Here is a 57671-nt window from a genome sequence, read left to right as displayed (position 1 = left end):
GATCCTCGTGGCGCTCACCCGTGATCGAGAAGACGCCCCAGGTGCGGGCATCGCGGCACGCCTGCGCGAAGATGTCGGTCTCGTCGCCCGGTATCGTCGCTGCCGTCGCATACATCTCGTCGTTGTCGTACATGATGCCCATCGTCGAGTACTCGGGGAACACAACCAGATCCATCCCCGGCAGACCGGTTTTCATACCCACCACCATGTCGGCGATCTTGCGCGCATTCTCGAGCACGTCGGCTCTGGTGTGCAGGCGGGGCATCTTGTAGTTCACCACCGCAACGCCGACGGTATCCGGGCTCGACGAGATGTCTCCGTGCCGCATAGTGCCTCCTCTGACCGCGCGGGTCTCGATTTTCTCTTCCAATTGGAAGTACTATCATCTCGAGCGTAGAACGGGGCCCGTTACCGAACAATTACGTCGACGTTCGTAGGTGGTTACCCACCAAGGATTATCGGACCGATACTGTCGGGCAACAGCGTGCAGGACATCCGAGCGTCTGGTTTCATTCGAAACAAATAGTCGGCACCATCGGCCGATGGAAGGGTGAGAACAGTGTCGGGATACCTCTCGCAGAAAGTCGACGATCTCAACTCCGGCCATCTCACCGGGGGACGCGCTCGGTCATTTCGCATGGGCCGCGCGACGTCTCCGGACCAGCTGTCGACGTCACTGCGTGCGGCCATCATCGGCCAGGACCACGCCATCGATGCCGTCGTACGCGGATTGACCATTGCCGCGGCAGGGATACGGGATCCGCACCGCCCGATCGCATCACTGCTCTTCGTCGGTCCGACAGGTGTCGGCAAGACCGAACTCGCGCGCAGACTGGCAGCCGAGATAGCGGGCGATCCCGACAGATTGTGCCGCATCGACATGAATTCCCTTGCCGCCGAACACTATGCCGCATCACTGTCCGGAGCACCGCCAGGGTACGCGGGCTCCAAGGAGCAGTTCACCCTCTTCGATCGAGAACTGGTGGAGGGCAATATCTCCCGCCCCGGAATCGTGCTGTTCGACGAGGTCGAAAAGGCCCACACCACCGTGCTTCGCTCCCTCCTGCAGATCCTCGACACCGGCACATTACGACTCGCCGCGGGTACGTCGAGTATCAGCTTCCGCAACTGCGTGGTGCTGCTGACCTCCAATCTCGGATCTGCAGAACTGGCAGCGAGCACACGTGCACCGTCACGCTCACCACTTCAGCGATTTCTGACCTGCAGCCGCCGAACTGCCGACCGCACAACGCGCTCCGACGGCGAGATCGTCGATCGGGCGGTCGAGGAGTTCTTCGACCCGGAGCTCTACAACCGTTTCGACGAGATCGTCCGATTCGCGCCACTCGACGAGGACAATGCGGGCCTCATCGTCGACCTCGAGCTCCGTCGGCTGACCGAAACCCTCACCAAACGCGGAATCTCTTGGCACTCAGATGATTCCGTTCGACACCACCTGCTCATGCACGGATTCGACAAGGCCTACGGCGCGCGCAATCTCAAGCGCGTGATCAGACGCGACCTGCACACGTCGGTGGCGAATGTGATCGTCGCACACGACGCAGAGGATGGGCCGCTGGAGATGACCAGCGTCGCCCGCCGCGGATCGATCATCACCACGCGGACATGACGACGAGCTCACGCCACGTGAATACGCTCGAGGACATCGAGATCGAGATGACGCGCAGCAGCCACGTAGACGTCCTGATCGGCCTGTCCCGCACCGAGCCGCAACGCACCTCGCGAACCGTCGATGGTGACTCCGACCGCAGCGGCCTCGAGCGCGGGGACCGTGAGCGAGCCGGCGCGCGTGGCGAGGTCACCGAGCACATTGATCGCTTCGTAGCACGACTGTCCGATGCTGTTGAGCGTAGGCGCCTCGACACCATGAAATCGGTGATACCGCGCAGCGAAGTCAAGGCTCGCGGCGGTGGCGAGCGAATCGAAATAGCCTGCCGCGGAGTACATGTTGGCGGTCGCCGTGGCGCCCATGGCAAGCACCTGGTTCTCTTCGAGAATCGGACTGAAGCGCAGCATGATCTCGTCGAGGCCACGCCGTGCGAATGCCCTTCCGAACCGGACGGCGTCGTCGCCGATCAGAAGTACGAGCGCCGCGTCGGGAGCATGCACCTCCAACCAGTCGAGCGTTTCGCTGAAATCCGACGTTCCGAGCGGTGTGAACGTGGAGCCGAGGTGCGACATCCCCGCACCGGTGAGGTGCGACTCGGCGCGCGCAGCGATCTGCCTCGGCCACACGTAGTCGTTGCCGACAACGCACCAGCTGTGCGCATCGACGTGGCGTCGCAGCCAATTGAGCGCCGGCAGTACCTGCGCTCCCGGCGACTCCCCGGTCATGAACAGGCCCGGTGTGCGAAACTCGCCTTCATGCAGTGCCGCATACACGTACGGCAGCTCTCCGCCGACACATCTGAGGATCTCTTTGCGCACCGCGGAGATGTGCCAACCGACAACAGCGTCGATCGCGCCGGCCCGCCACAACGCGACCACCTCGCGCGCGACGGCATCGGGACGTCGCCCGCCATCGACGACGACCAGCTCCACCTCGCGACCCAGAAGTCCGCCGGCACCACACAGTTCGGCCACTGCGAGGTCACCGCAGGCCTCGCACGACGGCCCGAAGATACCCGCCGACCCCTGCAGCGGCACCACGTAGGCGATGCGTATCGGCAACTCGCGCTGGGTCATGTGACTCCCCTGACATCCGCGATCGCGGACTGCATATGAGCCGTCAGACTACACGCGCACCGGCACACCAGCGCGCGAACGACGCTGAACTTCCGCTGCTCCTGCGGCTGCTCAGCGCGGCACGCACCGTCGAATCCGGAGTCGCGGAGGCGTTGTCGTCTGCCGGTATCACCACCGAACAGTGGCGTGTACTCAGTGTTCTGGAATCGAGCGGCGGACGTACGATGAGCGATCTCGCGCGCACAGCGGTGTTGCCGCCGGCCACCGCGACACGGATCGTCGACCAGCTCGTCTCGAACAGCCAGGTCTACCGTCGCGCGGACCCAGCGGATCGACGCCGGGTGGTCGTGCACCTGAGTGCCCGGGGTCGCCGCACGATCGCACCGGTACTCGACGCCGAGGCCGAACTCGAGCGTTCGGTGGCACAGGCACTGGGACCGCGCGGATACCTCAGCCTCGCAGCCGCACTCGACGTGATCGCACGCACGCGACCCGGCGACCACACCACACCTCAGGAAGCGGTCCCGGGACCCACGTCGCCTGCGTGATGGCACACCCGGTTTCCGCCGGCCCGTTTTGCGTCGTACATGGCGTGGTCAGCCAGCCTGATCACGTCGTCGAATCCGGTCGCCGTCATCAGGTGGCCCGCCGCGATGGTGACCGTGACGAGTCCGACACTCGCGGTGACACCGTGCGTGTTGGCGGTGATCGCGCGACCGACCGCACGTCCTCGTCGGAGTACGTCGTCATGCACGCCGACGGTCTCTGCGACAACGAACTCCTCGCCACCGAGTCGTGCGACCAACGTGCTCGCTCCCGCGCAGTCGGTGAGAGCTCGTGCCACCTCGGCGAGCGCAGCATCGCCTTCCTCGTGCCCGAAGGTGTCGTTGATGCGTTTGAAGTCGTCGAGGTCGATGAGTGCGACGAGCAGAATGTCTTGTGACCCCGCCCGATTCGCGATGAGGTCACCCGCTCGTGCGTAGAAGCCCCGACGATTGAGCAGGCCGGTGAGGGCGTCCGTATCGGAGTTGAGCGCATCCGGGCCTAGCCTCTCGAGCAGGAGTTGGCAGAGCACCGGAATCGCGGTGAAACTGCCGAGCAGCGCAAGTGATTTCGCGATCGCGAGCACCGCACCGTCGGCGACTCCGATTCGCACCGCCAGTACCGCCACGACCAGTACAGCGATGGTGAAGTTCACCACGAGAAGGCGTACCGAGTGGAAGATCCCGACGTAACCGCCGAGCACCCCGAACAGACCGCAGGCGGCGATCGCGGACATGTCGTCGCGCTCGATCAGGGCGCCGACCCCGATGCACACCGCAGCAGTGATCACGAACACCGTCGACCACCGTCGCGACGGCCAACTCCTGCGCAACCAGACAACCGACATCGCGACACACGCCACCACGACTCCTGCAGCGGCCCCACGGCGCCAGACGTCGTGGGAGGGGCCCGCAGGGCTGAACATCATGAGTAGTTCGACCATTCCGAACAAGAGCACGGCACCCGCGACGAGAAGTGCGGTTGGTCGCTGCCGCCCCCGAGTCGCCAGGTATGTGGAAAGCCATTCGTAATGGTCGGGTCCCGACCACCAGTTCGACACGAGCTCACGCGTCGTTCGTGAACCGTGGTCGGGCGCATCACCCGCATTCTCGCGCATTGCGGCAGTTCCTCCCCAGACACCGCTCTGTCAGTTCTCGCGAACCGCGACCCGCCCCCGCGTGTGGTCAACCGTCCGTGAGCAGGATGTCACGAATCACGCCGTCGGCGAGGAGCCTCCCCCGATCGGTCAAGACGTGTCGTTCCTCGTCGTCGCGCAGCAGGCCCGAGGCGCGTGCGCGGGCGGCAGCCTCGCTCTCGCCGTCGTTGAGCGCCTCCGACGGCAGCCCCTCGCGGCATCGGAGTGCGAGCATCACCTGTTCCTCGTGGCGGTCGGTCGCCGTCAGCGTCTCGGAGCCGTCCACAGGGAGGGCACCGGCTTGCAGACGCTGCGCGTAGCGCGAGGGGTGCTTGACGTTCCACCAGCGCACACCATTGACATGCGAATGTGCCCCAGGACCGATTCCCCACCAGTCGTCGCTGCGCCAGTAGCCCAGGTTGTGTCTGCACTCACCCGCGCCGGTCCGTGACCAGTTCGACACCTCGTACCAGTCGAACCCCGCCTCGTGCAGTCGCCGGTCGAGCAATACGTAACGGTCGGCGAGCACGTCGTCATCGGGCGCTGGGAGTTCGCCGCGTCGGATGCGTCGCGCCAGCGCGGTACCCTCCTCGACGATCAGCGCGTAGGCCGACACGTGGTCGACCGGCGTGTCGAGTACCGCGTCGATGCTCCTGTGCAGGTCGGTATCGGTCTCGCCGGGCGTGCCGTAGATGAGGTCGAGGTTGACGTGTTCGAAGCCCGCAGCCGAGGCCTCTCGCGCGGCTGCGATCGCTCGGCCGGGTGTGTGGGTCCGGTCGAGCGTCGCGAGCACGTGGGGCGCCGCCGACTGCATGCCGAGGGAGAGCCGGGTGAAGCCGGCCTCGAGAAGACCGTCGAAGAAGGCTGGCGACGTCGATTCCGGGTTGGATTCCGTTGTGATCTCGGCGTCGTCGGCGAGTTCGAAACGTGCGCGTACCGCGTCGAGCAGTCGACGCAGACCGTCCGCACCCAGTAGCGAAGGCGTCCCCCCTCCGACGAAGATCGTGGAGACGGGCCGTCGCGGATTCAGCAGCGCTGCAGCAGTGTCGAGTTCGCGATCCACCGCCGACTGCCATGATTCCGGCGACGACGACGAACCCAGCTCACCCGCGGTGTACGTGTTGAAATCGCAGTACCCGCAGCGAGTGGCACAGAAGGGTACGTGCAGATAGAGGCCGAACGCGGTGTCGGGATTCACTCGAGCACACGCATCGACGATCGCCTCGGTCACGGCCTCGGGCGCACCACCCACCTGGTCACTGCTCGTCTCGCCACGCACCCGTCCATGATGCGCGTCCCGGTCGCGGCGACCCCGCCTGGGGCGAGCCTGCCAGGCACTGACAACCGACGACGGCGCGGTGACCAACCGCAGCGATGCGTCGGACGACTTTGCCTCATCATGACGCAAAATATGTGCAAGTAGACGATGGGTGCCGTCGCGTGGCACTATGGATGGCGTGAATTTCCCCGGGGTGTGGCTCGCAGCACGACGCCACGTCGATTTCAAGCGCGTCTGCAGCGCTAGCTGTCGTCCCTAGACGACGACCGGCCCCGAGAGTTACCCGCGATCTGCGGGAATGCCGCGACGTCCCCGCGGAGCACCGCGAGTGTCGCCGGGCGAGGTTATCGCCCGCACGCCCACCGCATCCGCCCAGTCACAGCCCAGACCGCGCGACAGTCGGCGCCAGTGCGCCCGGCATCAGGAGACTTCATGACGTCCACGACAGACATCACGCCGAACAGCGGTGCCGGCTCGCCTGACGAGCGCCCCGCCCGCACGCCGCGCGCGCCGGGTGCCGATCGGCCCGCGCGCAAGCAGCGGCCCGCCAAGCGTCGCGCCGAGGGCCAGTGGAAGCTGGGCTACCGCGAGCCACTCAACTCCAACGAGCAGGTCAAGAAGGACGACAACCCGCTCAACGTGCGCGCGCGCATCGAGAACATCTACTCCAAGCAGGGCTTCGACTCCATCGACAAGCAAGATCTGCGCGGCCGTATGCGCTGGTGGGGTCTCTACACGCAGCGCGCGCAGGGTTACGACGGCACGTGGACCGGCGACGAGAACATCGACATCCTCGAAGACAGCCACTTCATGATGCGTATCCGCTGCGACGCGGGTGCACTCAACGTCGAGCAACTGCGCACGCTCGGGCAGATCTCCACCGAGTTCGCTCGCGACACCGCCGACCTGTCCGATCGCGAGAATGTCCAGTACCACTGGATTCGCATCGAGGACGTCCCGACGATCTGGGAGCGCATCGAAGGCGTAGGACTCAAGACCACCGAGGCATGCGGTGACTGCCCGCGCATCATCCTCGGGTCGCCCCTCGCGGGCGAGGCCGTCGATGAGGTCCTCGACCCGACCCCCGCTATCGACGAGATCGTGCGCCGTTACATCGGCGATCCGCAGTATTCCAACCTGCCCCGCAAGTTCAAGACGGCCATCTCGGGTCTGCAGGACGTCTCCCACGAGACCAACGACGTCGCCTTCATCGGTGTCGAGCATCCCGAACACGGTCCGGGTCTCGACCTCTGGGTCGGCGGCGGGCTGTCGACGAACCCGATGCTGGCGCAGCGTGTCGGCGCGTGGATTCCGCTCGACGAGGTCCCCGACGTGTGGGAGGCCGTGGTGTCGATCTTCCGCGACTACGGTTACCGCAGGCTCCGCGCCAAGGCACGCCTGAAGTTCCTGATCAAGGACTGGGGTATCGAGAAGTTCCGCCAGGTGCTCGAGGACGAGTACCTCGGCCGCAAACTCGTCGACGGCCCCGCGCCCGAGCCGCTGACGCAGCCGCGCGACCACGTCGGTGTGCAGAAGCTGAAGAACGGCCTGAACTCCGTGGGCTTCGCCGCGATCGCCGGCCGCGTCACCGGCACCAAGCTCACCGCCGTCGCCGACGCCGCCGAGCGCGTCGGCTCCGACCGCATCCGGTTCACGCCGTACCAGAAGCTGATCGTCCTCGACGTCCCCGACGACAAGGTCGAGGAGTTGATCGCCGATCTCGCGAAGCTCGGACTCGTCGCCCGCGCATCGAATTGGCGTCGAAACCTGATGGCCTGCAGCGGAATCGAGTTCTGCAAGCTCTCGTTCACCGAGACCCGCAAGCGGTCGCAGGTGCTTGTCCCGGAACTCGAGGAGCGTCTGGCCGACATCAACTCCACACTCGACGTCCCGATCACCGTGAACATCAACGGTTGCCCCAACTCCTGCGCGCGCTCGCAGATCGCCGACATCGGATTCAAGGGACAGCTCGTCGAGGACGGCGAGGGTGGGCAAACCGAGGGATTCCAGGTCCACCTGGGCGGCAGCCTGGGCCAGGACGCCGGGTTCGGCCGAAAACTACGCCAGCACAAGGTGACCTCACCCGAGCTCGGCGACTACATCGAGCGCGTGGTCCGCAACTTCGTCGACCAACGCGAAGAAGGTGAACGGTTCGCACAGTGGGCAGTGCGCGCCGACGAGGAGGCATTGCGATGACAACTACGACGCAGAACCGGACCGGGCGACGTTTCGGCGAGGAGGAGTTGCGCGCGATCGCCGAACGCGGCGCGGCGGAGTTCGGGCAGGACGCCGCCCCTGAAGATCTGTTGCGCTGGACGGCGGAGACATTCGGCGACAACTTCGTCGTTGCGTCGAACATGCAGGACGCCGCTCTGGTCGATCTGGCAGTCAAAAACGTCGACCGTGAACTCCTCGGCGGCGACCCGGTGAAGGTGTTGTTCCTCGACACCGGCTACCACTTCGCGGAGACCATCGGCACCCGCGACGCCGTCGAGCAGGTGTATGGGGTCGACCTGATCAATCTCACTCCCGAGCACACCGTCGCCGAGCAAGATGAACTGTTGGGCCGCAACCTGTTCGCCAGCAACCCCGGCGAGTGCTGCCGACTGCGCAAGGTCGTCCCGCTGAAGGCCGGTCTGCGTAACTACGACGCGTGGGTGACCGGTATCCGACGCGTCGAGGCCCCCACACGCGCCAACGCACCGCTCATCTCCTTCGACGAGGGTTTCGGCCTGGTCAAGATCAACCCGATCGCTGCCTGGTCCGACGAGCAGATGCAGGACTACATCGATGCCAACGGTGTGTTGGTCAATCCGCTTGTCGACGAGGGCTATCCGTCGATCGGCTGCGCACCGTGCACCGCGAAACCCGAACCCGGATCCGATCCGCGCAGTGGCCGGTGGGCCGGTCGCGCCAAGACAGAATGTGGGCTCCACGCATGACCATCATCGACACCTCAGCCAGCACAGGACGTGACGTGACCGAACCCGATGACTTCACCACCCTCGACGCGCTCGAGTCCGAAGCCATCCACATCTTCCGTGAGGTGGCGGGCGAGTTCGAACGGCCGGTGATCCTCTTCTCCGGCGGCAAGGATTCGACGGTGCTGCTGCACGTCGCGCTGAAGGCGTTCTGGCCTGCGCCCCTCCCCTTCTCGCTGCTGCATGTCGACACCGGGCACAACCTGCCAGAGGTGCTCGACTTCCGCGACCAGGTGGTCGAGCGACACAACCTCCGCCTGCACGTGGCGAAGGTCGAGGATTACCTTGCCGACGGTCGGCTGACCGAGCGGCCCGACGGTGTGCGCAACCCGCTGCAGACCATCCCGCTTCTCGATGCGATCACCGAGAACCGCTTCGACGCGGTCTTCGGCGGTGGCCGCCGCGACGAGGAGCGTTCGCGCGCGAAGGAGCGGATCTTCTCGCTGCGCAACGCGTTCGGACAGTGGGATCCGAAGCGCCAGCGTCCTGAGCTGTGGAACCTCTACAACGGTCGGCACGCCCCAGGCGAGCACGTCCGCGTGTTCCCGCTGTCGAACTGGACCGAACTCGACGTCTGGCGTTACATCACACGCGAACAGGTACTCCTCCCCCCGATCTACTACGCCCACGAGCGCGAGGTCTTCCAGCGCGATGGGATGTGGATGACGTCGGGCTCGTGGGGTGGCCCCCGCGAGGGCGAAGAGGTACAGCGCCTCTCGGTGCGCTACCGCACCGTGGGTGACGGTTCGACGACCGGCGCGGTGCTCTCCGACGCCGCCACCAATGAGGCGGTCCTCGCAGAGGTCGCCGCATCACGACTCACCGAACGCGGCGCGACCCGAGGCGACGACCGCGTCTCCGAAGCAGCCATGGAAGACCGCAAGCGCGAAGGATATTTCTGATGGCATCGACCACCCAGCACGTGCCCGACCTGCTTCGCATCGCCACGGCGGGCAGCGTCGACGACGGCAAGTCCACCCTCGTGGGACGTCTGCTCTACGACACGAAGTCCGTACTCGCCGACCAGATCGACGCCGTCACGAAGGCATCGGTCGATCGCGGCCTCGAAGGCCCCGACCTCTCGCTGCTCGTCGACGGTCTGCGCGCCGAACGCGAGCAGGGCATCACCATCGACGTCGCTTACCGCTACTTCGCCACTCCCGCACGGTCTTTCGTGCTCGCCGACACTCCCGGCCACGTCCAGTACACGCGAAACACCGTGTCCGGCGCCTCGACCGCCCAACTGGTGATGCTGCTCGTCGACGCCCGCAACGGCGTCGTCGCCCAGACGCGACGTCACGCAGCGGTCATGGCCCTGCTCGGTGTGCCGCAACTCGTGCTGGCAGTCAACAAGATCGACCTCGTCGACGACGCCGCGTCGGTCTTCGCGGAGATCTCGGCCGAGTTCGGCGAGCTGACCCGCACCCTCGGTTGGTCGCCCGAGCAGGTCACCGCGATCCCGGTGTCTGCTCTGCACGGCGACAACGTCGCCATTCGCTCCGAGAACACCCCGTTCTACGACGGTCCGACGCTCATCGAGCACCTCGAGACGGTCCCCAATGCAGTCGAGCGCCACGACGAGGTCGGGTTGCGCTTCCCGGTGCAGTACGTCATCCGTCCCCGCACGCCGGAGTACCCCGACTACCGCGGCTACGCCGGGCAGATCGCCGCGGGCCGCGTGTCGGTCGGCGACGAGGTCACGGTGCTGCCGTCGGGCGTGCGCACAACAGTGACGCAGATCGACACGGCCGACGGACAATTGGCGACTGCCCACACGGGCCGTAGCGTGACTCTTCTCCTCGCTGACGACGTCGACATCTCGCGCGGCGATCTGATCGCCGCGGTCGTCGACGCACCCGAACCGATCCAACAGTTCACCGCGACGGTGTGCTGGCTCGCCGAGAAGCCTCTGCGCCCCGGTGCTCGACTTCTCCTCAAGCACGGCACGAAGACCACCCAGGCGATCGTCGGCGGACTCGACGCGCTCTTCGATGAGCAGAACCTCTCACTCGTTGATGCCCCCGACACCGTCGAGCTCAACCAGATCGGCCGCATCACGGTGCAGACCGCAGAACCCATCCCAGCCGACGACTATCAGGTGAGCCGCGAGTCGGGCAGCTTCCTGCTGATCGACCCGCAGGGCGGTAACACCCTGGCAGCAGGCCTGGTCGGCGACGCGCTGTCGACGCTGCACCTCAAAGAGTTGGTGTGACCCCGACGCTGCTGCTCGTCGCGCACGGTAGCCGCGATCCCCGCTTCGGCGACACGGCGCGCCGCGTGCGTTCGGCGGTGGCACGGCGGCTTCCGGGGGTGTCGGTCCGTCTGGGTTTCCTGGATCTCGACACCCCGTCGGTCGCAGACGAGCTCGCGTCCGTTGCCGGCCACTGCGTGGTGGTCCCGCTGCTGTTGGCACCGGGTTACCACAGCAACGTCGACCTGCCTGCACTCGTCGACGAGCATCGTCGCGGAAGCGTGGTGACCACCGACGTCGTCGGTGCGTATCGACTGACCGATGCCCTCGCCGATCGTCTCGACGAGGCAGGCACACAACCTGGCGACGGCATCGTCGTGACAGCGGTCGGGTCGACCAATCCTGCTGCAGCTCAGGTGGTTCGACGCCGTGCCATCGAACTCTCGACCCGCCTGCACCGGCCGGTCGAGGTGGTGTTCGCCACCAGACTCGGTCCAGACGACATCATGCTGCGCAACGCGATTCGACGACTCCGTACCGCTGGTGCACACCGGATCGCGTTGAGTCCGTACTTCCTGTCCGCAGGCTTGCTGACGGAGCGAGTCGAAATCGCTCTCGATCGCGTGGTGTCCGACGCGGTGGTTGCCGGTCCGATCGGCACCCATCCCGCACTCGTCGATGCGGTGGCCGACTCCTATCGCAGCGCTGTCACCCGCCCGCCGCTCGCGCCGGTCATCTCGCAGTTCTGAAGGCTCTGTGCGGGCAGCTGCCCAGTCCAGCACTCACATCCCCGAGCGCGCCTCAGGCCTCCGACAGCGCGGGTACTTTCGTCGCTCGAGCGTAGATCGCCTCCCCGGGCTGCAGGTGCAGCGCGTTGGCATCGCCGCGAGTGATCTGTGCCTGGAACTCGTCACCGCTGGCTACCGCGATCAGCTCAACCCTCGTCTCGAATCCGAGGTTCACCACGCGCTGCACGGTCGCTTTGATGACGCCCGTGTCGAGCGACGCATCGGCGGCGGGAAGTGCGAGCTCAGGGTTGCGTCCGATACGAATGTCGTGCGGGCGAACGAGTTCTCCGTTGAGCCGTACCGTCGAACCGAGGAACGATGCCACGAAGGGATTGACCGGACGATCGTAGAGGTCGTCGGGTGCGCCGATCTGCTCGATCCTGCCCTTGTTCAGGACGGCGATCCGGTCGCTCACGTCGAGAGCCTCCTGCTGGTCATGTGTCACCAGAACCGTGGTCACCTGCATGTCCTCATGTAAGCGGCGCAGCCACTTTCGGAGATCCTCACGCACCTTGGCGTCGAGAGCGCCGAAGGGCTCGTCGAGCAGCAGCACCTTGGGGTCGACGGCCAGGGCGCGGGCAAGTGCCATGCGCTGGCGCTGGCCACCGGAAAGCTGTGCGGGAAAACGCTTCTGGAAGACGGTCAGTCCGACGATGTCGAGCAACTCGTCGACCTTGGCGTCGATGTCCTTCTTCGAGCGCTTACGGATCTTCAGACCGAACGCGATGTTGTCCCGGACGGTGAGGTGCTTGAATGCCGCGTAGTGCTGGAACACGAAGCCGATGTCACGCTTCTGGGGTGAAGCACCCGACACGTCGTCGCCGTTGATGACGATCGTTCCCGAGTCGAGGTCGTCGAGTCCCGCGATCGCCCGCAGCAACGTCGACTTCCCGCTGCCCGACGGGCCGAGCAGCGATGTCAACGATCCGGCCGGGATCTCGATCGACACGTCGTCGAGCGCTGCGAAGTCGCCGTATCGTTTGTTGGCACCTACCACCGAGATGGACATGTCAGACTCTTTCTTTCTGGTGAAGCACCTGCTGTGAATCGATGTTCTCGGGCGCATACGGCGGGGTCAGATGGATGTCGTCCGGCTCCGTGTCGTCACTGGTGGTGGCGCTCGCCTCGGCATACCGGTTCCGGGCACGACGATCGACGAACGACATCGCCACCAGAACGAGGACGGCCACGAGCATCAGCAGTGTCGCGGCGGCGTAGGCGCCGTACTCGTTGTAGTCGTCGGTGTAGCGCGAATGCACCAGAAGCGTCAGCGTCTGAGAGATACCCGGATAGTTCGACGACACCATCGTCACCGCGCCGTACTCACCGAGGGCACGGGCGACGGTCAGCACGATGCCGTAGGTGAGCCCCCAGCGGATCGCCGGAAGGGTGATGCGCCAGAACGTCTGCCACCCGCTCGCGCCGAGGGTCGCCGCTGCCTGTTCCTGCTCGGTGCCGATCTCGCGGAGCACCGGCTCCACTTCTCGTGCGACGAACGGAAGTGTCACGAACAGCGTTGCCAACACGAGGCCGGGGAATCCGAAGATCACCCGGAAGCCGAGACTCTCCACGCCTCCGAACCAGCCGCCGTAGCCCCACAGCAGGATCAGGGCGACACCCGCGACGACCGGCGACACCGCGAACGGGAGATCGACGACGGCCTGCAGAAACCCCTTGCCGGGAAAGCGTCCACGGGCAAGCGCGAGCGCGATGATGATGCCGAAGATGACATTCAGCGGCACGACGATGACGACGATCAGCACGCTCAGCTGCAGCGCCGAGATGGCCGCTGGGGTGGTGATCCAGTCCCAGAACTGTCCGAGGCCGTGCTCGAACGAACGCCAGAAGATGAGGGCGACCGGAACGATCAACAGGACGAAGAGGTAGATGAGTGCGATGGCGCGCAGCCCGTAGCGGGTTTTCGCCGACAGTTTCATCGGTCCAGTTCCTCACGCTTGGTCTGGCGCCGACCGACGATCCGCAGCACGAGGAGTGCAACGAAGGCGATCAGCAGGAGAACGACCGAGATGGCGGCGGCGTTGACCGGTTCATCGATCTCGATCTGCTGCTGGATGTATTGGGAGGCCACCTGTGTCTTCCCGGGGATGTTTCCGCCGATGAGAACGACCGAACCGAACTCGCCGATCGCCCTCGTGAAGGCAAGCCCCGCTCCGGTGAGGATGGCGGGCAGTAGAGCCGGGAGCACGATCTTGCGGAAGATGATCCCGTTGTTCGCTCCGAGCACCGCGGCAGCTTCTTCGACGTCGGTGTCGAGTTCGATGAGCACCGGCTGGACCTGACGAACCACGAACGGCAGGGTGACGAAGGTCAGCGCGACAATCAACGCAGGCTTGGTCGCGGAGAGATGAATGGCGACCGGGCTGTTGGGGCCGTACAGCGAGAGCAGCACCAGACTGGCCACGATGGTCGGCAGCGCGAACGGAAGGTCGATGATCGCGTTGACGAAGCCCTTGCCGCGGAAGTCATCTCGCACCAGCACCCAGGCGATGATCGTTCCGAAGACCACGTTGATCGCGGCTGCAACAACCGAAACGAGCACCGTGATCCCGATCGCGTCGAGCGCGTTCTTGGTGGTCACCGCGTCCCAGAAGCCGCTCCACCCATTGTCGAACGACTGCACGGTGATGGCGGCCAACGGCAGCAGCACGATGATGCTCAGCCACAGCCACGCCGTACCGATCGCCGCCGGGCTGACTCCCGCGAATGTTCGCGACCGTCCGAGAAAGCCCTTCGGCGGCTGCGAACTCGACGACGGCGAGGCCTGAGCGGACGCGCTCTCGTTGGCCACCTCTCCCGCGGCGGTCACTGCTTACTGCCTTCGTTGTAGATCTTGGTGATCGCACCCTTGGTGCCGAACAGAGCGTTGTCCACGGCTTTCCACCCCTTCAAGTCCTTGCCCTTGTTCTCGGCGGCGGTGCCTTTACCCAGGGTCTTCCCGAGCTCGTCGATTGTCCAGAGTTTCGTGATGTCGCCGGGGAAGAGATTCTTCGTCGTGGCGATCACCGACGGTGCGACCGGGCGGAACCCCTGCTCGGCCCAGATCCGCTGGGCTTCATCGGTGAACAGGTAGTCGACGAATGCTTTCGCCGCGGGCAGATCTTTCGAGGTGTTGACGATTGCCACGGGGTTCTCGATCTTGAACGTCTGCGGCGGAATCAAGTACTCGACCTGCGATCCCTGCGCGGCACCGGCGTTCTTGCGTTGCAGCATGATCGCCTCGTTCTCGTAGCTGATCAGCACGTCGCCCTGGCCCTGTTGGAAAGTCGTCGTCGCCTCACGTCCCGATTTGGGGCGCACTGTCACGTGGTTGTGCACCAGGTCGCTGACGTAGTCGAGGCCCGCCTGGGGGTTGGTTCCGCCCTCACTCTTCGCCGCGTACGGAGCGAGAAGGTTCCATTTCGCCGACCCAGAACTCCCGGGGTCCGGGGTGATCACCTGAACTCCGGGCTTGAGGAGGTCGTTCCAGTCGTGGATGTTCTTGGGGTTTCCCTTGCGCACCACGAGCGCGACGACCGAGCCGAACGGGGTGCTGTTGTGCGGTTCGGCCTTCTTCCAGTCCTCGTCGACGAGCCCCGCCTTCACCAGACGCGTGATGTCGGGTTCCACCGAGAAGTTGACGACATCAGCGGGTACGTGACGGGCAACCTTGCGCGACTGGTCACCCGAGGCCCCGTACGACGCCGAGAAACCGATGTCGGCGCCCCCGGTGGTCGCGCGGAATGCGGGAATGATCTTGTCGAACCCCGGTTTCGGGGTCGCGTACGCCACAAGGTCGAGGTGACGGCTGCCGCTCGAGATGTCGTCACCACCCGGTGTGTCGGTCGAGCCGCCACCACAACCGGCGACCAGTGCAACGGTCAACGCCAGCAGGCACGCCACAACCGGGACACGCCTTCTGCGGGCCAGACTTGGACTCACGGATCCTCCACCACGATTCCCGGCATCGCGGGACTTCGCGGCCGGAGCAGAATCACGCTAGCAACGCCGAGCACATGCCCCAAAGACGACAGCGATGGCTCTGCAGTGGTGGTTGACGACTCAGCGTGTCAGTAGCCAGGCCAGAACAACGAGAACGACGAGCGCGATCAGCGCCCAGGTCACCCGTGACTTGATCACCGCGGTCACAGCCCCTTTCCGTCGTCGTCGGCGAACCGTCGACGATCAAACACGGTCATCACGGCTTCCACCAGCACATTCAGGATCAATGCGATCCCTATTGCGACCGGGATCACGACCACGAGGGTGACCAGAAGCTGCGGAACGAACGACAGTCCTGTCAGCCACTCCTCGACGGAATCCCACCACGCGAGGAAGCTGTCCATACCTGTCACCTCGTTCCGGCCCGGACTCTGCCGAGTTTTGTTCAGTGTGATTCGAATTCCGGGTCGAACTGGCGATCGTCGTCAGTTCGGACCCCCGGGATGAGCTCGAGCGCCGCACACGAGCGGCCCTGCCATGGTATCGAAAACGTTTACTCGGCTACCGGCCGCTCCCCGCCCCGACCAGCGAACCCTCGGCGCCGACCGATCAGTCCAACCGCCACGACTCGTACGCGCGCGGATCGCCGATCGGCTCCATGTGAATGCTGACACGCAAGTGATCCAGTGCGGCGTGTAACTCGTCCTCGACGCGCTCGGCCAGGTCGTGGCCGCGCTCCACCGACCACCCACCCGGAACCAGCATGTGCATCTGCACGAACCGCTCGTGGCCTGCTTCCCGCGTGCGCAGATCGTGGAACTGCACCTCCTCGGAGCGGAATCGATCGAGCACGTGGTTGATCGTGGCGAGGTCGTCGGCGGGCAGGGCGGCGTCGAGTAGCCCGTCACCGGAACGCCAGATGAGGCGACCGCCGACGACGAGAATGTTGACGGCGACGAGAATCGCCACGATCGAGTCCAGCGGCAGCCAGCCCGTGACTGCGACCAGGAACACGCCCACGATCACTCCGACCGTCGTCCAGACGTCGGTGAGTAGGTGCTTACCGTCGGCCTCCAGGGTCATCGAGCGGTGGCGTCTGCCTGCGCGCAGCAAGATCATCGCCACGCCGCCGTTGAGGACGGTTGCGGCGACCGAGATCGCGAGACCGATCCCGACCGACTCCAGTTCGGCCGGGTGCATCAGACGATCGACGGCAGCGGCGATGATCGCGACCGCCGCGGCCACGATCAGAACGCCCTCGAACACCGCCGAGAAGTACTCGGCCTTCGCGTGTCCGAAATTGTGTTCGGCGTCCGCGGGTTTGGCGACGACACGCAGCGCAAAGAAGGCCGCGACGGCCGCCACGAGATTGACCAGCGACTCCAGCGCGTCCGACAGCAAGCCAACCGAGCCGCTGACGCGCCAGGCGATCAACTTCATCACGATCACCACGATCGCCGTGGCGATACTCAGCAATGCGTAGCGAGTGAGGTCGGGCCGACTGCCCGATTCGGTTGCCATTACCTCATCTCACCACGACGTCACGGTTCACTGCGCTTGCCGCGCTGTCCTGTTGGGTTCAGCTCGCAGCCATCAGCCCGCGCCGACGCATCAGCGGCTCGACCTCCGGCTTGCGTCCGATCAGCTTCTCGTGCGCCACGAGCGGATCGACGCTGTCGCCCCGCGACAACGTCATCGTTGCGAACCTCGCCCCGTTCTCTCGGCGTAGCCCGCCCTCGGCGAGGAACCACTGCTCGGTCTCGGCATCGAGCACCTCCGACCAGATGTAGGAGTAGTAGCCGGCCGAGTAGCCGCCGCCGAAGATGTGGTTGAAGTACGCGGTCCGATACCGCGGAGGAATCAGCTCCGAACCGATACCCGCTTCGCGCAATGCGTTGGCCTCGAAGGCCTCGACGTCGTCGACCTCGTCAGCCTGTGCGGTGGACAGCCGATGCCAGGCGAGGTCGAGCACCGAGGCAGCCAGATACTCGATGGTCCCGTGCGCCGTGTCGGCACCGGCATTGGCGCGTGCCGCCTCGGCGAGTTCCGACGGGATCGGTGCACCGGTCTCGTGATGCCGCGCGTAATGGGCCAGGACGTCGGGATGCAACGCCCACATCTCGTTGACCTGCGACGGGAATTCGACGAAGTCGCGCGGCACCGAGGTCCCCGACTGCGACGGATAGTCGACCGCGGAGAGCAAGCCGTGCAGCGCGTGACCGAACTCGTGAAACAGGGTCGTGAGTTGATCGATGCTGAGCAGCGCAGGCGATCCCTCGTCGGGCTTGGGCACATTGAGTACGTTCACGATGATCGGTTGCGATGAGAGCACTGTGGATTGATCGACGATGTTGTTCATCCACGCCCCACCGCGCTTGGAGGGCCGTGCGAAGTAGTCGCCGAGGAACAAGCCGATGCTGGTTCCCTGCTCGTCGAACACCTCCCAGATCCGAACGTCGGGATGGTAGGCGTGGAGGTCAGGCCGCTCGCGAAAGGTCAAGCCGTACAACTGCTCCGCTGCGTAGAACACGCCATCGGAGATCACGGTGTCGAGTTCGCAGTAGTCGGCGAAACCGTCGAGATCGATCTCCGACGACGATTTGCGTTGCCGGGCAAGCCAATAGGTGTAATCAGAAGCGGTGATCTCGGCGTCGGGATCGTCCGCGTGCGCGAATTCGGTCAGGGAGGCCAGTTCGGCGCTGCCTGCTCGCGTGGCGGCTGTGATCAACTCGCCGAGCAAGTCGTCGACAGCCGCCGGATCGGGGGCTGTCTGCTCGGCGATGACGTACTCGGCGTGATCGCGGTACCCCAGCAGCTCGGCTCGCCGCGCGCGCAGCCTGACGATCTCGAGGACGGTATCGCGCGTGTCGAACTCGTTGCCGCGCGAGCACCGATCGACCGAGGCGTCGAACACGCGTCGTCTCGTCGCGGCGTCGTGTATCTCGCTGACCACCGACTGGCTGGTCGGCAACTCGAGGCTCAGCAGGTATCCGGAATCGTGGCCCGCATCGGCAGCGGCGCGCCGGGCGGACGCGATCGCGCCACGTGACATGCCCTGCACGTCGGCCTCGTCGGAAACCAACACCGCCGAGGCGTTGGTGTCATCGAGGACCATCTGCGAGAAAGTGGTCGTCAGATACGCCAGCCGCGACGAGATGGCGCGCATCTCCTCCTGTCCGGCGTCGTCGAGTCCCGCGCCCGCACGAACGGCCTCGCGGTACCGCGTATCGAGGAGGCGACGTTGTGGTTCGGTGAGATCGAGGTCGTCGGCCTGCGAATGCAATGTCGAAATACGCGCGAAGAGTTGAGGATTCATCGCGATCGCGTTCGCGTGATCGGTGAGCAGCGTCGAGAGTTCCTGGGAGATCTCGTTGCGCTTCGGGTTGGTGTCGGGGCCGACCAGATTGAAGAAGATGCCCGATGCGCGCGCGAGGTCACGCCCGGAGAGCTCCAACGCCTCGATGGTGTTGGCGAATGTCGGCGCGTCCGGATCGTCGGCGATCTTCTCGACTTCGGCGCGCTGCGAACTCATGGCCTCGCGAAAAGCGGGCAGAAAGTCGTCGTCGGAGATCGACGCGAAGTCCGGTAAACCGTGTGGCAGATCGCTGTGTGCGAGAACGGGATTCACATCGCTTGTACCCATGACCTCACTTACCCTTCGGTTTATCGCCCGCCGAGTCTGTGGAGAGGGCGGCGACGAATGCCTCTTGCGGAACGTCGACACGACCGATGGTCTTCATCCGCTTCTTGCCTTCCTTCTGCTTCTCGAGCAGCTTGCGCTTACGACTGATGTCGCCGCCGTAGCACTTCGCGAGGACGTCCTTGCGGATCGCCCGGATGTTCTCGCGCGCAATGATCTTTGATCCGATGGCAGCCTGGATCGGCACCTCGAACTGCTGACGCGGGATGAGCTCCTTGAGCTTGGTGGCCATCTTGTTGCCGTAGGTGAAGGCCGCGTCGCGGTGCACGATCGCACTGAATGCGTCGACCGCCTCGCCCTGCAGCAGGATGTCGACCTTGACCAGATCGGCCTCCTGCTCGCCTGCCTCCTCATAGTCGAGGCTCGCGTAACCACGAGTGCGCGACTTCAGCGAGTCGAAGAAGTCGAAGATGATCTCGGCCATCGGCATCGTGTAGCGCATTTCCACGCGCGTTTCCGAGAGGTAGTCCATGCCGCCGAGCTCGCCGCGTCGCGACTGACACAACTCCATGATCGCGCCGATGAACTCGCTCGGTGCGATGATCGTCGTCTTCACGATCGGCTCGTAGATGTGGCGCGTCTTGCCCTCGGGCCAGTCGGAGGGATTGGTGACGATCTGTTCGGTGCCGTCCTCCATGACGACGCGGTAGACGACGTTGGGCGCCGTGGAGATCAGGTTCAGGTCGAACTCGCGCTCAAGACGCTCCCTCGTGATCTCCATGTGCAGTAGACCGAGGAAACCGCAGCGGAAGCCGAATCCGAGGGCGACCGAGGTCTCCGGTTCGTAGGTGAGCGCGGCGTCGTTGAGCTGGAGCTTGTCGAGAGCGTCGCGCAGTACCGGATAGTCGGAGCCGTCGACCGGGTAAAGGCCCGAATAGACCATCGGGCGGGGTTCGCGGTAGCCGGTCAACGGTTCGGTGGCACCGTTACGCGCGGTCGTGACCGTATCGCCGACCTTCGACTGCCGAACGTCCTTCACACCGGTGATGAGGTACCCCACCTCCCCCACGCCGAGCCCCTTGGTCGGCTTGGGCTCAGGCGAGACAATGCCGACCTCGAGTAGCTCGTGTGTGGCCCCGGTCGACATCATGGCGATCTTCTCGCGCGGCACGATCTTGCCGTCGACGACGCGCACGTAGGTGACGACGCCGCGATAGGTGTCGTACACCGAGTCGAAGATCATGGCTCGGGCGGGAGCGTCGGGGTCGCCCTGCGGCGCGGGCACCTGCTTGATGATCTCGTCGAGCAGTTCGGTGACGCCGACACCGGTCTTACCCGACACCCGCAACACGTCCTCGGGCTCACAGCCGATGATGTGCGCGATCTCGTCTGCATAGCGGTCAGGGTCGGCAGCAGGGAGATCGATCTTGTTCAGCACCGGGATGATGGTCAGGTCCTTGTCCATCGCCAGGTACAGGTTGGCAAGGGTCTGCGCCTCGATGCCCTGCGCGGCGTCGACAAGGAGCACAGCCCCTTCGCACGCCTCGAGCGCACGCGACACCTCGTAGGTGAAGTCGACGTGGCCCGGCGTGTCGATGAGGTGCAGCACGTAGTCGGTCTGCGGTCCGTCAGGGCCGTCGGACTTCCACGGCAGCCGGACGTTCTGTGCCTTGATGGTGATGCCGCGCTCACGCTCGATGTCCATGCGATCGAGGTACTGAGCGCGCATGTCTCGCTCCGCGACCACGCCCGTGAGCTGCAACATCCGGTCGGCCAGGGTCGATTTGCCGTGGTCGATGTGCGCGATGATGCAAAAGTTCCGGATCCGTGCGGGATCGGTGAACGTGGTGTCGGCGAAGGTGGGAATCGAACTGCTCCTACAGGTACGCACCCGTGCTCGAGGTGCGATGCGGATGTGGTCGTCGGGTCCAGTTTCTCACGGCTCGCCGTCGACAGGTCGGGGCCGGGTTGTCGGCGCTCGTCCCAGGGTCGGCCTGTCGGGGTCGAGGACATCGCGAAGCGAACCAGTTGCCTCGTCGCGAGCTCGGCGTGAATCCGTGTGGGCACGGACGACCAGATGTGCAGTGGCCACGACGATCGACACCACGAGCAGTGGGAGTGCACCGAAGGACAGCAGCAGCCAGAAGTCGGCCCAATTTGCGATGCCCACGAAGATCAACACTGCCATCGCGGGTACCACAAGTCACGACACCCAGATGCGCAGCGCCCACGCCGCGATCAGCGGCGGCGTCATCAACAGCAGAGCCAACACGACCGGCCTGCCCGGACCCAGCGCGGTGAAGACCGAATCCTCGCAGGTTGCGCCAGGGCGCGCATCGTAGACTGACAGCTCGCCACCCTTGCTGCAGCCCAACGTCACCTCGCCGACCTGGATGAAGCCGCAGTACATGGCGTAGGCGGCCGCCGCCACGGCAGCCACGATCCACACCACTCGTATCGCACGCACCACGCCAACTTATAGCGTGAAGACTGTGAGCCCCGAGACCTTCACCGCCGACGGCGTCGTTGCAGATATCTACCGTCCGGACACGCACCCGCGCGCCGTACTGGTGCTGGCGCACGGCGCGGGCGGAAACCGACAGACCGCGATCATGCGGGCCTACGGCACGGAGTTCAGCGGCCGTGGGGTCTTCGTCGCGTGCATCGACCTGCCGTACCGGCAGCGCAGACCGAAGGGACCGCCGAGCCCATCGGGTGCTGCCGGCGATCGGGACGGGATACGCGCGGCGGCGTCGCTGTTCCGTTCCGAATCCGACGGCTCGCTCATTCTCGGCGGACATTCCTACGGGGGTAGGCAGGCCTCGATGGTCGTTGCAGAGGATGGCGACACCGTTGACGCGGCGGGTCTATTGCTCTCGTCCTACCCCCTGCATCCCCCTGGTAAACCCGATCGCGCGCGTACTGATCACCTCGGCGACATCACGGTTCCGACAGTGATCGTGCACGGAGCGTCGGATCCCTTCGCGACGACCGAGGAGATCACCGACGCCATCGCGCTCATTGCCGCGCCGACGCGGCTCGTCGAGATCGCGAAAACCGGCCACGATCTGAAACCCGACAAGAAGCCGACTGCTCAGCTCGCGGCCGACGCCGTCGACGAACTGATTCTGAACGGGTCGACCCGATGACGAGCCGGACGCAGGCACGCCCCACCCATGAGGCGGCGCGCGAGATCGTCTACTCCCCCGACCTCGACGGCGCGGCCGATCCCGGTGAGATCGTCTGGACCTGGGTGCGTTACGAGGACGATCCGAGCAAGGGCAAGGATCGTCCGGTGCTGGTCGTCGGACGTGACCGCGGCGAAGAGCACACGCATCTCCTCGGCCTGATGCTCTCGAGCCAGGACTACCACCGCGAGGACCCGAACTGGATGGAACTGGGGACCGGCGTCTGGGACGACGAACACCGCGACAGCTACATCCGTCTCGACCGCGTGTTGTACGTCCTCGAACACGGAATTCGACGCGAAGGCGCAATCCTCGACAAACAACGTTTCGACGCCGTCGCCGAACGACTGCGACGCGACTACGGCTGGCGATGAGTCGCCGATACCGCTGATCGCCGACACGCCTTGGGGCGAGCACGTTCACAACTACCGAATCTGGGCACCCATGTCAGCCCGCTCGACCTATTAAGCCCCGGTTCACTTACGCGAGGCGCCACGCCGTAAGCACCGAGGACGACGAGGATCGACGCATCGAATTCATGAGATCCCGTGTCGCGGCCCAGACACGACCGCAGGATGTCCTGGCTCCCATCACCACTGCCGACAGCGAAACCGAAGCACGCGCAGCATTGATGCACCTCCTCGACGTGACCGAGGTCGCCGCAGAGTCGATCTTGGCGACGCCTATCGGCCAGTTCCGACACGACCACACTGTCAGTGACCGTCACACTCTTGAAGCAATGGAGCAGCAGTACCGGAGTCGATGACCCGGACTTCTGCGATTGCGCGGCGATCGACATCGAGACCTGAAAGACCGCAATTCTCTGTGAGAATTCCTTGTCGGTGGCTGGTCGTAGAATGGGCTCAAACGTTCGATCCAGTCGCCGGGAGGGGGTGTGGGGTGTCGATCGAATCGGTGGGACCGGGCGCAGATTCTGTGGCGGGAGAAGATGATTCGACGCCCGATGCTGATCTGTCGGATTGGGCAACCGGCGTGCCTACAGCTTTGCTCGGTGGCATCGATCCGGCCGCTCCGGATGGTTCGGACACGGTTGCGGTGTTGGAGGGTCTGACCCGGTTACGTTGTGGGGAGGCGTTTGTGGTGTGGGCGCGGTATCAGTCGATCGGGGTCCTCTATGACCGGCTGGTCGTCGAGCGTGCCGAGTGTGATGGCCTGATCGTGGATGGTTTCGCCGATGCCGCAGCACGCATTTCGGGAATCTTCGCGGTATCGCGGTCGCAGGCTGAACGCATGATCGACGAGGCGATCGTGTTGCGTGATGATCTGCCGCAGGTGTTCGGCTGTCTGCGTGAGGGGATCGTGTCGATCGACCAAGCGCGGCTGGTGATCTCACGCACCGACCTGGTGCGTGGGCCGGGCACGGCTGCGGAGGTGGTGGCGGCAGTGGATGAGCAGATCGCGACCACGCTGCGCACACGGCGCGGGTCGTGGAAACGACCGCGCCTGCGCGACATGGTTGATCGGATCGTGTTCCGCCAGGATCCGGATGCGGTGCGTGAACGCCGCGAGCGTGCGTTGGACAAACGAGGTGTGTTCACCGACAACTGTGGTGACGGGGTTGGGGAGATCACCGCGGTGATGTCGGCGGAGAACGTGCAAGTAGCGGTCGCTGCGGTACGACGCCTGGCCGACGCGGTATGTGACGGTGATGGTCGGACGCGTCAGCAACGCGCCTCGGATGCGATGTTCGCGCTTTTGAGCGGTTCACGGTTCGAATGCGCCTGCGGCAGCATCGAGTGCACGGCGGCGATTCCCGAACCGGGCACCGTGCCGCCGGCTGATCCGCGGTTCGTCATCCACGTCGTGTGCAACGAGGCCGCACTCGGCGCACCTGAAGTACTTTCCAGTACAGCCGAACCCGCCGACAGCACCGCGGAGTCCGGGGCTCGTCGCGCGGATTCTGTGGCGAGTGAAGCAGAGACGGTCAAGGGTGTCGATGGTGACGGTGAGTCCGAGAGCGGCGATGGGCCGGGCACCTGGACGGTGCGGGTCGAGCGTTCGCGCCCGGACGTGTCGCCCGAGGCTGTGCCGGTGGGGTTCATGGATGGGTACGGCATCATCTCCGCCGAACACGTGCGGGATATCGCCGCCCGCCCGGACGCGGTGATCCACCGGGTCGTTCCGATCAACACGCCTGAGAACGCTGACGGCACCTTCACCCTGCCCGCACACGGCGTCGACCCGTACCGGCCATCCACCGCACTCGATGAAGCGGTGCGGTGCCGTGACGGCTACTGTGTCGATCCCGGCTGCAGTCGTTCGGCATGGACCGCCGATAACGATCACGTCGCCGAATACGACCACCACACGCCGGATGCTGGTGGGCCCACCAGTTACGAGAACCTCAACACGAAATGCCGGTACGGGCACATCCAAAAAACGTTCGGCAACTGGGTCGATGACCAGTACCGCGACCCGGCCACCGGCCGACTGGTTACCGAATACGTCACCCCGGAAGGCTTCGTCATTCCCGGTGACGCCGAAACCTTCGAAGACACCTTCCCCGGCCTCCGCCGACTCCGCTTCACCCCACCAACCACCGGCGACCCACCACCCCGACCACCAGCAACCCCACCACCGCAGGCCTCACCGCGCCACCGAACACGCGCGGCGAACAAGCACGCCCGCCGCCGCGCCGAACGACACCGCAACCGCCAACGACGCCTCACCCGCAACACCGACAAGCCTCTCATCGACGACACAGCCGGACCACCACCGTTCTGACGACGGCACTACTCGTGCACGTCAGGCCAGTCGGGTGATCTCGACGACGACGTCGAGATCGGTGGCCTTGCCTCCGGTGTAGATGCCCTTGAGTGGCGAGACATCGGAGTAGTCGCGCCCCACACCGACCGAGACGTGCTGCTCGGTTATCGGGGTGTCATTGGTCGGGTCGTAGCCCCACCAGCCACCGGTCCACACCTCGATCCACGCGTGGCTCTGCCCCTCGACCGTCTTGTCGATCTTCGCGTCGGGTTTGGGATGCAGGTACCCGGAGACGTACCTGGCCGGCACACCGAGACTGCGGAGCATGGAGAGACTGACGTGTGCGTAGTCCTGGCACACTCCCTTGCGCTCATTCCACGCGTCGACAGCGGTGCTGTGCACACCGGTGGTCCCGGGCACGTACTCCATCTCCTCGTGCACGAACTTACAGATGGCTTCGACGGCAGCTTCGGGTTCGAGTCCTTTCGCGATCCGCCGCGCCGTCGTTCCAAGCCGCCCGTTCTTGGGCACATAGGTTGTGAACGAAAGCATTTCGTCGTAGCGGTCGGCGACATACTCGCTCTGTAATTCCTCCCAGGTCACCGCCTTGTCCGGCCCCGGGCGCTCCCCCGCCTCGGTCTCGACCACCGACATACCCGATACTTCGAGCTCCTCATGCGGGGCGTGGAGGTCGAATGCCGTGACAGCGGTACCCCAATAATCGGTGTAGCGGTACGCACGGGTTGCGGGCACAGTCTCGACTCGGTTGACGATCACGTTCTGCCGGGTGTCACTTCGGGGAGTCAGTCGCGCCTCATTGAACGATGAGGTCACCGGGCTCTGATACGCGAACCCCGTCGAATGCACAACTCTCAGACGCCAGCTCACAGTTCACTCTCCTCGATGAAGTGGTCTTCACCGTCGCTGACCCGGGCGTCGGCCCATGAAACATACGGCGACACATGGAAATACTGGGCGGTGACCGCTTCGTTCACCGCGCGGCAGGTGTCCTGCAAATCAAGTAACCGCTCCTGGAGCCCCTCGAGCAACCGTCCCGGTTCGAGGAACTCGAGCGAACTACGCGCCCGCCCGAGTATCAACAGCGCCTCGGCCTGTTCGCCGACGCGGCTGGGCCGCTTCTCAATCTCGGCGAGATTCTGCTCGGCGACCCGCAGCGCGTGGAACACCGACCGCGGAAACAGCCTGTCCAACAACATGAACTGCACGATGTTCTCCGCGTCGAGGAGACCACGATAGGTGCGCAGATACGTGTCGTGAGCCCCCGCAGACACTAGAACATTCACCCACGCGGGCGAGTTGATGGTGTCGTTGGCGCGTGACAGGAGCATGCGGATGGTCATGTCGACACGCTCGACGGACCGACCCAGAAGAAGGTAGCGGTACCCGTCGTCATGGCTCATCGTCGCATCGGCGAGTCCCGCGAACATCGCAGCCCGGTTCTTGACGTACGAGAGGAATTCATGAGGGCCCAATCGACGCCCGCGACGCTCCGCTTCGGCGAGTCCGTTGTAGGTCGTGTTCAGACACTCCCACATCTCGCTCGACGTGACTTCCCGTGCACCCCGGGCGTTTTCCCGCGCAGCGCGAATGAGGTCGACGACCGACCCCGCAGAGCCCTTCGCGTAGGCGACGTGCTCGGTCAGTGCCCACACATCGAGGGGTTCGTCGGTGTCGGGGACCTCGAGGCCGAGAACCGCGATGACCATGCGGACGGCACCGTCGACGTCTGCGGACGTGTCCTCGAGTAGTTGGTGGATCGCCACGTCGAGCAGACGTGCCATGTCGTCGGCACGTTCGACATATCGGCCTATCCAGTACAGCGATTCGGCATTGCGGGCCAACATCATCGGCGATCACCGCCCGTGCTCTGGGTCATGGACGTGCCCTGACTCTGCGTCATCCCGTGCATGCTCTGGGTCTGCGTCGACGAGCCGAGGCCCTGCTGTTGTTGTTGCGTTTGTTCGAAGACAGGATCTGGTGCGCTCTCCGCGGGCCGTGCCGCCTTGGCTGCGCTGGACGTCACGACCTTGCCGCCACCGAGTTCACGCTCGCTCTGAGTTGCCCTGCTGGCGAGCACCCACGTGTCCTTCGATCCACCGCCCTGGCTCGAATTAACCACCAGCGAACCTTCCGGTAGCGCTACACGGGTCAGGCCGCCCGGCAGCACCCAGACCTTCTCGCCATCGTTGACCGCGAACGGCCGGAGGTCGACATGTCGAGGCCGTAGCGAGTCCCCCACCTTTGTGGGCACCGTCGACAACTGCACAACAGGCTGCGCAATCCATCCGCGAGGGTCGTTGCGGACCTTGCGGGCCAATGTGTCCAACTCGGCCTTGGTGGCGTCGGGCCCGAAGACGATGCCGTACCCACCCGACCCTTCAACCGGTTTCACGACGAGTTCATCGATCCGGTCGAGCACTTCCTCACACTCCTCGGGTAGCCAGCAGCGCAGCGTGTCGACGTTGCCGATGATCGGCTTCTCACCGAGGTAGTAGTTGATGATTTCCGGCACGTAGGTGTAGATGAGCTTGTCGTCGCCCACCCCGTTACCGACTGCACTCGAGATGACGACGTTGCCTGCGCGCGCAGCGTTGAGCAGACCTGCCACCCCGAGCATCGAATCGGGACGGAACTGCATGGGGTCGAGGAAGTCGTCGTCGATACGTCGATAGATCACGTCGACGCGCTGCTCGCCCTCGGTGGTGCGCATGTACACGACGTTGTCGCGACAGAACAGGTCGCGACCTTCGACGAGTTCGACGCCCATCAGCCGCGCGAGCAGCGAGTGCTCGAAGTACGCCGAGTTCGCGACGCCCGGCGTGAGCACGACGATGTTCGGGTCAGCCTCGTTGAACGCGGCCGAGGCGCGCAATGCGCGCAGCAGGTGACTCGGATAGTCGGCGACTGGGCGCACCTTGTGGGTGGAGAACAGGTCCGGGAACACCCGCGCCATGGTTCGACGGTTCTCCATCACGTACGACACACCCGACGGCGACCGCAGATTGTCCTCGAGAACCCGGAAGTCACCGTTGGCATCACGGATCAGGTCGATGCCTGCCACATGGATGCGAACACCGTTGGGAGGACGGATGTTTGCGGCCTGGCGGTGGAAGTGCTCACAGGAGTGGACCAGCCGCTTGGGCAGGACGCCGTCGCGGAGAATCTCCTGCTCGCCGTACACATCGTCGAGGAAGAGTTCGAGCGCCTGGACGCGCTGCGTGATCCCCGCCTCGAGCTTGTTCCACTCGGATGCCGAAATGACCCGCGGCACAACGTCCAACGGAAATGGCCGCTCCATGCCCGACAGCGAGAATGTGATGCCCTGGTCGATGAACGCACGGCCGAGTGCATCGACCCGGGCTTCGAGGTCGGCGCGATCGGATTCGGCCATGACCTTGAAAATGCCCCGATACGCTGGCCGCACCTCGCCGTCGGCGTCGAACATTTCGTCAAAGGCCTTGCCGTAAGGCCCCTTCGAATAGCCTTTGAAAATGCCGGTGTCGGTCGGCGCTGTCTCGCGAACCACCTTCGCCTTACCGCCCTTGACGGACTGTCCCGAGTCGGAGCCCTTCCCGTTGGCCGACTTGGCTCCGTTGGCGGACTTCGACGACGAGGGTGCGGACTTGCGCGCTGCCTTCTTGGCTGGCGCTCCGGTTGACGCGGGACTCATAGACACACATGGTGCCTCACTTCAGGCCGCTCGGCATGACGTCTGCTCAGGCGCGTCGCACATCTCTCATCACCGCCGGTGCAGTACAACCGATCGGCGAATGGGGCCACAGGCCCTCGGCCGCTAGCCGAGCCTGCGCCGCACCGACACCATTCGTCGCCCGACACGACGCACGACGTTCGCTGCGCGCGTCTGCATGCGAGCCCTCGACTCCGGATACGGCATTGTCTTCGCGACACCCGCAACCGCGTCGAGCGACGCGTCGAGGATCTCGTCCACGGTGGGAGGTCGGGAGTCGTCGCCCGCCGTCCTATCCACCGCGAGATCGCCGAGATCGCCGGTCACCGGGTATCCGGCGGCTCGCACGGCGTCGACCATGGCCTCCGCTTCGTCGGCAACCCAGGCGCGCTGCTCTGTCGAGAGCCCAAGCGGAGTACCACCCTTCTGCTCGAAGAGCACCTTCGCAATGATGTGTCCCTTCACCACGCGCTCATATCTGTCCCAGTCGATGTCGTCGGGTTGCAGGCGTGAGTTCAGACGGCGCAGGAACTCTGCCTGTGCGGCCGACAGTGACGTGTTGTTGGTCGGGACGTCGATGGTCATGGGGGCCGGATCGACGTCGAGCACGGACAAGAAGCGCTCCCACAACGACGACGCGCCCGTTCCCGGCCTGGCCACGGTGACCAGATGAGCCCTGTCGGGTCCGACGAACTTCGCCCACCGGCCGAGGATGCCCACGTAGTCCTGGAATTCCCAGAAGGGCTCCTCCTCCATGTCGCCGCCCCACGATCCCGTTCGACGTGGCGCGTTCCGCCGCACCGACGTCACGAAGTCGTCGAACGATGCCAGACGCTGGTTCTTGACGTTCTCCTGCCACACAGACGGCAACTGGCGGGCGAGGTCGCGCACGGTCACGATCACGTGGACCTCATCGGCGAACGACAGATCGTTCACCAGAGACTCGATCTGGTCGTCGCGCGCTGTCGCAAACAACTCGTGCGACACCAGCGACTTCCCCGGCCATGCCCGCATCTGCGAGACCATCGTCGGCCAGCTGTTGGCACACGCCGGATCGACCCAGTCGAGATATCTGTCGGGCTGCAGGTGTGTGGCGGCGTGAAAGTGATCGGCCATCTCGTTGCCCGGGTAGAGCAGACCCGAGTCGCGAAAAGCGAGGTCGCGGTTCCACCACAAGCGATCCTGGAGATGAGTGGTGCCCGTCTTGGGTAATCCGACGTGAACATAGACAACTGACATGATGTGTCGAGCCTAGATCCGGACATCCCGAACAGGTGTATCCCGGCGCGCCGTCCCACCGATTCACAGGAGATCGATACCGGAACGGGCGCAGCCATCCGACGCCACGGATTTGGGACCCCCGTTTCCGGCTGGTAAAGTAGACCGCTGTCGCAGAGTCGACGGTTGGCAGAGGCTGCCCGCTCGTTTGACCTGCTCAGAGACACACACCCAGCAACAACAACTGATAGGTACACACGCGTGGCAAACATCAAGTCCCAGGTCAAGCGGAACCGCACCAACGAGATCCGTCGGCAGCGCAACCAGTCGGTGAAGTCCTCGCTGCGCACCGCGATCCGCAGCTTCCGCGAAGCTGTCGACGCCGGCGACAAGGACAAGGCCGCTGAGCTCGGACAGTCGGCAAGCCGCAAGCTCGACAAGGCAGCCAGCAAGGGCGTCATCCACGCCAACCAGGCTGCCAACAAGAAGTCGGCCATCGCTGTGGCCGTCAACAAGCTCTGAGGTAACCCCTTCCGGCATGCGCCGGAGTCGACGAGTCCGAGCGCGCCCCGGCCACATAGCGGGTCGCAGCGCCGACCGTCGTCCCACACGAGCGAACTCACCCCGGCGACTTCCACGCGGTCGCCGGGGTGAGTTGCGTTGCCCAGCGACGGTCAGCGTCGACGCGAGGTGGGGCGCAGGGAGGCGACGGCATCGACTGCGTGCAGCAGGGCGTAGTCGGCGTCTGCGGCCTGCCCCTTCACGTCACCGTTGAGCCCGGCGACCACAACGACAGCCTGCGCGATCGACGACGAATCCCAGGCTCGCGCCTGCGACTGCACCTTCTTCACGCGCGATGGCGGCATCCCCAGCTCCGACGCTGCGGCGTACTGATCCATCGATCCGATGCCGCGCACCCTGGCGATGGCATGTACTGCTTCGGCCAGCGCGTCGGCGAGCAGAACTCGGGGTATGCCGTGATGCACCGCCCAGGCCAGTGACTCCAGCGCACCGGAACGATCGCCGGTAACTGCCTTGTCGGCGACCTCGAAGCCGGTGACCTCGGGGCGACCCTGGTAATAGAGCCGAACCGCATCACGATCGATCTTCCCGCCGGTGTCTGCGACGAGCTGACTACACGCGGCAGCGAGCTCGCGAAGCTCGGCACCGACTCCCTCGACCACCTGCTCGACGACGTCGGCACTCACCTTGACACCCAACTCGCGAAACTCCTTGCGGACAAAGTTCATCCGCTCCGACGGCCACCGCGGCGCCGCACAGTCGTGTTCGACGGCACCGGCCTTGCGCAGCTCGCCGAGCATCGACTTCGCGCGCCCGCCTCCGGAGTGGATGACCATCAGTGTGATGCCGTCGGGCAGTTCGCGTGCCGCCTGGGCGATCAGTGCCGCCGGCTCCTTACCCGCCTCGGCTGCAGATTCGACGACGACGACGCGGTCCTCGGCGAACAGCGACGGACTGAGTAGTTCGGCAAGTTCGTGCTCACTGACGTCGCCCGCGCGCACCCGCGTCACCGGAATATCGGCACCGACTTCTTTCGACAGACCACTCGTCACACCAGATATCACTCGTCCGGTGAGGAAATCGTCGTCTCCGAGGAGAAGATGCAGGCGGTCGGTCACGCCACTCATGGTGCCAGACGTCCCCGACACCGCGTCCGGGCACCGATGACTCGTCGTGTGGCGCCCGTCTCGCGCACTCGGCGTCCCACGCACCCGATCGCACGCGAGCGGATCAACGTCACACCACCAACGGTGCACACCATGACCAGTGCCATCCCGCGCACCCCATCGGGGATATCGATTGCCGCCCATCTCAATCCGCCCAACCACCGGGCAACGGCCAGCATCCACCACAGCTCCGGCGCAGTCGCACGCAGTAACAATTGTGCACATACCGATCCAACGTCACCCGCCATTCCGATCAGCGCAGCCAACGTCCCCATCACACTGATCACGCCGACAACCGGCGCCACGACGACATTCGCCAGCACGGACACCACATTGAACATTCCGCTGATCAACGCGATCACCGGTGCCGTCACGATCTGCGCAGCAATCGCAATGGCGAGAACCTCAGCCAGGACCGGCGGGACTCTCCACTCACGCAGCCTGTCTCGAACACCAGGCGCCACAAGCACCAAACCAGCAGTGGCGACCACCGACAACGCGAAACCCGGCGAGCTCGCAAGCTCCGGCCACCAGAGCAGACCTCCGATCACCGCCACACCGAGCGCAGGCAACGCACGAGCGCGTCGCGTCGACAACAACGCGAGCAGCCCGACACCACCCATCATCGCCGCCCGCACGACACTCGGCGATGGCCTGACCAGAATCACGAACCCGACGATCACAACCATCCCGCACACGGCGGCGACTCTCGGCGACGCTCCCGCCAACCTGATAGCGACCATCGCCGCCCCACACACCAACGCGAAATTTGCCCCCGACACCGCGGTCAAGTGACTGAGGCCCGCAGCCTTGAACTCATTCCGCACCGTCTCCGACAACGAACTCTCGTCGCCGATCACCAGTCCCGGCAGCAATCCCGCCGATTCCCCGGTGAGCGCCTCCGCCGAGTTCTGCTGCAATCTCGCCCGCACGACGCCTGCTACGCGTTGCAGCGGCGGGGGTCGCCCAAGCAGCGTCGGTGATCCCGACGCGGTCAGCCGCGCGACCGTCAGGTCGCCGCCGCGCGGGGCGCGGACGCTCACCAATACGCGCAGACGCTGACCGGGCAGTAACCCCGCCCACCCCGACGAGCGCGCGATGACATCGGCGGTACCGGAATGAACTCGCCGCTCCCCGACCGCGAGCACGGTCACCCGTGTCGTCACCTGACCTCGTTGGGCCGGACCGAAGTTGCGCGGGTCATGGCGGATCGACATCGTGACCGTGGCCTTGCCCGACATTCCGAACAGCGGGTGCGTGTCGCGCGTCTCCAGACGTAGCCAGAGGGCGCATGCGCACGTGACCGCCATCCCCGCTCCGAGAATCACGACACCGATGACCTGCCAACTCACACACCACCGTCTTCGCACGAAAAGACCTGCGGCGCAGATGGTCACGCCGAGTAGCAGCACAACGGGCATCGACCACGTCGGCCCGCGCAACCCGAGCAGGGTGACCGACCACACCACGAGTGCCGGGGTGACCAGTCGGAAGTCCACGCCGCATCAACCCACGGTCACGAGATCACGCAGCTTCGCCAGCCGTGCCGGCCCGATACCGTCGACCTCACCGAGTTGATCGACCGACGTGAACTTTCCGTGTTGGGCACGCCACTCGATGATGGACTTGGCCGTCACCGGCCCGACGCCCGGCAGCGTGTCGAGTTGCTCCGCGGTTGCGCTGTTCAGGTCAACCTTGCCGGTCGCAGCCCCGGAGCCGGTCGAACCTGTTGTGTCAGTGCCGGACTCGGATGTGGTGCCGGAGTCGGGCGATGCCACCGGTGCACCCCCTCCGCTCCCCGCGGCCACCACCGCGCTACGCAGCGATAATTGACCATCCTTTCCCGCATAGCCGACGAGAACCTGGTCTCCGTCGTTGAGGACCTGGGCCAGATTCAACGACGTCGTGTCTGCCCCCTGACGCGGGCCGCCCGCGCGCGCGAGCGCATCGGCCACCCGTGATCGCGGCGCAAGCCGCACGAGGCCGGGCTTGCGCACCAATCCGACCACGCTCACCACCATCTGCGCCTGCACAACCGTCGACTCACCAGGAGTACCCGTCTGCGCCGCACTCGCCGACCTGTCGACGCCACCGGAACCGGTCGCAGACGACGGCCCGGCGGATGCGGGAAAGGCTACGGTCGGCACGACGTCGTCGCTGCGAAAGAGTCCGAAACCGGCCACTACGCACGCGATCACCCCCACCAGGATCAGAGCGATCGCGCCGGCGGGCGCGACCGCGAATCGGTAACGCGGACGGTTCTCCTCGTCCTCGTCGATACCGACGTCCTCCGGCGCGTCGTCGTAATCGGCGAACGGATACGCGTGCTCGCGGTGGTCGGGATCGAATCCGCCGGGGTCGGATCCAACCCCGTTCCGCCCCCGATGTTGCCGCTCAGCACCAGGGGCAAGCCATCCCGGTGTCGTGGCGATTCCCCAGTCATCCCGCACCGAATCGTCCGACTGGCGCCCGCTCGCGGCACCACTCTCCTCATCGACGTGAGCGGGAACAGACGTTGTCGGCGCCAGTCGATCGAGCGCAGATCGCGCCACCGTTGGTCCGCGAACCGAACCTCGTCCGATGCCGCCTGGCATCGCGGACCCGCGCGCCATCCGGATTGGTTTGTCGCTCATGGCTTCCGACCGTAGGTGGGGAGGTCCCCCGGTCGAGAAGTCGATGCGTGTGCAGCCGCGGATCTGTGGAGCCGGATCAGAGTGTGGACAACCCGGGCCCGCTCGTCAGCCGGCTGACGATCCTCTGGTGATGGGGTCGAGTTGGGTACCGATGACCACGCCGACGGCGCCGGGACCGACGTGACAGCCCAGCACTGGGCCCAGATCCACGGTGATACTCGACGTCACGCTGCGCAGATTCTCGCGCAGCCGAACGACGAGATCGGCTGCGGCAGCAGGAGCTTGGCAATGTTGCACACCGAGCGTCACCGGGCGGCCATCGGCATAGTCGATGGCCGCTTCGGACATCTTGTCAAGCGCCTTGGAGAAGGTGCGCGTCCGTTCGCGCAGTGTCAGTGTGCCGTCGACGACGTGCAGGATCGGTTTGATCGACAGCGCGGAGCCGAGCATCTTGCTTGCGGCGCTGATGCGTCCGCTGTTACGGAGATTGTCCAGATTCTGTACGCAGAGCAGTGATTCGACAGTCGCGGCCTGGCGAATGGCTGCTTCGTAGGCACGGTCCCGATCGGCCCCGTCCCTGGCTGCCTGAGCCGCGGCGATCGCGACGAACCCCACGGCCAACCCGACCGACCGCGAATCGACCACGCGGACCTGGCCTGAATAGTCCTCCGCGGCCAGCCGGCCTGCACTCCAGGTGCCCGACAGCTTTCGGGACATGTGGACCGCGACGACGCCGTCACCTTCGCTGCGCTCGATGGCTTCGCCGTACGCCTGCACGAGATCGTGCGGGGTGGCACCCGCCGTGGTCACGCCGGGCGTCGACACGATGTCGGCGGGGACGTTCTCGTCGTCCTCGAGGTAGTCGGTGCCGTCGAGGGTCAGGTGCAGCGGAACCTGGATGATGTCGTAGCTGTCGGCGACGGCAGCGGGCAGCCGTGCTGAGGAATCTGTGACGACGACGACAGGCACGCGTCCTACGTTAGCCGGTTCGCTTCGAGCTCCGGACAGCCGGACCGTCGAGCGCGCTCAGAACCGGCTGCACCACCACGTCCGCAACGGCCCGATGACATCGGAAACCCCAATGGATGCCGTCGGGGTTCATCTCATCAGCGGGATCGTCGTAGGCGTCGCGGGTCGGCGGATAGAAGTCGGCGTATGCGAGTGCGTTGCGCTCACACCAGGCGCGCATAGCCGCGGTCGTCGGCACGCGACCGGTGTGCACGTAGCCGTAATAGGGACTCCGATGTGTTGACGGCAGACACACGACGATCGGCAGGTCGGGACGCAACTGCGTCAGCGCGTCGAGGATCTTGTCGAGATACTCGACGGTCACGGCCGGAGGCAGCGCAACGGGCCAACCTATCTTCGATGCCCGCGGCTGCACCCAATGGTAGGCGGACCGGACGAGTTGCCGTAGGCGTCCCGGTCGCACATATCTGATCTGCTCACGCAGTGCGGTCGGCAGCGGCGACGGCAGCGAGTCCATCCCGCCGAACGCCAGGATCACCGCACGTGCGTGCGGGACGGCTGCCCAGATGTTCGGGTCCTGGGTCATCGCCCACCACACGTCTCGGCTCGTCCAGCCGATTCTCCCGAACAACCGCACGGGCAGACCGCACTGTGCTCCGACGATATTGGGCCAGATTCGCGCGTCGTCGGCTGGCAGTCCACCCTGCGGACCGAAGTACGCCAGAGAATCGGACAGGACAAGCAGGCAGTCGTCGGACGCGCTCGCCGGCGTCGTGCCGCTCACTGCACCCCGGCGTCGGCAACCTCTGCGGACGCATTCCATACGTCCAGACGCCAGCGCGGCTTCTCGTCGGGAAGTCCGTGCCCGGACAGTTGTACCCAACTCGTGTTGGCGAGACCACCGAACACCGGCCAGTTGGCCACGGGGAGGTCGAGGAGTGCTGCTGTCATCGCTGCGATCACCCCACCGTGGGCCACGAGGACGACAGGGGCCTCCGGTGCGTCGCCGCTACCCCACTCGTCGACGCTCGCGAGCAGTTCGTCGACGACGGGCACCGCGCGGGCTGCGACATCGACGCGGCTCTCGCCACTTGGCGGACGCCACGTGGCATCGTCACGCCACAGGATTCGCGCACCGGGCATGACGTCGTCGACCTCGTGATGGGTCATGCCCTGCCATTCTCCGAGGTGGGTCTCGCGTAACCGCTTGTCGGTCTGCACCGGAAGGTCGGTCAGTACCGCGAGCGCCTGCGCTGTGTCGTGTGCGCGCCGCAGATCCGACGACCGGATGAGCAAAGGATTCCGTTCAGCGAGTGCTGCCGCGGCCGACTTGGCTTGCCGGACACCGAGATCGGAGAGATCGGTGTCGAGTTGCCCCTGCATCCGACTGGTCGCGTTGTACTCGGTCTGTCCATGTCGCAGCAGGATGAGTCGACGCACCACCGGGGTGAGTCGCTCGACGGAGGTGTCGTGATCGTCAGGCGCTCCGCTCACGCGTCGCTCTCCAGATCGACGACGGGGCAGTCCTGCCACAGACGATCGAGCGCGTAGTAGGCGCGTTCATCCGCGTGCTGCACATGCACGACGATGTCGACGTAATCGAGCAGCGCCCACCGCCCCTCACGGGTACCTTCACGGCGGACGGGCTTGAAGCCCGCCTCGCGCATCTTGTCCTCGATCTCGTCGGTCACGGCGTTGACCTGGCGTTCGTTGTCGGCGGACGCGATCACGAACAGGTCGGTGATGACGAGCTGCTCGGACACGTCGATCACCGTGACGTCGGTGGCGACCTTGTCCTGCGCGGCAGCGACTGCCACCTTCGCCATGGCCAATGACTCAGCTGCTGCTGTCACGTTCGTCCTTTCGACCGGTGGTCGTCCACCGGGTGTGTTGTGGTGTCTGCACGTGGCGGGCTGTCTGCACCCGGTGGGCTGGCGGCGCGTCCGGCCGAGTCGTCGTCCTCGCGTTTGAGCGGTGCCGACACCCCGGGCGAGTTCACCCGGGGACGCCGATAGAGCCTGCGCTTGGCGATGTACTGGACGACGCCGTCGGGTACGAGGTACCAGACCGGCCGTCCCGTTGCCGCGCGCGCCCGACAGTCCGTGGAGGAGATCGCCAATGCGGGTATCTCCATCAGGTGCAGCGTATCCGGTGGCAGATTCCTCAGATGCGTGGCCAGATGGCTGGCGTTGAGCTCATAGCCGGGACGACTCACCCCGACAAAGGTGGCGAGCTCGAACAGTTCCTCCCAGTCCTGCCACGACAGGATCGACTCCAAGGCGTCAGCCCCGGTGATGAAGTACAGGTCGGCATCGGGAAGTGTCGCGCGCAGATCGCGCAGCGTGTCGACCGTGTAGGTGAAGCCTGCGCGGTCGATGTCGACACGGCTCACGCTGAACTGCGGATTCGACGCCGTCGCGATCACCGTCATGAGGTAGCGGTCCTCGGGCGGACTGACCTGCTTCGTTCGGTCGGGAACCTGATCGCCGTCGCCGGTCAGCTTCTGCCACGGTCGGCCGGTCGGGACGAAGATCACCTCGTCGAGCGAGAAGCGGGCGGCGACCTCACTGGCCGCCACGAGGTGCCCGTTGTGGATGGGATCGAACGTTCCGCCCATCACACCGATCCGGCGCGCACGCGGACGGTCATGTGCCATGAGCGGTGAGTTTACGCGAGCAGTCACACGGGCAGCAGGTCGGCGATGACCGCGGACAGTTGCGTGGCGTTCCGGCACTCGAACATGTCGATGATCTCCGCGTACTCGTCGGCGGCCGAATCGCCGGTCCCCCACTCGTTGTGGGCCTCCGGGTTGAGCCAATAGGCGTGGCGGGCGCGGTCGACCAGCTCACGCAGGGAGTCCTCGGCAGCGTCGTGATAATTGTTGCGCGCATCGCCGAGGATGAGCAGGGCTCCCCGATGGGTCAATGTGTCGGCATAGGTGTCGACGAATCCGCGGAGCATGTGTCCGTAGTCGGAGTGGCCGTCGCGCGTGATCAGCCGCGCCTGCGTCAGCATGCGATGCATTGCCGCGCCGATATCGGTGCCGCCGAACCCCTCGTCGTCGTCGAAGTACTCGGTCACGTCGTCGACGGTGTCGACGAATGCGAACACCCGCACCTTGGCGAACTGCTGCCGCAGGGCGTACACGAGTTGCAGGGTGAACTGGGAGAAGCCGGAAACCGATCCTGATACGTCGCAGATGATCACCAGTTCGGGCCGGCCGGGGCGGGGCTTGCGGGTCTTGAGCTCGATCGGCACGCCGCCCGTCGACATCGATGCGCGAAGCGTCGCCCGCACGTCGACAGCCCCCCGATGAGCGCGGCGTCGTCGAATCTCCAATCGTGAGGCCAACAATCGTGCCAGCGGTGCCACGGTTCGGCGGATCTCGGTGAGATCCTTCTTTCCCGCCGCCAGGAAGTTGATGTTCTCCGGCAGCGTCGGGACGGCGTAGTCGCTGACCTTGTCGCGTCCGTTGCGGTCGGCCATTCGCCGCTGAGTCTCCACCTCGATCGCGGTGCGCAGACGGTTGATCCGTTCACGAGCCGCTCGCCGATGGGTCGGATCGTCGCCCACACTGAGGTCGTCGCCCGACCCGCCTGCCATCGCCGCCGCGATCCGCGCGATCAGCGTCTGCGGATCCACACTCGAGAGCGCTTGATACGCGGAGTATGCCTCTCCGCGACTGGATTGATAGCGCCCCATCTCGTCGACCACCTGGGCCACCGCCCGTGACAACCGACCGTCGGCTTCTGCCGATTCGTCGGCGAGAAGATCGGCGAGCATCTCGCGTACCCCGGCCACGTCGACCTCGCCGGATTCTGTTCGGGGCAGTTCGTCGCCCGCAGTGCGCGCTCCGATCGCCACAGGGAACCAGAGGTCGAAGAGCCGATCGAACGCGGGGCGGTGCATGTGGTCATCGACGAGCGTTGCCGCGAGCCCTTCGCGCAGACTGCTGCGATCGAGGAGGTCGAGGACTTCCATGGCGCGCGCGGCATCGATGAGTGCCGACGGGCCGACCGCTATTCCCCGTCGTCGCAGCGCGTCGACGAAGTCGGTGAGATGCGCGACAAGTGGCACTGACGGCATCGTGGCGGCATCGTTGCCCCGATCGGCCCGTGACATCAGCCCAGCTTGAGTTCTTTGACGGCCACTTTCAGATCGGGGCGGTGTTTGAGGACCACACCGAGGGTGCGTGCGATGAGGCCATCGTCGAGGCGACCGCCCTTCGAACGCTCCTCACCCGCACCGAGCGCGAGCAGAGTGTTGGCCCAATCGATGGTCTCCGCCACTGACGGCTTCTTTCGGATGTCGAGGGTGCGCAGCACACCGACGATGCGAACGAGCTCGGCGGCGAGCGCGTCCGGGAGGTTCGGCACCCGCGACGCCAGGATCTCCTTCTCCCGTGCGGCATCGGGGAAGTCGATGTAGAGGTAGAGACAGCGCCGTTTGAGCGCCTCGGACAGCTCACGCATGGCGTTCGACGTCAAGATCACGATCGGCCGACGCGATGCCACGACGGTCCCCATCTCCGGGATCGTCACCGCGAAGTCGCTCAGCACCTCGAGCAGTAGACCCTCGACGTCGACATCGGCCTTGTCGACCTCGTCGATCAGCAGCACCGTCGGATCGGTGCGCGAAATCGCTGTCAGCAGGGGCCGCGGCAGCAGGAACTCGTCGGAGAAGATGTCGGTCTTCGCCTCGGCCCAGTCACGCGTACCCGTGGCCTGGATGTGCAGGATCTGCTTCGCGTGGTTCCACTCGTAGAGTGCACGCGCCTCGTCGATGCCCTCGTAGCACTGCAGACGCACGAGTTCGGCGTCGGTGGCTGCGGCGACCGCGCGAGCCAACTCCGTCTTGCCCACTCCCGCAGGGCCTTCCACGAGAAGCGGTTTGCCGAGCCGGTCGGCGAGGAAGGTCGACGTCGCGGTCGCGTCGTCGGCGAGATAACCGGTGGCACGCAACCGCTCGACGACGTCGGGCACCGCCGAGAACGACGGGACGATGGGAGCGGCTTCGGCTGCCGATGGGTTCCGGGTCGAGGTGAGATCGGCCATCATGCGGGCCGGATCTGTCCGTCGCCCCACACGATCCACTTGGTGGAGGTGAGTTCGGGCAGGCCCATCGGTCCGCGTGCGTGCAGCTTCTGCGTCGAGATGCCTATCTCCGCACCGAATCCGAACTGCTCGCCGTCGGTGAATGCTGTCGACGCGTTGACCATCACCGCGGCGGCGTCCACCCGGTTGGTGAACTCTTCGGCAGCGGCGAGGTCGGTGGTCACGATGGCCTCGGTATGTCCCGTGCCGTAGGTGTCGATGTGCGCGACTGCGGCATCGAGTCCGTCGACGACCTTCATCGCGATGTCCATGGACAGGTACTCCTCGGACCAGTCGGACTCCGTGGCGGGCTCCATTCCCGGCTCGTCGCCGTGGATCACGACGCCCTGCGACTGCAGCGCCTGCCGGATCTTGGGCAGCGCATCGGCAGCGATCGCCTTGTCGATGAGCACCGTCTCGGCCGCATTGCACACGCTCGGTCGCCGCGTCTTGGCGTTGAGGATGATGCGGGCGGCGACGTCGACGTCGGCGAGAGCATGCACGTAGACGTGGCAGTTCCCGGTCCCGGTCTCGATGGTCGGAACCGTCGCGTTCGCGACGATAGCGCTGATCAAACCCGCACCCCCGCGTGGGATCACGACGTCGACGAGGCCGCGTGCGCGGATCAACGCGGTGACACTCGAGCGATCGTCACTCGGCAGCAGCGAGACGACGTCGGAGGGGACGCCTGCATCGCCGACCACCTCCCGCAGAATCCGGACGAGTTCGGCGTTCGACGACGCGGCCGACGACGAACCGCGCAGCAGCACAGCGTTTCCGGACTTGAAGGCGATACCGAAGGCGTCGACGGTCACGTTCGGGCGAGCCTCGTACACGATGCCGACCACACCGAGCGGCACCCGTACCTGGCGCAGTCTCAGACCGTTGGGCAGCGTCTTGCCCGCAACGATCTCGCCGATCGGGTCGGGCAGCATCGCGACCTGGCGCAGTCCGTCGGCAATGCCCGCGACACGCTCGGTCGTGAGACGGAGCCGATCGATCAGGTGCGTCTCGGTTCCGGCCTCCTCCGCGCGGGCGACGTCGTCGGCGTTGGCCGCCAGGATGGACTCGGTGTTCGCGTCGACGGCATCGGCCGCGGCACGAAGAGCGGCGTTCTTGGCGGTCGTGGTGAGCGCTGCGAGCGCCCGCGAGGCGACGCGGGCCGCCCTGGCCTGCGCGTGCACGATCTCTTCGATGGCGAGCCCGGAAGCCGCCTGCGATTCGGTGGCCGCGGAACCGCTCTCGGTCGCCTCGGTTCCGGCCACGGTGGGTGCGCTCATCAATTCCTCGGTTTCGCGTTCACGGGTTGTCGCGTTCACTGATTGTCGCGGTCCCGGCAGACGGCTGCATGCTGCGACGTCTGCCGACGGACAACGTGTCCAGAGTACGTCGGGGCGCGGTACCGACCCAAGATCGCCCACCCGACAACCTCGCACATCGTCTCGGTGCTGTGCCCCACAGTTCAACAGCGCCCGAGTATCCCCGCGAGCACACTGCGCGACGCGGCATCGACAGCGAGACCGTATGTGCTGGTCACCACGACGAACTCGATCGCGTACTGGCAGTGGAATCCGTGATCGGGCGGCAGCCATCGGCCAGGCTCGCTGTCGCTCTTCTCCTGATTTGACGCGGCGTCGACGGCGACCAGATTGGCCGGGTCATTGGCCAGATCGACACGACGTCGTGCAGGCCACCCGAAGGCGCCCATGTCCCACGCGAACGCCAGCGGCACGATGTGATCGATCTGCACGGCAGTCGCATTGCGATCGCGTCGGAACACCACCGTCTTTCCGGTGTACGGGCTGCGGAGTTCGCCACCGACCACCGCGCGCGGACACGAGGTCACCGGACCGACGCGCACGTCCTCGAGATCGCGGGCAAGGATGTCATTCCTTGTGTCGCAACCGTTCCCGCTCCCCAAGACATTCGCATCATCGGTCCACGACGACCCGAACGCCGACCGATCGTAATCGCCCCGGGAAACGCGCGACCCAACGACCTCGACCGCAGCGAGCCCGCGCAGTGCCTGTTGCGCCTCCGTATGCCACTGTCCCGGCCGGGTGCGTGGCACGTCGCGGTACACCCCGACCGCCACGACGACGGCGGTCAGCACGCACCCCGCGGTGACGGCCCACCGACGCGCAGGCCACTGCGCCTCGCGCCGGGCGTGCCGATAGCGCATTCGTAGTCGGTACAGCGGCACCGCGATGACAGGATTCACGCCAACTTCGACGCCGCGCGGCCATCGGCGGTTCCCCTCTGGCGGGGCATCGCAGACGCGGCTCGATCTGGCGAACGCGGCCGGTACACCAGCGGCGTCTGCGGGTTCGGGCGGCGTTTGGCGGGTCCCGGGGGCGCGCAGCCGAGCCCGGTCAGGACTTGTCGAGGTAGCGCACCTTGTTGGGCACGAGGATCGCGTCGACGAGGTCGGCCAGCGGCCGGTGCTCGGCCAGCGGGAGATCGGTCGCCACCACCGATTCAGCCAGTTCGCGGGCATCGGCGATCACGTCGGCGTCGTCGAGCAGCGAGAGATGACGCAGTGACGAGACCCCACCGGACTGCAGTGAGCCGAGCAGATCCCCCTCACGCCGCTGCACCAGGTCGACGCGAGCGAGCTCGAAACCGTCGGTCGAGGCCTCGACGGCACGCAGACGTGCCATCGCCTGCGACACGGGCTTCGTCGAGGTCATCAACAGGCACAGGCCGGGATGCCCGCCGCGACCGACGCGCCCGCGGAGCTGGTGCAGCTGACTCACACCGAACCGCTCGGCGTCGACGATGATCATCATCGACGCGTTGGGCACGTCCACACCGACCTCGATCACCGTGGTCGACACGATCGCGTCGATCTCGCCACGGCCGAACGCGTCCATCACCTCGTTCTTCTCGTCGGCGGGTAGCCTCCCGTGCAGCACCGCGATCCGATGACGCCCCAGCGGACCGACGAGCAGTTCGTCGTACAGTTCGAGCACCGACGTCGTCTGCTGCTGCGCGTCGGCCTCATCGTCGGCGCTGCGCTTGCCTCCCCCTCGCTTGGGCGTGGAGGGCTCGACGTCGCCGATACGCGAACACACGATGTAGACCTGGCGACCGGCGTCGATCTCCTCTGCGGCCCGAATCCACGTGCGTTCGACCCACTGCGGTTTCGCCGTCGGCACCACGGTGGTCGTGATCGGCTGACGCCCCCTGGGGAGTTCGGTGAGCACCGAGGTGTCGAGGTCGCCGAACGCGGTCATCGCCACCGTCCGCGGGATGGGCGTCGCGGTCATCACCAGAAAGTGCGGCATGAGGTGGTCGCGACCACGACCGCGCAACACATCCCGTTGCTCGACACCGAAGCGGTGCTGCTCGTCGACGACGACCATGCCCAGATCGAAGAACTCGACCTTCTCCTCGAGCAGCGCGTGGGTCCCGACGACGATTCCCGCCTGTCCGGTCACGACGTCGAGCAACGTCTCGCGTTTGCCCTTGGTCTTCATCGAACCGGTCAGCAACACCACGCTGGTCGCGCCGTCGGCTGCGCCGAGTTCGCCGGCGGTACCCAGATCGCCGAGCATCGAGGTGATTGTTCGAAGATGCTGCGCGGCAAGAACTTCCGTGGGCGCGAGGATGACACACTGATGGCCGTTGTCGACAACGCGCAGCATCGCGAGCAACGACACGAGAGTCTTGCCCGAGCCCACCTCGCCCTGCAGGAGTCTGCTCATCGGGGTCGGACGTCCGAGATCCTCGGCGATCTCGGCGATCACGAGTTGCTGGCCGTCGGTGAGAGTGAACGGAAGTCGTTGCAACAGCCGATCTTCCAGGCCTCCGGGGACATGCGGACACGCGGGCGCGGATTCCGCGCGCCCGGCCAGACGACGCTGGGCGAGCACCGTCTGGATCGCAAGGGCCTCGTCGAACTTCAGGCGCTCGTTCGCGGCCGTGATGTTCGCAGCGGAGTCGGGCAGATGGATAGTCCTGATCGCCTCGTCGAGCGACATCAGTCCGCGGCGTTCACGTTCGTCTGCCGATAGGGGGTCGACGAAAGTGTCGACGTCGTCGAGGACCTCACGGACCGCTGCCCAGATGTCCCACGTCTGGATCTCGCGATTCGCCGGGTAGAGCGGCACGATCGCTCGTTCGAAAGCCGCTGTGAGGTCGGCCGAGAGCGCACCCGCGCGCCGCTGCTCACCGGTGATCTCAGCCTCTGCCGCATACATCTCGGCGAGCATCGCCGATCCCACGACGCGGTCGACCTCGACATCTCCGTCGGGCAGCACCATCCATTCGGGATGGGACAGTTGCGGCTGGTTGCGGAAGAACTTCACGGTCCCGGCCACCATGAGCCTGGTGCCGGGCTTGAGCGCGTTCTTGATGAAACGCGGGTTGAAGAAGCTGACCTCGTACGAGCGGTTGCCGTCGTCGACGGTCACTTTCAGGAACTGGCCGTTTCGCTTCTTCATGCGGATCAGGTCGGCGCGGGTGATGCGCCCGACGACGGTCACCCACTCCCCCTCGGTGAGGTCCTGCTCCTCCGACGACTGGCCGTGGGTGAGATAGCGGCGCGGCGCGTAGCGCAACAGTTCTCCGACGGTCGCGAGGCCCAGCGATGCGAGGCTCGCGGCGCGAGCAGGGGCGAATACATCGGACAGCGAGTCGGAGGCACGAACCACTATTCGATACCCACCTGCATGAGATCGTCGTTCTGGCCCGTGTCGTACACGGACAGTTCAACGCCGGGATATGCCCGTCGGATCTGCGCCTCAAGCGCCGACAACGCGTCCCGATCGACGCCCGATCCCGCGAGAACGGTGACCATTTCACCACCGGTCGCCAGCATGAGGTCGACGAGCGATACAAGGGCCGCCGTCTGCTCCGGAGCGATGACCAGAACATCGGAGCCGATCAGCCCCAACACATCCCCGACATCGCACGTCCCGGCGAGAGTGATCATCCGCTCGTCTGCGAGCAACAACGAACCCCAGCGCGCGCCTGCAGCGGCCTCCGCCATCGCGTAGGCGTCGGCATCGGCGGACTCGGAGGGATCGTGAACCGCGAGGGCCGCAAGACACTGCGCCATCGACGATGTCGGCAGCGAGACAACCGACCGCTGCGACGACCGGACCTCTGCGGCGACACTGACCAGGTCCTGAGAGGTCAACGACCCATTGGCCATGACCACCACGTGCGCCGAATCCGTCGCGCGGATCGCTTCGGCGAGCGCCTCGGGGGTCACGCCGCCGTCGGCACGCACCACCGCTGCCCCTGCCTCGGAGAAGAGCTCGGCGGCGCCGTCGCCGCATACGACGGCGACGACTGCCCGACGGTGCCGCGGGGGCGGCTCCATCGAATTGGCTTGGGCGCGAATCGAGTCGAGAGCAAAACAGGAGATACGAATGTCGGACACGCTTCCGAGTCCGATCGCCGCCTCGACGGCAGCTCCCGGGTCGTCGGTGTGTACATGCACCGAGAATCGCTCGGCCGACGATGAACTGTCGCCGACGATCACGACGGCGTCGCCGAGTTCGTCGAGCTGGGCTCGGAGGGTCGCGATGCTCTCTCCCGGCGCCCCGGTGAGGAGGTACATCACCTCGAAGTCCATGTCGCCGGGACCGTTGCATGTCTCGTCGACGGGATGGCCCGGCTGCCCTCCGCCGGTGAGGATGCCCCGGTAGTGACGACGTCGTTGCGTCACACCGGTGAGTACTCCGACCATCGCGTCGAGTACGGCGAGAAATCCACGACCACCGGCGTCGACCACCCCCGCCGATGCGAGCTCGGGTAGCTGTTCGGGAGTGCGCTCCAGACCGTCGGCCACGTCATCGGCGATGGCGCGTGCCTGATCGGCAGCCGTCTCGTCTGCGTGTTGGGCGGCCGACTGCGCAGCGATGGCGATCAGGGTGAGCACCGTCCCCTCCCGCGGATCGCTGACCGCGCGCGTCGCGGCCAGAGAGCCGAGGCGCAGACCCGACACCGCGAGTTGGGAGAAGGTGAGCAGACCGTCGGGCGCCGCGATCTCCACGGCATCGGCGAGGCCGACGAGAACCTGCGACAGGATGATCCCGGAGTTGCCGCGCGCATTCGCCACAGCCCCCTCGGCCATTGCACGGGTCACAGCCGTCACGTCGGCGTCGGCGGGCAGTGCGTCCGCGGCGTCGGCGGCAGAGCGCATCGTGAACAGCATGTTGCTGCCGGTGTCCGAATCGGGGATCGGGAAGACGTTGAGGTCGTTGATCTCCCCACGCAGAGCATCGAGGCGGAGAACGCACTCCTGCGCCCAGTCACGCAGAACCTGCGGGTTCATCACGCGAACGAGTCCACCGTCGGTCGACATGAGTCCTCCTTCAACGATGCCCACCACCTTCAACGACGCCCACCACGTGACCTACCACCAACGCCAGGGAACGGATGTGTGAGAGATTACTCGGAGCACCCGACACGGCGTCGTCGACGGTGAACGGCAGCGCGACACATACCGGCCGTACACGACGTCCATACGCCATCGGTCCGCGTGATTTGGTGGTGACGTGTCCGGACGGTTATCCTTGCAGGGTTGCCTTGCCGCCGCCCTGGATGTCGATCCGCGCAGATGCCGATTCGTCGTTCACGAGCAGTGAGCCGGCGTAACCGCAAAGACCATTCCATCTACCAAGGGAGTTCGACAATGGCTGCCGTCTGTGACGTCTGCGGCAAGGGTCCGGGCTTCGGCAAGTCCGTTTCGCACTCGCACCGCCGTACCAACCGCCGCTGGAATCCCAACATCCAGTCCGTGCGCGTCGAGGTGGCCCCGGGCAACCGCAAGCGTAAGAACGTCTGCACCTCCTGCCTGAAGGCCGGCAAGACCACTCTCGCCTGATCGCGAGAACTCTCAACCCGATCCCGACCGAGCGAACGCTCGGCCCCGGGGTCGGGTTGTCTGTATCTGCGGGTTAGGGTGTCGGAATGACTTCGACCACAACCTCCCCCGCCGATGCTGCCGTGACACAGGACGGCGAGGTCCTCGTCCTACGTCTCGCCGACCCCGGGAAGGGATCGGCACTCGACGACCCTGCGCTCAGAGCAGCAACCGCCGCGCTGCGCGAAGTCGCGCGCGGCGAACGTGAAGTCGGCGCAATCCTGCTACTCGGGGCGGGCCGCAACTTCTGTGCGGGCGGCAACGTCCGCGACTTCGCCTCCGCGCAGCACCGCCCCACGTTCATCCGCGCGCTCGCCGACACGTTCCACGACTTCGTCACCGCGCTGCTCGACGCCGACCGCCCGGTGGTCGCCGGTGTGCGCGGGTGGGCTGCAGGAGCCGGACTGAGCATCGTCTTGCACGCCGATGTCGCGATCGGCGGCCCCTCGACCAATCTGCGTCCCGCCTACACCGGGATCGGCCTGTCCCCTGACGGGGGCATGACATGGACCCTCCCGCGCATCGTCGGCGCGGCCCGCGCGCGGGAGATCATCCTCACCGACAGGGTCATCTCCGCTGATGAGGCGTACAGCTGGGGAATCCTCTCGCGCCTCGTCGACGACGCCGAGATCGACGACACGGCAGCCGACATCGCTCGGACGCTCGCAGCAGGCCCACGGGCCGGATTGGCGGCGGCGCGGGCACTGCTGACCGGCTCGGCAACCGCCGGGCTCCGCGACCAACTCGCCGCCGAGGCGCACGCGATCTCGACCAACAGCGGAACCCCCGAAGGGATCGAAGGGGTCGACGCATTCGTCGACAAGCGCACCCCCGACTACGCGGCGGCACGGAATCGGTGACGACCTTCGATGCCGCCTTCGCGGCCGATCTCGACGAGTTGCTGATCTGGCGTCGCGACGTCCGACACTTCCGGACCGACCCGCTCGCTCCGGGGCTGCTCGACGAACTACTGGCTCGCGCCGAACTCGCACCCTCGGTCGGCAACAGCCAACCGTGGCGGTGGGTCCGCGTCGACTCGCCCGAGGCTCGTGCCCGAGTGCGACGTGACTTTGTCGCGTGCAACACCGAGGCGCTGCGGGGATACGTCGGCGAACGGGCGCAGATGTATGCGTCGCTGAAACTCTCCGGCCTCGACGACGCACCGGTCCAGCTCGCGGTGTTCACCGATCACGCCGGCACGCAGGGGCACGGTCTCGGGAACCGGACCATGCCGGAGACGCTCGACTACTCGACGGTGACCGCGGTTGCGACGCTGTGGCTGGCCGCACGGGCGCGCGGCGTCGGGGTCGGATGGGTGTCGATCCTCGACGGACCCACCGTCGCAACCGATCTCGAGGTGCCGGACACCTGGCGACTGACCGCATACCTCTGCCTGGGATACCCCGCGGAGAACGACGACACCCCTGAACTCGAGCGGGTCGGCTGGCAGGAGCGTACCGACGTCGATGCCAGACGGTTCGTCCGCTGACGAGAAGTCAACACCGGCGTCGCAGCCTGTTCAGGAGGGCAGCCGCCAGTCGACCGGCTCACCCCCGAGGTCTTCGAGCTCGGTGTTGGCGCGGCTGAACGGACGTGAGCCGAAGAATCCCTTGCTCGCCGACAGCGGCGAGGGGTGCGGTGAGACGATCGCCGGAACATCGGGCATCCACTGCTGCAGATCGGCCGCGTCACGCCCCCACAGGATCGCCACGAGAGGTTCGTCGCGCGACACGAGCGCCTTGATCGCACACTCGGTCACCGCCTCCCAGCCCTTACGACGATGCGACGCGGGCTGCCCCGGAGCGACGGTGAGCACCCTGTTGAGCAACAGCACGCCCTCCTCGGCCCACGGTGTCAGATCCCCGTTGGCCGGCTTCGGGTATCCGAGGTCGGCGCAGTACTCGGTGTAGATGTTGGCCAGCGAGCGCGGAATCGGTGAGACATCCTCCGCGACCGAGAAACTCAACCCCACGGCGTGCCCGGGTGTCGGGTACGGATCCTGGCCGACGATGAGCACGCGGACGTCGTCGAACGGTTGCATGAACGCCCGCAACACGTTGCGCCCGGCAGGGAGATAACCGCGTCCGGCGGCGTTCTCCTCGCGAAGAAACTGCCCCATCTGCGTGATGACGTCTTCGACCGGCGCGAGTGCCTGAGCCCAGCCGGGATCGATGAGTTCGCTCAACGGTTGTGGGGTCATGATCAGTCGAGTCTCCTGAGATTCGATCGGTAGTACAGCGAATTCTGGTAGTACATCTCGACATTCATGTCGACGTGGTCGACCGGCACCTCGAAACCCTCGCGGATACGAGCGGGTACCCCGAGTGCCATGGCGCGTGCGGGAACCGAGAACTTGAACGGCACAACGGCTCCCGCACCGACGACGGCCCCCTCGCCGATAGTCGAACCGTTGAGCACGACCGATCCCGAAGCGATCAGACAGTTGTCGCCGATCGTCGAACCCTCGATGTGTGCATTGTGTCCGACGACGCACCCGGCACCGATGACCGTCGGATCGATCGGTGTGCAGTGGATGACTGTCCCGTCCTGGATGTTCGTCCGTGCACCGATGGTGATGGTCCCGTAGTCGCCCCGCAGCACTGCTCCCGGCCACACCGACGCTCCGTCAGCCAGGGTCACGGCACCGATCACTGTCGCGTCGGGATGGACGTAGACGTCCTTACCGAGAACCGGCTCACGATCGTCGAGTGCGTAAATCGCCATGGCCCGATCTAATCACCGCGGTGATCGGCACCACCTACTGGTGTCAGAAGGACTGCCATCCGCGCAGGTCACCGGCGCTGACACCTGCGACCGATACCGGGTCGCGGTCAGCTGTGGGTTCGCTGACATCGCCGATAACGCTCCACCCCGCAGGCACATCCGCGGGCGCGAACGCGGCCAGCAGCTGGTGGTCTTCGCCCCCGGTGAGAGCCCAGAGGTCGTCGTCCTCGCCGAGTTCGGCCGCCGCGAGCGTCGTCGCCGGTGTTCTCGGTATCCGCGTGACGTCTACCGCGAGAGAGACTTTCGACGCCTGAGCCATGGTCTGGAGCTCTTCGACGAGACCGTCGGACACATCGGTCATGGCATGCGCGCCGGCCCGGGCTGCCAGTACGCCCGCCGACAGGTCGGGCGCTGGCACCCGATAGGAGTCCACGACCTCGTGGTGTGCTGCGACAAGTCGGTCTGCTGAGTCTCCTGCGGCGGACAGAACGGCGAGTCCGGCTGCCGCGCCGCCGAGCGGGCCACTGACGGCCAGGACGTCTCCGGCCCGCGCCCCCGTCAATGCCACCGGCGTGAGCCCGTCGAGCGCACCCACCGAGGTCACGGTCAGCACCACCTGCTGCGCTGCGACCAGGTCGCCGCCGAGCACCCGACCGCCCAGACGATGCGTCGCGGCCAGAATGCCGTCGTTGATCTCCGTAACCGTTGCCGCTGGGGTCGTCACCGGACACGCGATCGACACGACGACCCCGACCGTGCGTGCCCCCATCGCCGCGATGTCGGCGGCGCTCTGTACCACCGCACGCTCGCCGATCTGTCGTGGAGTCGACCAGTCGAAGCGGAAGTGGCGGTCCTGCACGACGGTGTCGGTGCTGATCACGGTGGGACCACCGGCGTCGAAGACTGCGGCATCGTCGCCCGATCCGACGACGATGTCGCGCGAGGTCTCGGTGCCCGCCGCCGAGGTGAAGAGCGAGATGAGGGCCCGCTCTCCCAGGTCACCGACGGTCACACCGGCCATGTGGGTCGAATCAGATGCTGTGGCGTACTCATCGCCACGTGCCACGGTCAACTCCTCGTCGCTTGGCGGTGTTTCGCTTTCGGTTCGCGCTCTCGCGGGGTTGTGGTGACAATATCTCCACAGTGTAGTGACTTCGTGCGGCGCTTCGACCCGCGAAGTGGTTTCCGGGAGACCGGGGCCAGACGCCCACGGCAACCCCGCCGGGGCGTCGACTCGCCGCTCCCCGGCCCGGGGCCGACGACACAGTGGATACGAGAGGATGGCCGTGGTTCAGGCATACATACTGATCCAGACGGAGGTCGGACGAGCCGCATTGGCGGCCGCAACGATCGCAGAGATCTCCGGAGTCGCCTCCTCCGAGGAGGTCAGTGGACCCTACGACGTCATCGTGCGTGTCGAGGCCACCGATGCAGGGCACCTGACCAACGATGTCGTCCCGGCGATCCAGAAGGTCGCGGGCATCACCCGGACCCTGACCTGCCCCGTGGTGAACGCAACGCACTGACCGCGCGGGATCGACGCAGGCTCGCACCGACGCGGGGCGGGAATCGACGATGCGATGTCCTATGGTGGTCGTCGTGACCCCACCCGGAGCCGACGACCCCGACGACAACTCCGACCACGTCGAGGATGCGAATACAGTCGACTCGTCCGGTGACACCATCCCCGAGCAGGCCTCGCATGCGCGCTACGGCGACTCCGGGCCGCGGCTGAACCCGGCGCTGATCGCCACCCTGGTGGCGATTCCGGTGATGGTGATCGTGGGCTTCATCGTCTTCGCGGCCCTACGGCCGGACAGCTCCGACTCGACGCCTGTCGAGTCATATGCCGCGGAATCGTCGGCTCCCGCCGAGTGTGCACAGTTCCTCGCGTCGCTCCCGCAGACTTTCGAGGGGTACGGCGACAAGCGGGTGTCGGGGACCCAGGCGAGTTGGGCCGCTGACAAAGAGGGCGATCCGGTGATCGTGCGGTGTGGCGTGTCGCGCCCGGCCGAGCTCTCCCCCACCAGCAACCTGCAGGTGGTGAACCCGGTGCAGTGGTTCATCACCGATTCGATCGAAGGGTCCGGGCAAGCGTTCGTCTGCGTCGACCACCGCCCCTACGTCGCCCTCTGGGTGCCGGTGAACGCGGGCAACGGGCCGATCACCGATGTATCGGCAGCCATCGAACGGACCCTGCCCCGCGGCCCGCTCGACTTCGGCTGAGCGACAACATTTCTCGCTCGACTGCGGTGTCACGCGCGTTCGACACGCTCAGCTCTCGCCGGGAAGGAACTCCGGCTTGGTCTTGCGCCCGAGCAGCGAACTGACGGCGTCGGCGACGGGCAGACCGTCGTGGCAGACCCTGTTGACCGCCTCGGTGAGCGGCATGGAGACCTGATACTTCTCGGCGAGCGCCGTCACGGACGTGCATGACTTGACGCCCTCGGCAACCTGACCCGATGCCGCGGCCTGGGCCTCTTCCATCGTCGCCCCCTGTCCGAGATGCGCTCCGAACGTACGGTTGCGCGACAACGGCGACGAGCAGGTGGCGACGAGGTCGCCGATGCCCGCCAGTCCTGCGAGAGTCTCGATCTGCCCGCCGACCGCAGCCGAGAGCCGGATCGTTTCTGCCAACCCCCGCGTGATGATGGTCGCGAGCGTGTTCTGGCCGAATCCGACACCGCTTGCCATCCCGCACGCCAACGCGATGACATTCTTGACCGCGCCACCGATCTCGCAACCGATGACATCCGTGTTGGTGTACGGCCGGAAGTATCCGGTGTTGAAGGTCTGCTGCAGTCGCTCGGCGCGACCGAGGTCGGTACAGGCGATCACAGTCGCAGCGGGCTGCCCCTCCGCCACTTCACGGGCGAGGTTCGGTCCGGTGAGCACCGCGATCTGGTCGTCAGGAACCTCCGCGACCTCCGCGATTACCTCACTCATCCGCATCAGCGTCGACGTCTCGATGCCCTTGGCCAGCGACACCAGGGTGGCGTCATCGTTCAGATGCGCGCGCCAGTCGGCGAGATTGGACCGTAACGACTGCGCAGGGACCGCGCATACGACGAGGTCGGCATCGGTGAGGGCCTCGGCGACGTCGCTCGACGCTGTGAGGTTCGCGGGCAACGTGATACCCGCCAGATAGTCGCTGTTCGTGTGCGACGCGTTGATCCGCTCGGCGAGTTCCTCACGGCGACACCACAGTGTGGTATCGGTCCCCGCATCGCTGAGCACCTTCGCCGTCGCCGTGCCCCATGACCCGGCACCCATCACAACCGCCCGCACAATTCTCCTCATTCGCCCGACATCGCCTCGGTCAAGCGTAGACCTCCGGCGATGTACGCCCGGTCGATTCGCAAACCTGCGGCGCCGATCACCCCGCGCGTACACACGGGTCACCGCGCATGGGTCATCATGGCTACATGACCCTCTCGTGCGTACGCGGTCATCCAGAAGGGCGACGGCCCCATCAGGCCACCGCTTCTCCGGCCCCGGCTTCTTCCCCCGCGCCCGGCCGGCGCTGCGCCGACCCCGCCGACGAGTGCGTACTCGACACCGTTGCCGCCGTCCTCGCGGTCAAACACCTCGGTGACGCGAAGTCACGCCTCGTCGCCACGATGTCCGACGAGCAGGCCACCGAACTGCTCTCCACCACGCAGCGCGAACGCCTCCGCGCAGATCCGGGCGCCCTCGTGCTCGCCATGCTCACCGACACCGTCGACACACTGCACCGGGCCGGGGTACGCGACGTCGTCGTCGTCACTCCGGACGATCGTGTCCGCGCGAGGGCACAGCACCTCTCGGCGCACGTCGTCGACGAACCCGGCGACGTCGCAGGCGGATTGAACGCCGCGTACGCACTCGGCGCCGCAACGGCTCGGACCCTGTGGCCCGCGCACCGGTGGGTCCTCATGGTTCAGGCCGATCTCCCCGCGGCCGAACCGTCGAGTCTGCGCGAGATCATCGACTCCGCCGCCGGCCGGGGTGAATCGATGGTGACCGACCGCGCGGGAACCGGGACATCACTGCTCATTCGGCCAACGTCATCGGGTGAACTGCCGCATTTCGGGCCCGATTCTGCTGTGGCACACCGACTCGCCGGAGTAGTCGAACTCGATCCCGCTCATCTGCGCTGGCCCGATATCCGCACCGACGTCGACACCGTGAGCGATCTCGTCGCAGCCCTACGACTCGGCGTCGGCGAACACACGCGCTCGGTGCTCAGCGATCTGACGGTCTGCGACGCGGCGACCAGCGGTGTCGGCGATCGGCCGGATGCGTCATGATTGAACGGTGAGCACAGCCGACGACACCTCGATGACTCCGGTCACGACACAACCAGTCAGTGCGATTCCTGGTGCCCCGCCCGCGGCAACTCTGGAACCGGGCGAGTCCGCCGATCTCCCCGAAGACCGGTACCTCAACAGAGAGTTGAGTTGGCTCGACTTCAATTCGCGTGTGCTCTCGCTCGCCGAGGACACCTCGATTCCCTTGCTCGAACGCGCCAAGTTCCTCGCGATTTTCGCATCCAACCTCGACGAATTCTTCATGGTGCGCGTCGCGGGCCTGAAACGGCGCGACGAGACGGGACTGTCCGTGCGCTCCGCCGACGGTCTCTCACCCCGGGAACAGTTGTTGCGCATCGCGGGCCGCACCCAGACCCTCGCCGACAGGCACGCTCAGGTCTTCCTCGATTCGGTGCGCCCTGCGTTGGCGGACAACGGAATCTACGTTGTCGGCTGGTCGGATCTCGACGACGCCCAGAAAAGTCGGATGGTGGAGTACTTCCACGAGGACGTGTTCCCGGTACTCACCCCGCTCGCCGTCGATCCGGCACACCCCTTCCCCTACATCAGCGGACTGAGTCTGAACCTGGCGGTCACCGTGCGCGACGCCGGCGAGGGCGGCGAACACTTCGCGCGGGTCAAGGTACCCGACAACGTCAACCGTTTCGTTCGCGTCGATCAGCTCATGCCGCCGACCGGCGAAACCGACAGCAAAGGGCACCGCTCGGCGATCTTCCTGCCGATGGAAACCCTGATCGCCGCAAACCTCGGCCACCTGTTCCCCGGGATGGAGATCGTGGAACACCACGCGTTCCGCATCACGCGCAACGCGGATTTCGAGGTCGAGGAGGATCGCGACGAAGACCTCCTGCAGGCACTCGAACGCGAGCTGGCGCGACGTCGTTTCGGGTCACCGGTGCGGCTCGAGGTCGCTGACGACATGACCGACCACATGCTTGAACTCTTACTGCGGGAGCTCGACGTCAATCCTGCCGACGTGATCCAGGTTCCCGGTCTGCTCGATCTGTCGTCACTGTTCGAGATCGGCTCACTCGATCGTCCGCAGCTCAAGGACCGACCGTTCATCCCCGCAACACATCCTGCCTTCGGTGAGCGCGAGACACCCAAGAGCGTTTTCTCGACGCTGCGCGAGGGCGACGTCCTCGTGCATCACCCGTACGACTCGTTCTCGACGAGTGTTCAGCGCTTCATCGAGCAGGCAGCAGCAGACCCCCAGGTGCTCGCGATCAAGCAGACGCTGTACCGCACCTCCGGCGACTCACCGATCGTCAACGCGCTCATCGACGCTGCCGAGGCGGGCAAACAGGTTGTCGCGCTTGTCGAGATCAAGGCCAGGTTCGACGAGCAGGCCAACATCAAGTGGGCACGGCAGCTCGAACAGGCCGGCGTCCACGTCGTCTACGGCCTTGTCGGACTCAAGACGCACTGCAAGACATGCCTCGTGGTCCGCCGCGAGGGGTCGTCGATCCGCCGCTACTGCCACATCGGGACCGGCAACTACAACCCGAAGACTGCGCGGCTCTACGAGGACGTCGGGTTGCTCACCGCCGCACCCGATATCGGTGCCGATCTGACCGACCTGTTCAACACGCTGACCGGCTATTCGCGCAAGCGGGAGTATCGCAACATCCTGGTGGCTCCCACCGGTATCCGCTCGGGAATCATCGACCGCATCAACCGCGAGATCGAACTCAAGCACGACGGCGACCCGGAGGCCAGAGTGCGGCTGAAGGCCAATGCACTCGTCGACGAACAGGTCATCGACGCGTTGTACCGGGCGTCTCAGAACGGCGTTCCGGTCGAGATCGTCGTCCGTGGAATCTGCGCACTGCGCCCCGGGATGCCGGGCGTCAGCGAGAACATCCATGTCCGTTCGATTCTGGGTCAGTTCCTCGAGCACTCGCGCATCTTCCACTTCGGCGCGCAGGACGAGTACTGGATCGGCAGCGCCGACATGATGCACCGCAATCTCGATCGTCGCATCGAGGTGATGGTGCATGTCCGCGATGATCGTCTCACCGCGGAACTCGGCGACATCTTCGATTCGGCACTCGATCCGCGGACGCGGTGCTGGGTGCTGCAGTCCGACGGGAGTTGGGTGGCCTCGCCCGCAGCGGGCGAGGAGGTACGCGACCATCAGCGACAGATGATGCGACGCACCCGCCGCCGCGACGCAGGCATGTGACGGGGCCTGTGCTCGGCGCGCCGGGGGCACTGTCGGCCGACGCACTCGGCTCGCGGCGCGGCGCACACACCCTTTTCGTAACCTTGTGCCGATAACATCGCAGGCGATGTCGAAGACACACAAGACGATCTGGGCCGCGGGCGGCGTGCTGTGGCGGCCGCGAGAGAACAACGGTGTCGAGATCGGTGTGATCCATCGACCCCGGTATGACGACTGGACCCTGCCCAAGGGCAAACTCGAGTCCGACGAGACGCTCATGATGACCGCTGTGCGCGAGATCGGCGAGGAGACCGGTTACCGCGTGCGTCTCGGGAGGTATCTCCGCGATGTCGGCTACGACATCTCGAGCGGCCGAAAGCGCGTGCGGTACTGGTCTGCTCGGGCGGTCGGTGGCGACTTCGCAGAGAACCACGAGGTCGACGAGATGGAATGGCTGGGCATCGATGCGGCCGAGCGGCTGCTGAGCTACTCGCAGGACCGTCGCGTGCTTCGCGAATTCACCAGGCTTCCAGCCGATCTCGATACGCTTCTGTTGGTCCGTCACGCGAAGGCCGGCAGTCGTTCGCGGTACCGGGGCGACGACCGACTGCGCCCGCTCGACGCAGAGGGACGCGCGCAGGCTGACGCGTTGTCGGTGATGCTACCGGCCTTCGGTACCACCGAGATCCACAGCGCTGATCGGACCCGCTGCGAGCAGACCGTTGCACCGACGGCCCAGGCACTCGGGGTGCCGATCATCTCCGAGCCTGCGCTCTCGGAGGAGGCTTTCCGGGACGACCCCGTTGCGGCGCAACGACGCATCGTCGACCTCGCAGCGAATTCCGGTGCCATCGTGCGCACGGTGTGCAGTCAGGGCAAGGTGATTCCGCCGTTGATGGAGTGGTGGAGCACTCAGGACGGCGTTTCCCTGCCGCCCGCACGAAACCGCAAAGCGAGCGTGTGGGTTGTGTCGACGTACCAGGGCAAGCTCGTCGCGGCTGATCACATCGACAGTCCTCTCCGTCACCGCGACGTGGAATGAACTGCTCGCTCATCCTGAACGGCCCCGAATAGACGTCACCCCCGACGGGGGAAGGCCATCGGGGGTGAGTCGGGATGAGAACGTCGTCGCTACGGACTCTCAGCGACGGGTTGTCTTCTTGGCAGCC

Annotated in this window: 56 protein-coding genes (1 of these 56 running past the window's edge); 20 read left to right on the top strand and 36 right to left on the bottom strand. The window is 65.7% G+C overall.

What is annotated here, in order from left to right; genetic code table 11:
- A protein-coding gene (locus GOACH_RS22560) for an aliphatic amidase (RefSeq protein WP_005180536.1) crosses the window boundary here: on the bottom strand, positions 1–328 show its 5' end (the start). It extends 710 nt beyond the left edge of the window; only the first 328 of its 1038 coding nucleotides appear in the window; the start codon lies at positions 326–328; its stop codon lies off the left edge, out of view.
- A gap of 231 nt (positions 329–559) precedes the next feature.
- Between GOACH_RS22560 and GOACH_RS22555 the strand changes: the two genes are divergently transcribed.
- On the top strand, positions 560–1630 hold the full coding sequence (locus GOACH_RS22555) for an AAA family ATPase (protein ID WP_005180535.1): 1071 nt from the start codon (positions 560–562) through the stop codon (positions 1628–1630).
- An 8-nt stretch (positions 1631–1638) separates the two neighbouring features.
- Here the strand turns inward: GOACH_RS22555 and GOACH_RS22550 are convergent, their stop codons facing one another.
- Entirely contained in the window at positions 1639–2706 is a 1068-nt protein-coding gene (locus GOACH_RS22550) for a substrate-binding domain-containing protein (protein WP_005180531.1), read from the bottom strand.
- 35 nt (positions 2707–2741) lie between these two features.
- Between GOACH_RS22550 and GOACH_RS22545 the strand changes: the two genes are divergently transcribed.
- Positions 2742–3254 (top strand): MarR family winged helix-turn-helix transcriptional regulator, encoded by a 513-nt coding sequence (locus GOACH_RS22545; protein ID WP_005180528.1) that lies wholly within the window; start codon positions 2742–2744, stop codon positions 3252–3254.
- Here the strand turns inward: GOACH_RS22545 and GOACH_RS22540 are convergent.
- Positions 3218–4366 carry a GGDEF domain-containing protein gene (locus tag GOACH_RS22540; RefSeq protein ID WP_005180525.1) on the bottom strand — a complete coding sequence of 383 codons (1149 nt, stop codon included), beginning with the start codon at positions 4364–4366 and terminating at the stop codon, positions 3218–3220. The two genes, GOACH_RS22545 and GOACH_RS22540, sit on opposite strands and share 37 nt — an antisense overlap.
- Positions 4367–4433: 67 nt before the next feature.
- Positions 4434–5663: a radical SAM family heme chaperone HemW gene (gene hemW / locus GOACH_RS22535; RefSeq protein WP_373279127.1), complete on the bottom strand. Its 1230-nt coding sequence runs from the start codon at positions 5661–5663 to the stop codon at positions 4434–4436.
- 432 nt (positions 5664–6095) lie between these two features.
- Here hemW and GOACH_RS22530 point away from each other — a divergent pair, with 432 nt between their 5' ends.
- Genes GOACH_RS22530 through GOACH_RS22510 form a run of 5 tightly spaced genes read left to right on the top strand, consistent with a single transcriptional unit; the run spans position 6096 to position 11584 of the window.
- The gene (locus GOACH_RS22530) at positions 6096–7859 is read left to right on the top strand and encodes a nitrite/sulfite reductase (RefSeq protein WP_005180522.1); all 1764 of its coding nucleotides are present in this window, start codon (positions 6096–6098) and stop codon (positions 7857–7859) included.
- On the top strand, positions 7856–8605 hold the full coding sequence (locus GOACH_RS22525) for a phosphoadenylyl-sulfate reductase (RefSeq protein ID WP_005180520.1): 750 nt from the start codon (positions 7856–7858) through the stop codon (positions 8603–8605). The genes GOACH_RS22530 and GOACH_RS22525 overlap by 4 nt, the downstream gene beginning before the upstream one ends.
- Entirely contained in the window at positions 8602–9546 is a 945-nt protein-coding gene (gene cysD / locus GOACH_RS22520) for a sulfate adenylyltransferase subunit CysD (protein WP_005180517.1), read from the top strand. The genes GOACH_RS22525 and cysD overlap by 4 nt, the downstream gene beginning before the upstream one ends.
- Positions 9546–10856: a sulfate adenylyltransferase subunit 1 gene (locus GOACH_RS22515; protein WP_005180512.1), complete on the top strand. Its 1311-nt coding sequence runs from the start codon at positions 9546–9548 to the stop codon at positions 10854–10856. The genes cysD and GOACH_RS22515 overlap by 1 nt, the downstream gene beginning before the upstream one ends.
- Positions 10853–11584, top strand: a complete 732-nt coding sequence (locus GOACH_RS22510; protein ID WP_005180509.1) for a sirohydrochlorin chelatase — start codon at positions 10853–10855, stop codon at positions 11582–11584. Before GOACH_RS22515 ends, GOACH_RS22510 begins: the two co-directional genes overlap by 4 nt.
- Before the next feature lie 52 nt (positions 11585–11636).
- On the opposite strand, the gene GOACH_RS22505 is transcribed toward GOACH_RS22510, so the two are convergent.
- The 10 genes from GOACH_RS22505 to GOACH_RS23205 form a co-directional block, all read right to left on the bottom strand.
- Positions 11637–12632 carry a sulfate/molybdate ABC transporter ATP-binding protein gene (locus tag GOACH_RS22505; RefSeq protein ID WP_005180508.1) on the bottom strand — a complete coding sequence of 332 codons (996 nt, stop codon included), beginning with the start codon at positions 12630–12632 and terminating at the stop codon, positions 11637–11639.
- 1 nt (position 12633) lies between these two features.
- Entirely contained in the window at positions 12634–13560 is a 927-nt protein-coding gene (gene cysW, locus GOACH_RS22500) for a sulfate ABC transporter permease subunit CysW (protein ID WP_005180507.1), read from the bottom strand.
- A complete protein-coding gene (cysT, locus tag GOACH_RS22495; RefSeq protein ID WP_005180506.1) occupies positions 13557–14450 on the bottom strand; it encodes a sulfate ABC transporter permease subunit CysT in 894 nt (297 codons plus the stop codon). Before cysT ends, cysW begins: the two co-directional genes overlap by 4 nt.
- Entirely contained in the window at positions 14447–15523 is a 1077-nt protein-coding gene (locus GOACH_RS22490; RefSeq protein WP_005180504.1) for a sulfate ABC transporter substrate-binding protein, read from the bottom strand. The genes cysT and GOACH_RS22490 overlap by 4 nt, the downstream gene beginning before the upstream one ends.
- Before the next feature lie 242 nt (positions 15524–15765).
- Positions 15766–15966, bottom strand: a complete 201-nt coding sequence (locus tag GOACH_RS22485; RefSeq protein WP_005180502.1) for a hypothetical protein — start codon at positions 15964–15966, stop codon at positions 15766–15768.
- Between the two features lie 205 nt (positions 15967–16171).
- A complete protein-coding gene (locus tag GOACH_RS22480; protein WP_005180501.1) occupies positions 16172–17083 on the bottom strand; it encodes a cation diffusion facilitator family transporter in 912 nt (303 codons plus the stop codon).
- 58 nt (positions 17084–17141) lie between these two features.
- A complete protein-coding gene (locus GOACH_RS22475; RefSeq protein ID WP_005180499.1) occupies positions 17142–19205 on the bottom strand; it encodes a M3 family metallopeptidase in 2064 nt (687 codons plus the stop codon).
- Between the two features lie 4 nt (positions 19206–19209).
- On the bottom strand, positions 19210–21093 hold the full coding sequence (lepA, locus tag GOACH_RS22470; protein ID WP_005180497.1) for a translation elongation factor 4: 1884 nt from the start codon (positions 21091–21093) through the stop codon (positions 19210–19212).
- 45 nt (positions 21094–21138) lie between these two features.
- Positions 21139–21390 carry a hypothetical protein gene (locus tag GOACH_RS23210; RefSeq protein WP_052004108.1) on the bottom strand — a complete coding sequence of 84 codons (252 nt, stop codon included), beginning with the start codon at positions 21388–21390 and terminating at the stop codon, positions 21139–21141.
- 15 nt (positions 21391–21405) lie between these two features.
- A complete protein-coding gene (locus GOACH_RS23205) occupies positions 21406–21669 on the bottom strand; it encodes a hypothetical protein (RefSeq protein WP_157227943.1) in 264 nt (87 codons plus the stop codon).
- Positions 21670–21685: 16 nt separating this feature from the next.
- On the opposite strand from GOACH_RS23205, the gene GOACH_RS22460 reads away from it, so the two are divergent.
- The 4 genes from GOACH_RS22460 (at position 21686) to GOACH_RS22445 (ending at position 25135) form a co-directional block, all read left to right on the top strand.
- A complete protein-coding gene (locus tag GOACH_RS22460; RefSeq protein WP_005180490.1) occupies positions 21686–22351 on the top strand; it encodes an alpha/beta hydrolase family protein in 666 nt (221 codons plus the stop codon).
- Positions 22348–22764, top strand: coding sequence for a type II toxin-antitoxin system PemK/MazF family toxin (locus tag GOACH_RS22455; RefSeq protein ID WP_005180486.1), 417 nt, complete (start codon positions 22348–22350; stop codon positions 22762–22764). Before GOACH_RS22460 ends, GOACH_RS22455 begins: the two co-directional genes overlap by 4 nt.
- Before the next feature lie 164 nt (positions 22765–22928).
- Positions 22929–23156, top strand: a complete 228-nt coding sequence (locus GOACH_RS22450; RefSeq protein WP_005180481.1) for a hypothetical protein — start codon at positions 22929–22931, stop codon at positions 23154–23156.
- A 134-nt stretch (positions 23157–23290) separates the two neighbouring features.
- The gene (locus GOACH_RS22445; protein ID WP_005180478.1) at positions 23291–25135 is read left to right on the top strand and encodes a DUF222 domain-containing protein; all 1845 of its coding nucleotides are present in this window, start codon (positions 23291–23293) and stop codon (positions 25133–25135) included.
- Between the two features lie 21 nt (positions 25136–25156).
- Here the strand turns inward: GOACH_RS22445 and GOACH_RS22440 are convergent, their stop codons facing one another.
- From GOACH_RS22440 to GOACH_RS22425, 4 genes are all read right to left on the bottom strand, one after another.
- Positions 25157–26005 carry a transglutaminase family protein gene (locus GOACH_RS22440; RefSeq protein WP_005180477.1) on the bottom strand — a complete coding sequence of 283 codons (849 nt, stop codon included), beginning with the start codon at positions 26003–26005 and terminating at the stop codon, positions 25157–25159.
- Complete coding sequence (locus GOACH_RS22435; protein WP_217999530.1) at positions 26002–26982, bottom strand: alpha-E domain-containing protein; 981 nt, start codon at positions 26980–26982, stop codon at positions 26002–26004. The genes GOACH_RS22440 and GOACH_RS22435 overlap by 4 nt, the downstream gene beginning before the upstream one ends.
- Positions 26982–28808 (bottom strand): circularly permuted type 2 ATP-grasp protein, encoded by a 1827-nt coding sequence (locus GOACH_RS22430; RefSeq protein WP_174320863.1) that lies wholly within the window; start codon positions 28806–28808, stop codon positions 26982–26984. Before GOACH_RS22430 ends, GOACH_RS22435 begins: the two co-directional genes overlap by 1 nt.
- 123 nt (positions 28809–28931) lie before the next feature.
- The gene (locus tag GOACH_RS22425; RefSeq protein WP_005180472.1) at positions 28932–30065 is read right to left on the bottom strand and encodes a hypothetical protein; all 1134 of its coding nucleotides are present in this window, start codon (positions 30063–30065) and stop codon (positions 28932–28934) included.
- A gap of 240 nt (positions 30066–30305) precedes the next feature.
- Here GOACH_RS22425 and rpsT point away from each other — a divergent pair, with 240 nt between their 5' ends.
- Positions 30306–30566, top strand: a complete 261-nt coding sequence (gene rpsT / locus GOACH_RS22420; RefSeq protein WP_005180469.1) for a 30S ribosomal protein S20 — start codon at positions 30306–30308, stop codon at positions 30564–30566.
- A gap of 152 nt (positions 30567–30718) precedes the next feature.
- On the opposite strand, the gene holA is transcribed toward rpsT, so the two are convergent.
- The 14 genes from holA to fakA all read right to left on the bottom strand — a co-directional run bounded on the left by holA (position 30719) and on the right by fakA (position 46743).
- Positions 30719–31693 carry a DNA polymerase III subunit delta gene (gene holA, locus GOACH_RS22415; protein ID WP_005180466.1) on the bottom strand — a complete coding sequence of 325 codons (975 nt, stop codon included), beginning with the start codon at positions 31691–31693 and terminating at the stop codon, positions 30719–30721.
- Positions 31690–33231 (bottom strand): ComEC/Rec2 family competence protein, encoded by a 1542-nt coding sequence (locus GOACH_RS22410; protein WP_005180463.1) that lies wholly within the window; start codon positions 33229–33231, stop codon positions 31690–31692. The genes holA and GOACH_RS22410 overlap by 4 nt, the downstream gene beginning before the upstream one ends.
- Before the next feature lie 6 nt (positions 33232–33237).
- The gene (locus tag GOACH_RS22405; protein WP_005180455.1) at positions 33238–34182 is read right to left on the bottom strand and encodes a ComEA family DNA-binding protein; all 945 of its coding nucleotides are present in this window, start codon (positions 34180–34182) and stop codon (positions 33238–33240) included.
- A 288-nt stretch (positions 34183–34470) separates the two neighbouring features.
- The gene (locus tag GOACH_RS22400) at positions 34471–35334 is read right to left on the bottom strand and encodes a DegV family protein (RefSeq protein WP_005180453.1); all 864 of its coding nucleotides are present in this window, start codon (positions 35332–35334) and stop codon (positions 34471–34473) included.
- A gap of 10 nt (positions 35335–35344) precedes the next feature.
- The gene (gene octT, locus GOACH_RS22395) at positions 35345–36118 is read right to left on the bottom strand and encodes a diglucosylglycerate octanoyltransferase (protein ID WP_005180448.1); all 774 of its coding nucleotides are present in this window, start codon (positions 36116–36118) and stop codon (positions 35345–35347) included.
- Positions 36115–36828 carry a histidine phosphatase family protein gene (locus GOACH_RS22390; RefSeq protein WP_005180446.1) on the bottom strand — a complete coding sequence of 238 codons (714 nt, stop codon included), beginning with the start codon at positions 36826–36828 and terminating at the stop codon, positions 36115–36117. Before GOACH_RS22390 ends, octT begins: the two co-directional genes overlap by 4 nt.
- Positions 36825–37187: a ribosome silencing factor gene (gene rsfS / locus GOACH_RS22385; RefSeq protein ID WP_005180443.1), complete on the bottom strand. Its 363-nt coding sequence runs from the start codon at positions 37185–37187 to the stop codon at positions 36825–36827. The genes GOACH_RS22390 and rsfS overlap by 4 nt, the downstream gene beginning before the upstream one ends.
- The gene (gene nadD / locus GOACH_RS22380) at positions 37184–37990 is read right to left on the bottom strand and encodes a nicotinate-nucleotide adenylyltransferase (RefSeq protein ID WP_005180441.1); all 807 of its coding nucleotides are present in this window, start codon (positions 37988–37990) and stop codon (positions 37184–37186) included. The genes rsfS and nadD overlap by 4 nt, the downstream gene beginning before the upstream one ends.
- Positions 37991–38013: 23 nt before the next feature.
- A complete protein-coding gene (locus GOACH_RS22375) occupies positions 38014–39456 on the bottom strand; it encodes a vWA domain-containing protein (RefSeq protein WP_083859131.1) in 1443 nt (480 codons plus the stop codon).
- Entirely contained in the window at positions 39456–40388 is a 933-nt protein-coding gene (locus GOACH_RS22370; protein WP_005180436.1) for an AAA family ATPase, read from the bottom strand. The genes GOACH_RS22375 and GOACH_RS22370 overlap by 1 nt, the downstream gene beginning before the upstream one ends.
- Positions 40388–41707, bottom strand: a complete 1320-nt coding sequence (locus GOACH_RS22365; RefSeq protein ID WP_005180433.1) for a glutamate-5-semialdehyde dehydrogenase — start codon at positions 41705–41707, stop codon at positions 40388–40390. The genes GOACH_RS22370 and GOACH_RS22365 overlap by 1 nt, the downstream gene beginning before the upstream one ends.
- 182 nt (positions 41708–41889) lie before the next feature.
- Positions 41890–42648 carry an HNH endonuclease family protein gene (locus GOACH_RS22360; RefSeq protein ID WP_005180432.1) on the bottom strand — a complete coding sequence of 253 codons (759 nt, stop codon included), beginning with the start codon at positions 42646–42648 and terminating at the stop codon, positions 41890–41892.
- Positions 42649–42799: 151 nt separating this feature from the next.
- A complete protein-coding gene (gene recG, locus GOACH_RS22355) occupies positions 42800–45082 on the bottom strand; it encodes an ATP-dependent DNA helicase RecG (RefSeq protein WP_005180430.1) in 2283 nt (760 codons plus the stop codon).
- Positions 45082–46743 (bottom strand): DAK2 domain-containing protein, encoded by a 1662-nt coding sequence (fakA, locus tag GOACH_RS22350; protein ID WP_005180429.1) that lies wholly within the window; start codon positions 46741–46743, stop codon positions 45082–45084. Before fakA ends, recG begins: the two co-directional genes overlap by 1 nt.
- A 330-nt stretch (positions 46744–47073) precedes the next feature.
- Between fakA and rpmB the strand changes: the two genes are divergently transcribed.
- The 3 genes from rpmB to bluB all read left to right on the top strand — a co-directional run bounded on the left by rpmB (position 47074) and on the right by bluB (position 48793).
- Positions 47074–47265 (top strand): 50S ribosomal protein L28, encoded by a 192-nt coding sequence (gene rpmB / locus GOACH_RS22345; RefSeq protein ID WP_005180428.1) that lies wholly within the window; start codon positions 47074–47076, stop codon positions 47263–47265.
- 86 nt (positions 47266–47351) lie between these two features.
- Positions 47352–48164 (top strand): enoyl-CoA hydratase/isomerase family protein, encoded by an 813-nt coding sequence (locus GOACH_RS22340; RefSeq protein WP_005180427.1) that lies wholly within the window; start codon positions 47352–47354, stop codon positions 48162–48164.
- Positions 48161–48793 (top strand): 5,6-dimethylbenzimidazole synthase, encoded by a 633-nt coding sequence (gene bluB, locus GOACH_RS22335; RefSeq protein ID WP_005180426.1) that lies wholly within the window; start codon positions 48161–48163, stop codon positions 48791–48793. The genes GOACH_RS22340 and bluB overlap by 4 nt, the downstream gene beginning before the upstream one ends.
- A 30-nt stretch (positions 48794–48823) precedes the next feature.
- On the opposite strand, the gene GOACH_RS22330 is transcribed toward bluB, so the two are convergent.
- Genes GOACH_RS22330 through thiL form a run of 3 tightly spaced genes read right to left on the bottom strand, consistent with a single transcriptional unit; the run spans position 48824 to position 51094 of the window.
- Complete coding sequence (locus GOACH_RS22330; protein ID WP_005180423.1) at positions 48824–49504, bottom strand: uracil-DNA glycosylase; 681 nt, start codon at positions 49502–49504, stop codon at positions 48824–48826.
- Positions 49505–49506: 2 nt separating this feature from the next.
- On the bottom strand, positions 49507–50028 hold the full coding sequence (locus GOACH_RS22325; protein WP_005180421.1) for a gamma carbonic anhydrase family protein: 522 nt from the start codon (positions 50026–50028) through the stop codon (positions 49507–49509).
- Positions 50029–50071: 43 nt separating this feature from the next.
- On the bottom strand, positions 50072–51094 hold the full coding sequence (thiL, locus tag GOACH_RS22320) for a thiamine-phosphate kinase (protein ID WP_005180419.1): 1023 nt from the start codon (positions 51092–51094) through the stop codon (positions 50072–50074).
- A 214-nt stretch (positions 51095–51308) separates the two neighbouring features.
- Here thiL and GOACH_RS22315 point away from each other — a divergent pair, with 214 nt between their 5' ends.
- Both GOACH_RS22315 and GOACH_RS22310 read left to right on the top strand, forming a co-directional pair.
- On the top strand, positions 51309–51554 hold the full coding sequence (locus tag GOACH_RS22315; RefSeq protein ID WP_005180418.1) for an Lrp/AsnC ligand binding domain-containing protein: 246 nt from the start codon (positions 51309–51311) through the stop codon (positions 51552–51554).
- A 61-nt stretch (positions 51555–51615) separates the two neighbouring features.
- Positions 51616–52254, top strand: coding sequence for a DUF3515 domain-containing protein (locus GOACH_RS22310; RefSeq protein ID WP_005180417.1), 639 nt, complete (start codon positions 51616–51618; stop codon positions 52252–52254).
- Positions 52255–52302: 48 nt separating this feature from the next.
- Here GOACH_RS22310 and GOACH_RS22305 read toward each other — a convergent pair whose 3' ends face one another.
- Positions 52303–53316 carry an NAD(P)H-dependent glycerol-3-phosphate dehydrogenase gene (locus GOACH_RS22305; RefSeq protein ID WP_005180415.1) on the bottom strand — a complete coding sequence of 338 codons (1014 nt, stop codon included), beginning with the start codon at positions 53314–53316 and terminating at the stop codon, positions 52303–52305.
- Between the two features lie 137 nt (positions 53317–53453).
- On the opposite strand from GOACH_RS22305, the gene cofC reads away from it, so the two are divergent.
- The 3 genes from cofC (at position 53454) to GOACH_RS22290 (ending at position 57544) form a co-directional block, all read left to right on the top strand.
- Positions 53454–54317 carry a 2-phospho-L-lactate guanylyltransferase gene (gene cofC, locus GOACH_RS22300; protein ID WP_052004110.1) on the top strand — a complete coding sequence of 288 codons (864 nt, stop codon included), beginning with the start codon at positions 53454–53456 and terminating at the stop codon, positions 54315–54317.
- Between the two features lie 7 nt (positions 54318–54324).
- A complete protein-coding gene (locus GOACH_RS22295; RefSeq protein WP_005180410.1) occupies positions 54325–56523 on the top strand; it encodes an RNA degradosome polyphosphate kinase in 2199 nt (732 codons plus the stop codon).
- Positions 56524–56629: 106 nt separating this feature from the next.
- Complete coding sequence (locus tag GOACH_RS22290; protein WP_005180407.1) at positions 56630–57544, top strand: NUDIX hydrolase; 915 nt, start codon at positions 56630–56632, stop codon at positions 57542–57544.
- Positions 57545–57671 lie beyond the last annotated feature (127 nt).

Origin of the sequence: Gordonia aichiensis NBRC 108223 (assembly GCF_000332975.1) — a bacterium.
Classification (GTDB): Bacteria; Actinomycetota; Actinomycetes; order Mycobacteriales; family Mycobacteriaceae; genus Gordonia; species Gordonia aichiensis.
This window is presented reverse-complemented; position numbering and strand designations above follow the sequence as displayed.

Excerpts from the sequence above, each read along its gene's own strand:
- GOACH_RS22550 (WP_005180531.1), bottom strand. The coding sequence starts at position 2,706 with ATGACCCAGCGCGAGTTGCCGATACGCATCGCCTACGTGGTGCCGCTG.
- GOACH_RS22545 (WP_005180528.1), top strand. The coding sequence starts at position 2,742 with ATGAGCCGTCAGACTACACGCGCACCGGCACACCAGCGCGCGAACGAC.
- GOACH_RS22540 (WP_005180525.1), bottom strand. The coding sequence starts at position 4,366 with ATGCGCGAGAATGCGGGTGATGCGCCCGACCACGGTTCACGAACGACG.
- GOACH_RS22530 (WP_005180522.1), top strand. The coding sequence starts at position 6,096 with ATGACGTCCACGACAGACATCACGCCGAACAGCGGTGCCGGCTCGCCT.
- GOACH_RS22525 (WP_005180520.1), top strand. The coding sequence starts at position 7,856 with ATGACAACTACGACGCAGAACCGGACCGGGCGACGTTTCGGCGAGGAG.
- cysD (WP_005180517.1), top strand. The coding sequence starts at position 8,602 with ATGACCATCATCGACACCTCAGCCAGCACAGGACGTGACGTGACCGAA.
- GOACH_RS22515 (WP_005180512.1), top strand. The coding sequence starts at position 9,546 with ATGGCATCGACCACCCAGCACGTGCCCGACCTGCTTCGCATCGCCACG.
- GOACH_RS22505 (WP_005180508.1), bottom strand. The coding sequence starts at position 12,632 with ATGTCCATCTCGGTGGTAGGTGCCAACAAACGATACGGCGACTTCGCA.
- cysW (WP_005180507.1), bottom strand. The coding sequence starts at position 13,560 with ATGAAACTGTCGGCGAAAACCCGCTACGGGCTGCGCGCCATCGCACTC.
- GOACH_RS22485 (WP_005180502.1), bottom strand. The coding sequence starts at position 15,966 with ATGGACAGCTTCCTCGCGTGGTGGGATTCCGTCGAGGAGTGGCTGACA.
- GOACH_RS22480 (WP_005180501.1), bottom strand. The coding sequence starts at position 17,083 with ATGGCAACCGAATCGGGCAGTCGGCCCGACCTCACTCGCTACGCATTG.
- GOACH_RS22475 (WP_005180499.1), bottom strand. The coding sequence starts at position 19,205 with ATGGGTACAAGCGATGTGAATCCCGTTCTCGCACACAGCGATCTGCCA.
- GOACH_RS23210 (WP_052004108.1), bottom strand. The coding sequence starts at position 21,390 with ATGGCAGTGTTGATCTTCGTGGGCATCGCAAATTGGGCCGACTTCTGG.
- GOACH_RS22455 (WP_005180486.1), top strand. The coding sequence starts at position 22,348 with ATGACGAGCCGGACGCAGGCACGCCCCACCCATGAGGCGGCGCGCGAG.
- GOACH_RS22450 (WP_005180481.1), top strand. The coding sequence starts at position 22,929 with ATGAGATCCCGTGTCGCGGCCCAGACACGACCGCAGGATGTCCTGGCT.
- GOACH_RS22435 (WP_217999530.1), bottom strand. The coding sequence starts at position 26,982 with ATGTTGGCCCGCAATGCCGAATCGCTGTACTGGATAGGCCGATATGTC.
- GOACH_RS22430 (WP_174320863.1), bottom strand. The coding sequence starts at position 28,808 with ATGAGTCCCGCGTCAACCGGAGCGCCAGCCAAGAAGGCAGCGCGCAAG.
- GOACH_RS22425 (WP_005180472.1), bottom strand. The coding sequence starts at position 30,065 with ATGTCAGTTGTCTATGTTCACGTCGGATTACCCAAGACGGGCACCACT.
- holA (WP_005180466.1), bottom strand. The coding sequence starts at position 31,693 with ATGAGTGGCGTGACCGACCGCCTGCATCTTCTCCTCGGAGACGACGAT.
- nadD (WP_005180441.1), bottom strand. The coding sequence starts at position 37,990 with ATGGCACATGACCGTCCGCGTGCGCGCCGGATCGGTGTGATGGGCGGA.
- GOACH_RS22375 (WP_083859131.1), bottom strand. The coding sequence starts at position 39,456 with ATGTCACGGGCCGATCGGGGCAACGATGCCGCCACGATGCCGTCAGTG.
- GOACH_RS22370 (WP_005180436.1), bottom strand. The coding sequence starts at position 40,388 with ATGGCCGATCTCACCTCGACCCGGAACCCATCGGCAGCCGAAGCCGCT.
- GOACH_RS22365 (WP_005180433.1), bottom strand. The coding sequence starts at position 41,707 with ATGAGCGCACCCACCGTGGCCGGAACCGAGGCGACCGAGAGCGGTTCC.
- fakA (WP_005180429.1), bottom strand. The coding sequence starts at position 46,743 with ATGTCGACCGACGGTGGACTCGTTCGCGTGATGAACCCGCAGGTTCTG.
- rpmB (WP_005180428.1), top strand. The coding sequence starts at position 47,074 with ATGGCTGCCGTCTGTGACGTCTGCGGCAAGGGTCCGGGCTTCGGCAAG.
- GOACH_RS22340 (WP_005180427.1), top strand. The coding sequence starts at position 47,352 with ATGACTTCGACCACAACCTCCCCCGCCGATGCTGCCGTGACACAGGAC.
- GOACH_RS22330 (WP_005180423.1), bottom strand. The coding sequence starts at position 49,504 with ATGACCCCACAACCGTTGAGCGAACTCATCGATCCCGGCTGGGCTCAG.
- GOACH_RS22325 (WP_005180421.1), bottom strand. The coding sequence starts at position 50,028 with ATGGCGATTTACGCACTCGACGATCGTGAGCCGGTTCTCGGTAAGGAC.
- GOACH_RS22315 (WP_005180418.1), top strand. The coding sequence starts at position 51,309 with ATGGCCGTGGTTCAGGCATACATACTGATCCAGACGGAGGTCGGACGA.
- GOACH_RS22310 (WP_005180417.1), top strand. The coding sequence starts at position 51,616 with ATGGTGGTCGTCGTGACCCCACCCGGAGCCGACGACCCCGACGACAAC.
- cofC (WP_052004110.1), top strand. The coding sequence starts at position 53,454 with ATGACCCTCTCGTGCGTACGCGGTCATCCAGAAGGGCGACGGCCCCAT.
- GOACH_RS22290 (WP_005180407.1), top strand. The coding sequence starts at position 56,630 with ATGTCGAAGACACACAAGACGATCTGGGCCGCGGGCGGCGTGCTGTGG.